47 protein-coding genes are annotated in these 45,113 nt (G+C 69.9%); 20 read left to right on the forward strand and 27 right to left on the reverse strand.

Annotation, left to right across the window (positions count from 1 at the left end; translation table 11 throughout):
* The 5 genes from VF139_03125 to VF139_03145 form a co-directional block, all read right to left on the reverse strand.
* The coding region (locus VF139_03125; protein ID HEX6850371.1) for a DUF87 domain-containing protein at positions 1-687 on the reverse strand (687 nt) is incomplete at its 3' end.
* 37 nt (positions 688-724) lie between these two features.
* Positions 725-1,927 carry an EAL domain-containing response regulator gene (locus tag VF139_03130; GenBank protein ID HEX6850372.1) on the reverse strand — a complete coding sequence of 401 codons (1,203 nt, stop codon included), beginning with the start codon at positions 1,925-1,927 and terminating at the stop codon, positions 725-727.
* Positions 1,928-2,095: 168 nt separating this feature from the next.
* Positions 2,096-2,605 carry a hypothetical protein gene (locus VF139_03135; GenBank protein HEX6850373.1) on the reverse strand — a complete coding sequence of 170 codons (510 nt, stop codon included), beginning with the start codon at positions 2,603-2,605 and terminating at the stop codon, positions 2,096-2,098.
* A 64-nt stretch (positions 2,606-2,669) separates the two neighbouring features.
* On the reverse strand, positions 2,670-3,269 hold the full coding sequence (locus VF139_03140; GenBank protein HEX6850374.1) for a hypothetical protein: 600 nt from the start codon (positions 3,267-3,269) through the stop codon (positions 2,670-2,672).
* Between the two features lies 1 nt (position 3,270).
* Positions 3,271-4,359, reverse strand: coding sequence for an AAA family ATPase (locus VF139_03145; GenBank protein ID HEX6850375.1), 1,089 nt, complete (start codon positions 4,357-4,359; stop codon positions 3,271-3,273).
* 87 nt (positions 4,360-4,446) lie between these two features.
* Between VF139_03145 and VF139_03150 the strand changes: the two genes are divergently transcribed.
* Both VF139_03150 and VF139_03155 read left to right on the forward strand, forming a co-directional pair.
* Complete coding sequence (locus tag VF139_03150; GenBank protein HEX6850376.1) at positions 4,447-5,400, forward strand: prohibitin family protein; 954 nt, start codon at positions 4,447-4,449, stop codon at positions 5,398-5,400.
* A complete protein-coding gene (locus VF139_03155) occupies positions 5,397-7,445 on the forward strand; it encodes a S9 family peptidase (GenBank protein ID HEX6850377.1) in 2,049 nt (682 codons plus the stop codon). The genes VF139_03150 and VF139_03155 overlap by 4 nt, the downstream gene beginning before the upstream one ends.
* A gap of 1 nt (position 7,446) precedes the next feature.
* Here the strand turns inward: VF139_03155 and VF139_03160 are convergent, their stop codons facing one another.
* The 6 genes from VF139_03160 to VF139_03185 form a co-directional block, all read right to left on the reverse strand.
* On the reverse strand, positions 7,447-7,827 hold the full coding sequence (locus VF139_03160; protein HEX6850378.1) for a type II toxin-antitoxin system VapC family toxin: 381 nt from the start codon (positions 7,825-7,827) through the stop codon (positions 7,447-7,449).
* Positions 7,824-8,063: a hypothetical protein gene (locus VF139_03165; protein HEX6850379.1), complete on the reverse strand. Its 240-nt coding sequence runs from the start codon at positions 8,061-8,063 to the stop codon at positions 7,824-7,826. Before VF139_03165 ends, VF139_03160 begins: the two co-directional genes overlap by 4 nt.
* 41 nt (positions 8,064-8,104) lie before the next feature.
* Complete coding sequence (locus tag VF139_03170) at positions 8,105-8,575, reverse strand: ankyrin repeat domain-containing protein (GenBank protein HEX6850380.1); 471 nt, start codon at positions 8,573-8,575, stop codon at positions 8,105-8,107.
* Complete coding sequence (locus tag VF139_03175; protein HEX6850381.1) at positions 8,572-9,123, reverse strand: flavin reductase family protein; 552 nt, start codon at positions 9,121-9,123, stop codon at positions 8,572-8,574. The genes VF139_03170 and VF139_03175 overlap by 4 nt, the downstream gene beginning before the upstream one ends.
* Positions 9,124-9,187: 64 nt before the next feature.
* Positions 9,188-9,502 (reverse strand): hypothetical protein, encoded by a 315-nt coding sequence (locus VF139_03180; protein ID HEX6850382.1) that lies wholly within the window; start codon positions 9,500-9,502, stop codon positions 9,188-9,190.
* Complete coding sequence (locus tag VF139_03185) at positions 9,503-11,944, reverse strand: sodium-translocating pyrophosphatase (GenBank protein ID HEX6850383.1); 2,442 nt, start codon at positions 11,942-11,944, stop codon at positions 9,503-9,505.
* A 266-nt stretch (positions 11,945-12,210) separates the two neighbouring features.
* Here VF139_03185 and VF139_03190 point away from each other — a divergent pair, with 266 nt between their 5' ends.
* The 5 genes from VF139_03190 to VF139_03210 are packed head-to-tail and all read left to right on the forward strand — an operon-like array spanning position 12,211 to position 16,827.
* On the forward strand, positions 12,211-13,086 hold the full coding sequence (locus tag VF139_03190; GenBank protein ID HEX6850384.1) for a type II secretion system protein GspG: 876 nt from the start codon (positions 12,211-12,213) through the stop codon (positions 13,084-13,086).
* On the forward strand, positions 13,083-13,742 hold the full coding sequence (locus VF139_03195; protein HEX6850385.1) for a phosphoribosylanthranilate isomerase: 660 nt from the start codon (positions 13,083-13,085) through the stop codon (positions 13,740-13,742). Before VF139_03190 ends, VF139_03195 begins: the two co-directional genes overlap by 4 nt.
* 34 nt (positions 13,743-13,776) lie before the next feature.
* Positions 13,777-14,385: a response regulator gene (locus tag VF139_03200; protein ID HEX6850386.1), complete on the forward strand. Its 609-nt coding sequence runs from the start codon at positions 13,777-13,779 to the stop codon at positions 14,383-14,385.
* A 58-nt stretch (positions 14,386-14,443) separates the two neighbouring features.
* The gene (locus VF139_03205) at positions 14,444-14,875 is read left to right on the forward strand and encodes a response regulator (protein HEX6850387.1); all 432 of its coding nucleotides are present in this window, start codon (positions 14,444-14,446) and stop codon (positions 14,873-14,875) included.
* Positions 14,872-16,827 carry a tetratricopeptide repeat protein gene (locus VF139_03210; protein ID HEX6850388.1) on the forward strand — a complete coding sequence of 652 codons (1,956 nt, stop codon included), beginning with the start codon at positions 14,872-14,874 and terminating at the stop codon, positions 16,825-16,827. The genes VF139_03205 and VF139_03210 overlap by 4 nt, the downstream gene beginning before the upstream one ends.
* Before the next feature lie 57 nt (positions 16,828-16,884).
* Here the strand turns inward: VF139_03210 and VF139_03215 are convergent, their stop codons facing one another.
* The 6 genes from VF139_03215 to VF139_03240 all read right to left on the reverse strand — a co-directional run bounded on the left by VF139_03215 (position 16,885) and on the right by VF139_03240 (position 21,877).
* The gene (locus tag VF139_03215) at positions 16,885-18,525 is read right to left on the reverse strand and encodes a sodium-dependent transporter (GenBank protein HEX6850389.1); all 1,641 of its coding nucleotides are present in this window, start codon (positions 18,523-18,525) and stop codon (positions 16,885-16,887) included.
* A gap of 81 nt (positions 18,526-18,606) precedes the next feature.
* Positions 18,607-19,098 carry a biopolymer transporter ExbD gene (locus tag VF139_03220; GenBank protein HEX6850390.1) on the reverse strand — a complete coding sequence of 164 codons (492 nt, stop codon included), beginning with the start codon at positions 19,096-19,098 and terminating at the stop codon, positions 18,607-18,609.
* Between the two features lie 10 nt (positions 19,099-19,108).
* The gene (locus VF139_03225) at positions 19,109-19,543 is read right to left on the reverse strand and encodes an ExbD/TolR family protein (protein HEX6850391.1); all 435 of its coding nucleotides are present in this window, start codon (positions 19,541-19,543) and stop codon (positions 19,109-19,111) included.
* A complete protein-coding gene (locus VF139_03230; GenBank protein HEX6850392.1) occupies positions 19,530-20,213 on the reverse strand; it encodes a MotA/TolQ/ExbB proton channel family protein in 684 nt (227 codons plus the stop codon). The genes VF139_03225 and VF139_03230 overlap by 14 nt, the downstream gene beginning before the upstream one ends.
* Positions 20,214-20,272: 59 nt before the next feature.
* Positions 20,273-21,013 (reverse strand): TonB family protein, encoded by a 741-nt coding sequence (locus VF139_03235; GenBank protein ID HEX6850393.1) that lies wholly within the window; start codon positions 21,011-21,013, stop codon positions 20,273-20,275.
* A gap of 12 nt (positions 21,014-21,025) precedes the next feature.
* On the reverse strand, positions 21,026-21,877 hold the full coding sequence (locus VF139_03240) for a hypothetical protein (GenBank protein ID HEX6850394.1): 852 nt from the start codon (positions 21,875-21,877) through the stop codon (positions 21,026-21,028).
* Positions 21,878-22,181: 304 nt separating this feature from the next.
* Between VF139_03240 and VF139_03245 the strand changes: the two genes are divergently transcribed.
* From VF139_03245 to VF139_03265, 5 genes are all read left to right on the forward strand, one after another.
* Entirely contained in the window at positions 22,182-22,751 is a 570-nt protein-coding gene (locus VF139_03245; protein ID HEX6850395.1) for a hypothetical protein, read from the forward strand.
* Positions 22,752-22,753: 2 nt separating this feature from the next.
* On the forward strand, positions 22,754-23,359 hold the full coding sequence (locus tag VF139_03250; GenBank protein HEX6850396.1) for a matrixin family metalloprotease: 606 nt from the start codon (positions 22,754-22,756) through the stop codon (positions 23,357-23,359).
* Positions 23,360-23,423: 64 nt separating this feature from the next.
* Entirely contained in the window at positions 23,424-24,980 is a 1,557-nt protein-coding gene (locus VF139_03255) for an MFS transporter (GenBank protein ID HEX6850397.1), read from the forward strand.
* Positions 24,981-24,992: 12 nt separating this feature from the next.
* On the forward strand, positions 24,993-25,748 hold the full coding sequence (locus tag VF139_03260) for an SDR family NAD(P)-dependent oxidoreductase (GenBank protein HEX6850398.1): 756 nt from the start codon (positions 24,993-24,995) through the stop codon (positions 25,746-25,748).
* Positions 25,745-26,155: a TonB family protein gene (locus VF139_03265; GenBank protein HEX6850399.1), complete on the forward strand. Its 411-nt coding sequence runs from the start codon at positions 25,745-25,747 to the stop codon at positions 26,153-26,155. Before VF139_03260 ends, VF139_03265 begins: the two co-directional genes overlap by 4 nt.
* On the opposite strand, the gene VF139_03270 is transcribed toward VF139_03265, so the two are convergent.
* Positions 26,152-27,066, reverse strand: a complete 915-nt coding sequence (locus tag VF139_03270; GenBank protein ID HEX6850400.1) for a class I fructose-bisphosphate aldolase — start codon at positions 27,064-27,066, stop codon at positions 26,152-26,154. The two genes, VF139_03265 and VF139_03270, sit on opposite strands and share 4 nt — an antisense overlap.
* Positions 27,067-27,178: 112 nt before the next feature.
* On the opposite strand from VF139_03270, the gene VF139_03275 reads away from it, so the two are divergent.
* Both VF139_03275 and VF139_03280 read left to right on the forward strand, forming a co-directional pair.
* On the forward strand, positions 27,179-28,930 hold the full coding sequence (locus VF139_03275) for a PDZ domain-containing protein (protein ID HEX6850401.1): 1,752 nt from the start codon (positions 27,179-27,181) through the stop codon (positions 28,928-28,930).
* Between the two features lie 3 nt (positions 28,931-28,933).
* The gene (locus VF139_03280) at positions 28,934-31,159 is read left to right on the forward strand and encodes a heavy metal translocating P-type ATPase (protein ID HEX6850402.1); all 2,226 of its coding nucleotides are present in this window, start codon (positions 28,934-28,936) and stop codon (positions 31,157-31,159) included.
* On the opposite strand, the gene VF139_03285 is transcribed toward VF139_03280, so the two are convergent.
* Positions 31,119-31,334, reverse strand: coding sequence for a hypothetical protein (locus tag VF139_03285; protein ID HEX6850403.1), 216 nt, complete (start codon positions 31,332-31,334; stop codon positions 31,119-31,121). The genes VF139_03280 and VF139_03285 overlap by 41 nt on opposite strands.
* Before the next feature lie 100 nt (positions 31,335-31,434).
* The gene (mscL, locus tag VF139_03290; protein HEX6850404.1) at positions 31,435-31,797 is read right to left on the reverse strand and encodes a large conductance mechanosensitive channel protein MscL; all 363 of its coding nucleotides are present in this window, start codon (positions 31,795-31,797) and stop codon (positions 31,435-31,437) included.
* A 56-nt stretch (positions 31,798-31,853) separates the two neighbouring features.
* On the opposite strand from mscL, the gene VF139_03295 reads away from it, so the two are divergent.
* Complete coding sequence (locus tag VF139_03295; protein ID HEX6850405.1) at positions 31,854-32,240, forward strand: hypothetical protein; 387 nt, start codon at positions 31,854-31,856, stop codon at positions 32,238-32,240.
* On the opposite strand, the gene VF139_03300 is transcribed toward VF139_03295, so the two are convergent.
* On the reverse strand, positions 32,237-32,647 hold the full coding sequence (locus VF139_03300) for a hypothetical protein (GenBank protein ID HEX6850406.1): 411 nt from the start codon (positions 32,645-32,647) through the stop codon (positions 32,237-32,239). The genes VF139_03295 and VF139_03300 overlap by 4 nt on opposite strands.
* 81 nt (positions 32,648-32,728) lie before the next feature.
* Here VF139_03300 and ftcD point away from each other — a divergent pair, with 81 nt between their 5' ends.
* Positions 32,729-34,399, forward strand: a complete 1,671-nt coding sequence (gene ftcD, locus VF139_03305) for a glutamate formimidoyltransferase (GenBank protein ID HEX6850407.1) — start codon at positions 32,729-32,731, stop codon at positions 34,397-34,399.
* On the opposite strand, the gene VF139_03310 is transcribed toward ftcD, so the two are convergent.
* Positions 34,396-35,442, reverse strand: coding sequence for a Fic family protein (locus tag VF139_03310; protein HEX6850408.1), 1,047 nt, complete (start codon positions 35,440-35,442; stop codon positions 34,396-34,398). The genes ftcD and VF139_03310 overlap by 4 nt on opposite strands.
* Positions 35,443-35,550: 108 nt before the next feature.
* Between VF139_03310 and VF139_03315 the strand changes: the two genes are divergently transcribed.
* Positions 35,551-36,354 (forward strand): PilZ domain-containing protein, encoded by an 804-nt coding sequence (locus VF139_03315; GenBank protein ID HEX6850409.1) that lies wholly within the window; start codon positions 35,551-35,553, stop codon positions 36,352-36,354.
* Here the strand turns inward: VF139_03315 and VF139_03320 are convergent.
* The 3 genes from VF139_03320 to VF139_03330 form a co-directional block, all read right to left on the reverse strand.
* Positions 36,348-37,478 carry an isoaspartyl peptidase/L-asparaginase gene (locus tag VF139_03320; GenBank protein HEX6850410.1) on the reverse strand — a complete coding sequence of 377 codons (1,131 nt, stop codon included), beginning with the start codon at positions 37,476-37,478 and terminating at the stop codon, positions 36,348-36,350. The genes VF139_03315 and VF139_03320 overlap by 7 nt on opposite strands.
* 88 nt (positions 37,479-37,566) lie before the next feature.
* Positions 37,567-38,523, reverse strand: a complete 957-nt coding sequence (locus VF139_03325; GenBank protein HEX6850411.1) for a rhodanese-like domain-containing protein — start codon at positions 38,521-38,523, stop codon at positions 37,567-37,569.
* A 13-nt stretch (positions 38,524-38,536) separates the two neighbouring features.
* The gene (locus VF139_03330; protein ID HEX6850412.1) at positions 38,537-39,760 is read right to left on the reverse strand and encodes a DUF1015 family protein; all 1,224 of its coding nucleotides are present in this window, start codon (positions 39,758-39,760) and stop codon (positions 38,537-38,539) included.
* 54 nt (positions 39,761-39,814) lie between these two features.
* On the opposite strand from VF139_03330, the gene VF139_03335 reads away from it, so the two are divergent.
* The gene (locus tag VF139_03335) at positions 39,815-41,206 is read left to right on the forward strand and encodes a M20/M25/M40 family metallo-hydrolase (protein ID HEX6850413.1); all 1,392 of its coding nucleotides are present in this window, start codon (positions 39,815-39,817) and stop codon (positions 41,204-41,206) included.
* Here VF139_03335 and gluQRS read toward each other — a convergent pair.
* Positions 41,203-42,120: a tRNA glutamyl-Q(34) synthetase GluQRS gene (gluQRS, locus tag VF139_03340; protein HEX6850414.1), complete on the reverse strand. Its 918-nt coding sequence runs from the start codon at positions 42,118-42,120 to the stop codon at positions 41,203-41,205. The two genes, VF139_03335 and gluQRS, sit on opposite strands and share 4 nt — an antisense overlap.
* Positions 42,117-42,986: a CAP domain-containing protein gene (locus VF139_03345; GenBank protein ID HEX6850415.1), complete on the reverse strand. Its 870-nt coding sequence runs from the start codon at positions 42,984-42,986 to the stop codon at positions 42,117-42,119. Before VF139_03345 ends, gluQRS begins: the two co-directional genes overlap by 4 nt.
* A gap of 67 nt (positions 42,987-43,053) precedes the next feature.
* On the opposite strand from VF139_03345, the gene VF139_03350 reads away from it, so the two are divergent.
* Positions 43,054-43,359, forward strand: a complete 306-nt coding sequence (locus VF139_03350; protein ID HEX6850416.1) for a hypothetical protein — start codon at positions 43,054-43,056, stop codon at positions 43,357-43,359.
* A 34-nt stretch (positions 43,360-43,393) separates the two neighbouring features.
* Positions 43,394-45,028 (forward strand): L-glutamate gamma-semialdehyde dehydrogenase, encoded by a 1,635-nt coding sequence (gene pruA, locus VF139_03355; GenBank protein HEX6850417.1) that lies wholly within the window; start codon positions 43,394-43,396, stop codon positions 45,026-45,028.
* Positions 45,029-45,113: the final 85 nt, after the last annotated feature.

Below are 45,113 nucleotides of genomic sequence, written 5' to 3' on the forward strand. Positions count from 1 at the left end.
CTCGAGGTCGAGCACGCCCACCCGGTCGAACGGCGGGGTCTGGATCGCCCGCACGAGCGCCCCGAGGTCGACCCCCTGTCCCTTCCCCCATGCGTCGTCGAGGATCCGCGCGATCAGGATGTGCTCGCGGCTTCGCACCGGGTCGGCGTCGATCCCGAGCAGGCCCAGCAGCCCCGCCGCCGCACCGGCGATCCGCTCGCGCCGGGTGTCCGGGTCGCCGTCCCCGCCGGCGGGGGGGTCGAGCGACCGCAGCACCGAAAGCGGCGCCCCTCCCGACAACCCCGGCGTGTAGAGAACGACGTCGCAGGCCGCCCGCATCTTCGCGATCCGCGCGGGCTCCTGCCCCCAGTCGCCGAGCCCCTGCCTCCAGGTCTCGGCGACCCGGGTGGGATCGCCGTCGTCGACCCACGGCCGGAAGTCCTCGGCGCGCATCTCCGGGAACTGCAGGAGCAGGTTCCCGAGGTCTCCCTTGGGGTCGATCGCGATCGCCGGGATCCCGTCGATCGCCGCCTCCTCGAGGAGGCCGATCGCGAGTCCCGTCTTGCCGCTGCCGGTCATCCCGACGATGACACCGTGCGTCGTCAGGTCCTTCGAGTCGTACAGGAGCGGCTCGTTTCCGGTCTTCCCGGTCGCCGGATCGACGACCTTGCCGAGGTAGAACGCGCCGAGCTTCTCGTAGTCGAGCATGGGAGACTCCTGGAGAAGGGTCCCATCCTAGACGACCTCATCCCCGGCGGCGGTGCCACCAGGCGCTGACCTCCGCCGCGTCCATCGGCCGGGCGATGTGGAAACCCTGCGCGAGGTCGCAGCCGATCTCCCCGAGGAATCGGAGCGTCGAACCGTCCTCCACTCCTTCCGCGGTCGCCCGCAGATCGAGGCTGTGCCCGAGGTCGACGATCGACTTCACGACCGTCCGCGACTCCTCGGACTGCATCGCCGTCATGACGAACGACCGGTCGACCTTGATCTCGGAGAAGGGGAGCCGCACGAGCTGCAGCATCGAGGAGTACCCCGTCCCGAAGTCGTCGATCGAGAGCTGGAACCCCTTCATGCGAAGCCGCGTCAGAAGGCCCAGCGAGGCGACCGGATCCTCCATCGCCCCGGTCTCCGTGAGCTCGAAGGTGAGGTTGCCGGGCTTCACCCCGGTCTCCGCGCATCGCGCGGCGATCCGGTCGACGAAGTTCGGGTCCCGCAGCGTGCGCGCGGAGAGGTTCACCGAGACCGACACCCGCGAGGCCGCGCGGCCGTTCCGCACGTTCTTCGCGTACCAGTCGAGCACCTGCTCGAGGACCCGGTCGGTCAGCGCGTCGATCAGCCCGCTCGACTCGGCCAGCGGAACGAACCGGTCCGGCGGCACGATCCCGTGCTCCGGGTGCTTCCACCGCACGAGCGCCTCGAACCCCGCGAGCGCCCCGCCGCCGCAGGAGACCTTGGGCTGATAGAAGACCACGAGCTGGTCCCGCTCGATCGCGTCCCCCAGCGACTCGGCGGTGGCCTCCCACCGGGCGCCCGCGTCGAGCGACGTCGAACGCGCGAGCCGGACGGGTCCGTTCTCGGGTCCGATCGCCAGGAGCGCGCCGAGCGACGCCGCCGTGAACGGCTTGGAGAGTACCCCGGCGATGTCGAGGCCGTGTTCGCGCGCCGCGCGACCCGCGGCGTCGAGCACGCGGCTCCCCACCCCGCTCGTGAGGATGATCCGCGCGGTGCACCCGCGCAGCGCCAGCTGCAGCAGGACCTCCACGCCGTCCATCTTCGGCATCACGAGATCCAGTGCGATGTGCGTCGGGTCCCAGCGTTCGACGAGGAGGAAGAACTCGGCGGGATCGGTGGTGGCGCGCGCTTCCAGTCCGGAAGCTTCGGCGACCGACTGGATCAACCGGCCGACGACGGGCTCATCGTCGAGGACCAGCAGTCGTCCGTTCTGCATAAACACTCGACCTCTCGGGCCCCGTGCCGAACCGTGCGACTGCCTGCGAGGATCGTCCTCCCACGACGCGCTTGTCAAGGACTCCGAGGCGGAGCCGATTACGGTTGCGTGATCCTCGATCGGTTCCCGGCGCCTCCGGCTTCCTCAATGAGCGCGGATCACGCACACTCAGCCCGAATCGGCCTCGCTGAGAATGTCGAGATTGAAAGTGACGGCGATCGCGCGCGCCGCCTCCCGTCGCTCGAGTCCCGCCGCCATCACGCGTACCGCGTCGAGCTTCGACGTCTGAAGGCCGTCGCCCCGATACGGAGACGGGTGGAAGTGGGCGTCCCACCCGAACGCGAGCAGCAGCGCAAGCCAACCGGTGACCTCGGCCTTCTCCCCGCTCTCGAAGACGTGCCCCGGGGCCTCGAGCACGCGGCGCCTGTCCCCGTGGCCGCGTCGCAGCGCATCGACGATCGCCATCTCCTCGGGTCGGTCCTGCGGCCACTCGGTCAGTTGAACGAGGACGGCGTCGAAGGGCCCGAGCCAGTCGAGGAGGGCGCGGGAGAGGCGCGCCTGGTTCGCCGACTCCGGCGGCACCGCGAACCGGATCTCGAACAGCCCCGTCGCGGGAGCGAGCGGGACGTTTCGCGCGTTCGACCAACGCGCGATCTCGGCTTTCGTCAGGACTCGCATTCCCGCTCCGCGGCGCCTCGCGCCCCCGATGGCCGCATCGTACCGCGAAGCGCCTTCCCGGAGATCAGGCCGCCCCGCCGGCGGGCTTCGTTCCCCTCCCCATCACCCCTTCCGCGATCTCCACCCCCAGCGCCGCCCCGTCCCCGAGGACGAGCCCGAGGAAGCCGTTGAGGAGCAGCTCGAGCAGGTACGGCTCGCGCGGCGTTCCACCCAGGAGCAGGAGCGGCGTCGCGAAGAAGAAAACCCCCGCGACGATCGGGCCGACGACGAGGAACTTCCCGAAGCGGTGGCCGCTGCGCGCGAGGGCGTCGTAGACGAACGCCGCCAGGACGAGGGCGGCGGCGACGGCGGCCATCCACAGCGGACGCGTGAGCACGCGCGGGAAGCCGCCGCTCAGGTGAATGCCGAACTGCATCGCCGAGGCGGCGACGGCGATCAGAAGGCACACCGCCGGCTTGCCGACGCGCACGAACGCGAGCATCGCGGCGAAGAGGAGGCCCGTGCTCAGGCACTGGAAGCCGGGGCGCGACGGGTCGAGCACGGAGATGCGCGCAGGGCCGGCGAGGCCGAAGGCGCGGAAGACGTCGAGGGCCAGCCAGCCGGCGCCCGCGGCCCCGGCGAAACCGGACGCGATCCGGAGGGCGGCGGAAAGGCCGGAGTCCAACTCAGACCGGCGGACGCAGGGCCCGGTTGACGACGGCCTCGTCCACGACGAGCCGGCGGCGGTCGCCGACCTGCTTCACGTCGTCCTGCGAATACGGATCGAACTCGAACGGCTTGATGATCTTCCCCCAGACCGCCTTCAGGGCGCGGGCTCCGATACGGCTCGAGCGCGCCGCTTCCTCCGCGACCTTGCGGATCGCCCCCTCGGTGATCTCGAGATCGATCCCGTATTTCTTGAAGAAGCCCTGCGAGGCGCGGAAGACCGCGTCATCCGGCTCGACGAAGATCCGGGACAAGGTGCCCGCGTGCAGGTCCTCCAGGATGATCGCGTTGTCGAAGCGCGAGAGGAACTGCGGCTGCATGCCGTAGTCGAAGAGGTCCTCCTGCTTGAACCAGTGGCGCAGGGTGAAGTACTCCTTGATCTGGACCTCGCCGTCGGCGTAGACGGTCTCGGTCGGGAGCTTCACGCGGCTCGTCGGCGAGGTGACGCGCCGGTACACCTGGTCGTACAGGGTCTCGAAGGCCCCCGCGCACAGGAACAGCATCTTCCCGGTGTCGATGTGCACCGGGACCCTCTCGATCTGCTTGTTCCGGAACTGCGTGACGGGGAAGAGGATGCGCTCCCCCTCGATCAGGGTCAGCAGGCCCTGCTGGATGTTGATGCCGGTGACGTAGGGCTTGCCGCCGACCGTCGCCGAGATCTTGTCGATCTCGTCGATGCAGACGGTGGCGTGCTCCATGTAGTTCCCGATCTCCTCGGCGGTCGCGTCCTCCCCGAGGATCTCCCTCGCCCGCTCCTCCAGGCGCGTGAGCAGGCGGTTGGGGTCGACGATCCCCTCCTCGCTCGCGAACTGGTTGGCGTTCATGATCACGACCGACCGGTACTCGTGGAAGGCCTCGGTCGACTCGTAGAGGCGCTCCATGGCGCGCATGATCGTGGTCTTGCCGGTGCCGGAGTTCCCGATCATCAGGAGGTTGCCGTAGCGCTCCCCCTGGACGTGCTTGAAGATCGCGACGGAGACGAATCGGAGGGTCTCCTCCTGGCCGATCACCCGGGCCTGGAGGAAGGCGTTGATCTCGGTGGGCTTCATCGGGCTCCCCGGCTCCGGGTCGAAACGCCCCGGGCGAACTCGGGATTATAGGGCTCGTATACAGTCTCGGCACGGGAGGGGCCCGCCATGCAGATCATCCTGCTCTTCGTCCTGGCCGCCGCGGCGGTCGGAGCGTTCCTCTTCGCACGCGCGCGCCGGCGCCGGGGGGGCGAGATCCTCGACCGGGACGGGATCCCCGTCCGGGTCCGGGGGGTCCTCCCGATGGTCGCGGCGCTCGCGGTCGTGTTCCTGGTGCTGATCGCGTCGGTCCGGGTCGTCCCGGTGGGTCACAATCTCGTGATCTTCAACACGGTGACGAAGTCGTTCCGGGCGGCGGAGCAGGGGGTCGCGTTCGTGCCCCCCTTCATCGCCTCGACCCACCTCTACGACATGCGGCGGCTCGAATACACGATGTCCAAGATGACCGGGGAAGGGCGTCGCCCGGACACCGACGACTCGTTGTGGTCGCCGACGGCGGAGGGGCTGCAGGTCGGGATCGACATCACGGTCTGGCACCACATCGCGCCCGACAAGGTCATCGAGATCCACCAGAAGATCGGGCCGGATTTCGAGGAGAAGATCATCCGCCCGGCGATCCGGTCGGTGATCCGGCTCGTCATCTCCGAATACGCGGTCATGGACGTCTACTCCTCCAAGCGCGCGAGGATCCAGGAGGAGATCAACGCGAAGGTCAAGGCGCTCGTCGAAAAGGACGGGTTCGTGATCGACGAGATCGTGCTGCGCGACGTCCGCTTCACCGACCAGTTCGCCCAGGCGATCGAGCAGAAGCAGATCGCCCAGCAGTCCGCCGAGCAGATGAAATACGTGCTCGAGAAGGAGCAGCGCGAGGCGGAGCGGAAGGTGATCGAGGCGGAAGGGCGCGCCAACGCGATCGAGAAGATCAACGAGGCGCTGCGACAGAATCCGAACTACATCCGATACCTTTACGTGGACAAGCTCTCCGACAAGATCTCCGTGATCGTCTCCGACCAGAACACGATCATGGATCTCAAGGGGATTCTCGACGCGAGGAAGCCATGATCCGTGCCTTCGTTGCGGCGTGCGCCGCCGTTCTCGCCACGGCGACGCCCGCCGAATCCGCCGCGAAGCGACCCATGACCGTCGAGGACCTCTGGGCGATGACGCGCGTGGGCGCGCCTTCGCTCTCCCCCGACGGGAAGTGGGCGGTGTTCTCGGCGACCGACTGGTCGATGGAAGAGAACAAGTCCAACTCGGATCTTTGGATCGTGCCGACGGACGCGAGCGCGCCGCCGCGGCGGCTGACCTTCCACGAGGGGTCGGACGGCGGCCCGTCGTTCTCCCCCGACGGGCGCTTCATCCTGTTCAGCTCGAAACGCGGCGACGGGCCGTCGCAGCTGTACCGCCTGCCGGTCGACGGCGGCGAAGCGGAGAAGCTCACCGACCTTCCCGTGCCCCCGGAGGATCCGAAGTGGTTCCCGGACGGGACGAAGATCGTCTTCCTGGCGCACACCTGGCCCGACCTCAACGACGACTTCGCCGCGGTCAAGAAGCGGCTCGACGAGGCGGAGAAGGCGAAGGCGAAGGCGTTCGTCTCCGAGAACCGTCTCGTGCGGTACTGGGATCGCTGGGTCACCGACGGGCGGTATCCCCATTTCTTCGCCCTCGATCTCGCGACGCGGAAGGTCACCGACCTCACGCCGGGAATGGCCCGCCACATGGGCCTGATGGAGACCGGGGGCGGCTGGGACCTCTCCCCGAGCGGCGGCGAGATCGCCTTCACCGCGAACGCGACCGAGCCCCCCTATGCGACGCTCAACTACGACGTCTTCGTCGTCGGGGCCTCGGGCGGCCAGATCGTCAACCTCACCGCCGACAACCCGGCCGACGACGGCCGGCCGCGCTACTCCCCCGACGGACGCTGGCTCCTCTACGGCCGCCAGACGCGCGCGAACGTCGACCCCGACTTCACGAAGCTGACCCTGCGCAACCGCGATTCGGGAACGACGACGAACCTCGCCGCGGGTTGGGACTTCAACCCCTCCGGCTGGGAATTCGCGCCGGACTCGACGACGATCACCCTCGTCGCGGAGCAGGGCGGGCGCGACCACCTCTGGGCGCTCACGCTCGACGGAACCCCGCCGCGCCTCGTGCGCCGCGGGGGATCGATCGGCGGCGCGCGGCCGGGACCGGACGGGCTCGTCGTCTACTCGAAGCAGTCCATCCTCTCCCCGGCGGAGCTCTTCGCGACGACGCTCGCCGGCGAGGCCGAACGCGCGCTGACCGCCTTCAACCGCGAGCGCCTCGAGGCGCTCGACCTCGGCTCCTACGAGGACGTCCGCTTCCGGGGGGCCGGCGGCGACGAAGTGCAGATGTTCGTCGTCTACCCGCCCGGGTTCGACCCGAAGAAGAAGTGGCCGCTGCTGCAGGTCCTCCACGGCGGACCGCACGGGTCCACGACCGACAGCTGGCACTACCGCTGGAATGCGGCGTTGTTCTCCTCGAACGGGATCATCGGGGCCCACGTCAACTTCCACGGCTCGATGGGCGAGGGCCAGAAGTTCGCCGAATCGATCGTCGGCGCGCACGGCGACAAGCCGTACGAGGACGTCATGAAGTCCACGGACGCGCTGATCGCCCGCGGCTTCGTCGACCCGGAGCGGATGGCGGTCTCCGGCGGCTCGTACGGCGGTTACCTGACGTCGTGGACGATCAGCCAGACCCCGCGCTTCAAGGCCGCGATCGTCCATGCCGGCGTGTACGACTTCCTCTCGCAGATGGCCTCGGACGTCTCGTACGGGCGCCTCGAGAACTACGGAGGGACTCCTTGGGACTCGCCCGAGAAGATCGACCGCTGGTCTCCGAGCCGGCAGGCGAAGGGGTTCCGGACACCCACCCTCGTGATCCACGGAGACAAGGACTACCGCGTCCCGGTCACGCAGGGGCTCGAGCTCTACGGGGTGCTCCAGGCCAAGGGGGTCCCCTCGCGGCTCGTGGTCTTCCCCGAGGAGAACCACTGGGTGCTCAAGCCGCAGAACGCGAAGCTGTGGTGGTCGGAGTTTTTCGGCTGGCTCGACCGTTACGGGGTGACGGGGGGCGGGAAGTAGCTCAGAGCTTTCCGAGCGGAAGATCCGGCACGCGATCGAAGTGACGGCGATTCCGGGTCAGAAGCGTCGCCCCGTGCTCGAGCACGACCCCGGCGATCAGGCTGTCCGCCATGCCGATCGGCTCGCCCTTCGATTCGAGGTGCGTGCGGACGGCAGCGGCCCGATCGGCCCCCGACGGATCGAGCGCCAGACAACGAACCGCTGCGAGGAGGCGCTGGAGGCTCGCTCGCTGCCGCTCGCTGCGCGCGCCCGCGAGCAGCTCGAAGCGCGTCACGACCGTCGTGACGAGCCTCCCCCGCTCGAGTTCCCGCGCGACGCGTGCGGCTGCGGGCTCGCGGCCCTGTAGAAAGTCGATCAGGACGTCCGTGTCGGCGACGATCATCGCCAGGACTCGCGGATGCGCGACACGGCCTCCCGAAGCGCGTCGGCGTCCTTCGCCGAGAGGGAACCCCGGAGCGCGAGCGCGCGCTTGCGTCGTTCCGCTTTCTCGGCCTCGGCGTCGAGGTAGGCCTCGAGCGCCTCGGCGACGAGACCGGAGAACCCCTTCTCGCCCTTGCGGGCCGCGAGGTCGAGCAGGCGCGCCCGGTGGTCCTTCCGCATCTCGATCGTGGTCCGCATGGCGCGCCGAATATACATGCATGTGCATGCGGGTTCAAGGCTCAAGGGTACAGCGCCTTCGGCTCCGCGTCCCTCGCCCCCGCCGCGACCAGGAGCGCGATCGCCTCGGTCGAACCTTCCGCCTTCGCAGCGCCCAGGGCGGTGCGTCCGGCGGCGGCTTCGAGGTTCACGTCCGCTCCGGCGTCGATCAGCAGGCGCATCGCCTCGGTGCGGTTCGCCGCCGCCGCGACCATGAGCGCCGTCCGCCCCACGAAGTCACCGCGATTCGGGTCCGCACCGAGCTCGATCGCGGTCTTCACGCCGGAGGCGCTCGGAAGGACTGCGAGACGCACGAGGATCGGCTCCCCGTAGCGGACGCTCTGCGGGGCGTTGATGTCGGCGCCCTCCTTCACCAGGCGCCGCGCCTGCTCCACGTCCCCGCCGATCAGCGCGCGTCCGAGGTCGCGGTCGAGCGGTTTCGTGCAGGCCGCGAGGATCGCGACGCCCGCGAGGAGGACGGGGAGGCGCCTCATGGCCCGACCGGATCCCCGGTCCTGAGGAAGTGTCCTCCCGCGACGTGATGGATCGTGCGGTGCGCGTCGTCGGGAAACGCCCAGCGTCCGTCGCGGAACGAGGCGTCGTCGGCCCACGCGGCGACGACCTCGGCGACGAACAGATCGTAGCGCTGCGCGATCGCGGGCTCCGGGATCACCCGGCACTCCAGCCACGCGGCGCACCCCGCGATCAGGGGGGGCGCGACCTTCGAGGCGGGCTCGACGGCGAGGGCGTGTTTCGCGAACTTGTCGACTCCGGACCCCGATTCGCTCCCGAGCGCCCGCGTGAGGGCGGTCTGCGCCGCGGTGGGAACCGCGATCACGAACTCCCCCGAGGCCTCGACGAGGGACCGGGTGTACGTCCCCTCCGCGATCACCGCGGCGACCCGGGGAGGGTCGAAGTCGATCCCCATCACCCACGCCGCCGCCATCACGTTGCGACGCCCCGCGTGGGCGGAGGTGATCAGCGTGGTCGGACCGTGGTTGATCAGGCGGTAACACTTCGGGAGCGGAACGGCGACGCGCATCGCACCCTCGAAACAGCGACGGCCGCCCGGAGGCGGCCGTCGCGTCGGAGACTCGGAACCGGGATCAGGCCTTGCCGGCCTTCGAGATCGCGGCGACCTTGACGGTATCGCCCTCGAGCGTGCCCGTCACCTGGACGGCGAACCCGATGTTCTCCTTCGCCAGCTTCTGGTCGTCGATCTTGTAGATCTTGTCGCCGACCGAGAGGACGAGCGGAGAGCCGTTCTTGTTGCAGGACTTGATGCACTCGGCGCCCTTGGCGTTGGCGTTCGACTTGCCGCACTGGGCGTCCACGATCCATCCGGTGGCCTTGAACTCGCCGGCCATCGCCGGCAACGCCGCCAGGGCCAGGGCGGCCAGGAACAATGGGGCCTTTCTCATTCACGCCTCCTTGGTGATGCGCATGCCGTAGAAGGAACGATGCACGAAGAAGACCGAAACCGCAAAGAAGGCGGCGGCCAGCACGTGCGTGAGGGTCGAATTCCCCTGCTGTGCCGTGACGCTCACGGCGAGCTCGACGGCGAGCAGGCCGAAAAGGGTCGTGAACTTGATGACGGGGTTCATCGCGACCGAGGAGGTGTCCTTGAAGGGGTCGCCCACGGTGTCGCCGACGACGGTCGCGGCGTGCAGGTCCGAGCCCTTCTCCTTGAGGTCCACCTCGACGATCTTCTTGGCGTTGTCCCAGGCGCCGCCGGCGTTCGCCATGAAGATCGCCTGGAACAGTCCGAAGAGGGCGATCGACATCAGGTACCCGATGAAATAGAAGGGCTCGAAGAAGGCGAAGGCGAGGGTGCCGAAGAACACCGCGAGGAAGATGTTGAACATCCCCTTCTGGGCGTACTGCGTGCAGATCTCGACGACCTTCTTCGAGTCCTCGACCGAGGCCTTGGTCGCCCCCTCGAGCTTGATGTTCTTCTTGATGAACTCGACCGCGCGGTAGGCTCCGGTCGTGACCGCCTGGGTCGAGGCGCCGGTGAACCAGTAGATCATCGCGCCGCCGGTGATCAGGCCGAGCAGGAACGGCGGGTGGAGCAGCGAGAGCTTGTCGAGGTTGATCGTCAGGCCGTGGGTCAGCGCGACGATGATCGAGAAGATCATCGTCGTGGCGCCGACGACGGCGGTCCCGATCAGCACCGGCTTCGCCGTCGCCTTGAAGGTGTTCCCGGCGCCGTCGTTCTCCTCGAGGTTGTGCTTGGCCTTCTCGAAGTTGACGTCGATCCCGTAGTTCTTCTTGATCTCGTCCTTCACGCCCGGGATCGCCTCGATCTGCGAGAGCTCGTAGACCGACTGGGCGTTGTCGGTGACCGGACCGTACGAATCGACGGCGATCGTGACCGGGCCCATGCCGAGGAACCCGAAGGCGACGAGGCCGAAGGCGAAGACCGCCGGCGCGATCATGCCGACCTGGTCGAGCCCCTGCATGCTGACCCAGTACGCGATCCCCATGAGGCCCATGATCGTCATGCCGAGCCAGTAGGCGCTGAAGTTCCCGGCGACGAGGCCGGAGAGGATGTTGAGCGACGCGCCGCCCTCGCGGGAGGAGGTCACGACCTCGCGGACGTGGCCGGAGTTGGTCGAGGTGAAGATCTTGACGAGCTCGGGGATGATCGCGCCCGCGAGCGTGCCGCAGGTGATGACCGTCGAGAGCTTCCACCAGAGCGAGCCGTCCCCGAGGTCGGGGATCAGCAGGTACGACGCCAGGTAGGTCAGGACGACCGAGACGATCGAGGTCAGCCACACCAGGCGCGTGAGCGGGTGCTCGTAGTCCATCTTGTCGACGTTCTTGTACTGGCTCTTCGCGAGGGCCTCGTTGATGAGGTACGAGGCGCCGGAGGCGATGACCATCACGATACGCATCATGAAGATCCAGACGAGCAGCTGGATCTGGACGGTCGCGCTCGACACCGCGAGTAGGATGAACGAGATCAGCGCGACGCCGGTGACGCCGTAGGTCTCGAAGCCGTCGGCCGACGGGCCGACCGAGTCGCCCGCGTTGTCGCCCGTGCAGTCGGCGATCACGCCCGGGTTGCGCGCGTCGTCTTCCTTGATCTTGAAGACGATCTTCATGAGGTCGGCGCCGATGTCGGCGATCTTCGTGAAGATGCCGCCGGCGATACGCAGCGCCGCCGCGCCGAGCGACTCGCCGATCGCGAACCCGATGAAGCAGGGGCCCGCGTAGTCGCCGGGGATGAACAGGAGGATGAAGAGCATGATCACGAGCTCGACGCTGATCAGCAGCATGCCGATCGACATGCCGGCCTTCAGCGGGATCGCGTAGCAGGGATACGGCTTCCCGCCCAGGCTCGCGAACGCGGTGCGCGAGTTCGCGAAGGTGTTCACGCGGATGCCGAACCAGGCGACGCCGTAGCTCCCCGCGATGCCGACGAGGCTGAACAGCAGGATGATCGCGACCTTCACGAGCGAGAACTGCAAGAGCACGCCGAAGTAGAACGCGATGATCACGCCGATGAACAGCTCGAGGATCAGCAGGAACTTGCCCTGCTGGAGCAGGTAGGTCTTGCAGGTCTCGTAGATGAGCTCGGAGATCTCGCGCATCGACGCGTGGACCGGGAGGTTCTTCAGCTGCGTGTAGATCACCATGCCGAAGGCCAGGCCCAGCGCGCACACGAGCAGCCCCGCGAGCAGCAGGGTGTGGCCGTCGATGCCGCCGAGGAAGGTCACCTGGCTGAGATCCGGCAGGATGAGGTTGGCCTCCCCTCCCGGCTTGTGGGCGGGGGCGCCCCCCGCCTCCGACGCGAACGCGACCGTCGCGCCCATCGACGCCACGACGGCCAGGAGCGCCGTCGCGAGCACTGCCCGCACGGCGCGGCTCCTTGAAGCTGCCAAGAAACTCATAGGCCCCTCGCTTAGAGTTGTTCTTGGGGTTGGCCGCCTGCGGGACGCAGACGCTTCAGCACCCGTCGTTCCGAGGACCCGCCCTCGAAACCGTGTCCTTATAGCAGCGAAGACGGCGAGGTGTCGAACGCGGAAAGGGCCGAACGAACCTCCGTCAAACCGCGTCTTCGACGCACTTTCGCCGCGGCCCCTTCCGCCCCGCGCTAGCATCGCCGCATCCGAAGGGGTGACCCATGCCGAAACGCCCGCTCGCCCTCGCCGTCGCGTTTCTCCTCGCCGTCGGCCACGCTCCGGCGGCCGGTCTCGAGCCCGAGCAGAAGCTCCAGCTCGCCAAGCTCGACCTCGGGCTGATCGCCCTGCTGGTCGCCGGCTTCGAGGGGGTGATCCCCGAGGACCCGAGCGGCACGGGGTCGGAGAAACGCGGACCCGAGATCGACGGGCTCCAGAGCGTCCCGGATCTGCTGAAGTACCTCGGGCCGGTCCGCGCGGTGCGCGTTCCGCTCAGGGATCCCTGGGGGCACACCTACGGCTGCGCCGTCACGGAGCAGCACCTCGTCCTCGTGAGCGACGGCCCCGACGGCACCCCCGACCTGGACTGGGGCACGGACGACGCGGCCGTCGACGCCGTGGTCCAACGCCTCACCTCCGGGAGCACGTTGGTGCGCGACGACATCGTCTGGATCGACGGGAAGACGTTCGGCGCCGATCCCGAGCGGGCGTCGAAGGAGGCGATGGCGTCGCTGCGCTCGATCGCCGTGGCGGTGGAGTCGTACGCCGTCGACGCGGATGTCTACCCCTCGTCCGAGGGGCGCCTGGTGCCGATCGACGCGGTGACGGGAATGCTCGAGCCGGCGTACATCAAGTCGGCGCCGCGCACCGACCCCTGGGGGTTCCCGATCCTCTTCGTCTCGGACGGCAGCCACTACCTGCTCGTATCGCACGGAGCGGACGGCCTGCTCGAGCAGACGTACACGATCGAGGGCTTCGTCCTCGGCGACGGAAAGAACCGCGGTCGCGGCGCGGTCGGCAGGCCCGGGGACGATCTCGTGTTCTGCGACGGCTCGTTCGCCCAGTGGTACGAGCCGGTCGACGCTGCGGACGAGCCGTGAGCGTGGCCCCCACCCGGGTCAAGATCTGCGGCATCCGCTCCGACCGCGACCTCGCGCTCGCCGTCGAGGCCGGGGCCGATGCCGTCGGCTTCCTCGTCGGGCTCGACTACGAGACCGACGACGCCCTCCTCCCCGAGGCCGCCGCCGCGCTGGCGCGCCAGGTTCCCCCCTTCGTGACCCGGGTCGTCGTGACCCACCGGACGACGGTCGACGAGGTGGCGGAGCTGGCGTACGCGGTCCCCTGCGACGCCGTGCAGCTGCACGGGGAGTTCCCTCTCGATCGGATCGACCTGCTCCGTCTCTCCCTTCCCCCTCCGGTGCGGGTCCACCGGGTCGTGCACGTGACCGGCCCCGAGGCCGTTCCCTTCGCCGCGGAGGTCTCCCACGTCGCGGACGCGGTGCACCTCGACACCCGGACCGACGACCGCGTCGGCGGAACGGGGCTGGTCCACGACTGGAAGCTGAGCATGCGCATCGTGAAATGGGTGCGGAAGCCTGTCGTCCTGTCGGGCGGGCTCACCCCCGAAAACGTCCGGGACGCGATCCGCGCGGTCGCCCCGGCCGCGGTCGACGTCAACACCGGGGTCGAGGACGCCGACGGGGCCAAGGACCCTCATCGCCTGCGCGCCTTCGTGAAGGCGGCGCGGGGAAGTTGACGACTTCGGGCCCGGACCTGCGTAATCCTTCCCCGTGATCCCCGCCACCCCCCTCGTCTTCGTCGTCGACGACGACGCCGCCGTCCGGCGGTCGCTCGCGCGCCTGCTCGACTCCGTCGGGCTGCGATCGGAGACCTTCGGCTCGGCCCAGGAGTTTCTGGCGCGGCAGGACCCCGGAGGTCCCGCCTGCCTCGTCCTGGACGTCCGGATGCCGGGGCTCTCGGGGCTCGACCTCCAAGATCGGCTCGCCTCCCGCGCCGAGGTGCTCCCGATCGTCTTCATGACCGGCCACGGGACGGTCCCGATGTCGGTCCGCGCCATGAAGGCCGGGGCCACGGACTTCCTCCAGAAGCCGTTCGACGACCAGGCCCTCCTCGACGCGGTCCTGGCGGCGCTCGACCGGTCCCGCGCGGCTCGCGAGGCCCGCTCCCGTCGCGAGGAGGTCCTCGCCCGCCTCGCGACGCTGACCCCGCGCGAGCGGGAGGTCTTCGACGGCGTCGTGCGGGGACTGCTCAACAAGCAGATCGCCGCCGAGCTGGGAAGCGCCGAGAAGACGGTGAAGATCCACCGGGGCCGGGTGATGCAGAAGATGCGGGCGGAGTCGGTCGCCGACCTCGTGCGCATGGCGGGACTGCTGGCGTGACGATGTCGAACCTTGGTCCTATTTCGCGCGGGCCCGTCCCCTTCGTACCTTCGGCCCGATGCCCGCAGCGTCCAGGTCCGTCGTGGGGATCGTCGACGACGATCCCGCCGTCCGTCGCGCGCTCGCGCGCCTGGTCGCGTCGATGGGGCACGCCGTGAGGGTGTTCGCGTCGCCGTCGGAGATCCTGTCGGCGGGCGGGACGCGGGGGCTCGACTGCCTCCTGCTCGACGTGCGACTCCCCGGGATGGACGGGTTCTCCCTCTACGCACGGCTCTGCGAGGAGCGTCGCCTCCCGGTGATCTTCGTGACCGCCCACGACGACGCGGCGGCGCGCGCCCGGGCGGCGCAAGCGGGGGCGGTCGCCCTGCTCGCCAAGCCGTTCGACGACGGCCGCCTCCTCGACGCCCTTCTCGAGGCCACCGCCGACGGCCCCTCGGCGCCCCTCGAACGGACGCGTCGCCGTCCTCCCGTCCCTCCGGAGGCCCGTTGATCGGCGCCCTCGCCGCCGTCGTCTTCGCGGCCGCCGCCCAGGGGACCGAAGCGTCGCGCCTCGACGAGTTGCACCGCCTCTCGCACGAGACCCGCACGACGGCGCCCGCGGACGCGATCCGCCACGGCGAGGAGGCCGTCGCCCTCGCCGAGCGGACCGGCGACGACGCCGCGCTCGCCCGCGCCCTGAACGACGTCGGCGCCGGGCACTACTTCCTTTCCGACTACGGGCGGGCCCTGGGGTTCTGGGAGCGCAGCCTCGCGGTCGCCGAGCGCGTCGGCGAGCCGTCCCGGATCGCGGACGCGCTCAACAACCTCGGCATCCTCCACTACGTCTGGGGGGACTGGGAGCGCGCGCTCGAGGCTTACGGCCGCGCCCTCGAGATCCGCCGCCGCACCGGCGACCGGAAGGGGATCGCGGCCGGGTACAACAACCTCGGGAACGTCGCCTACGCGGCGCACCGCTACGAGGAGTCGCTCACCTGGTATGCGGACGCGCTTCCGCTCTACGAGGCGCAGGGCGAGGCGTCGATGCTCGCCAACACGCTCGACAACATGGGGCTGTCCCTGCAGGCGCTCGGGCGCCTGGACGAGGCGAGGCGGCGCCTCCTCGAGGCGCTCGCGATCCAGGAGCGGATCGGGGACGAGCCGGGGATCGCCCTCACCCTGAACAACCTCGGCGACGTGGACGTCGCGGCGGGCCGCCACGACGACGCGGAGCGCGGATACCGACGCGCCCTGGAGATCCGCGAGCGGCTCGGCGACCGGCAGGGAGCGGCGATCGTCCTCCAGAACCTCGGACGGCTGCACTCGCGCCGGGGTCGTCACGAGCCCGCGCTGCGGGACCTCGAGCGGGCCCTCGCGATCGCGCGCGAGCTCGGCGTGCGGGAGATCGAGCGCGACGTGCACCTCGCCCTCTCGGAGACCCACGAGCGGATGGGGCGCAGCGACCTCGCCCTGGCCGACCACAAGCGGTACAAGGCGGTCGCCGACGCCCTGCTCGACGGCACGACCGCGCGGCGCCTGGCGGACTGGAAGGCGCGTTACGACGTCGAGAAGAAGGACCGGGAGATCGAGCTGCTGCGCCGCGACCGGAGGTTCCAGGCCCTCGTCCGGAACGTGACGATCGGCTCGGGCGTGCTCGCGTTCGTCGTCGGCGCGCTGCTGTGGAACCGGTCGCGCCTGAAGTCCCGCGCGCGGCTGGAGCGGACCCGGGCCGAACTGACCCACGTCTCGCGGGTCGCGGTCCTGGGCGAGATGGCCTCCACGCTCGCGCACGAGGTGAACCAGCCTCTCACCGCGATCCTCAGCAACGCCCAGGCCGTCCGCAGGCTCGTCGCGTCCGGGCGCCTCGACCCCGCCGAGCTCGACGAGGCGCTCGCCGACATCGCGGACGGGGCGGAGCGGGCCCGCGAGATCGTCTCGCGCCTGCGCACGATGATGCGGCGCGGCGAGGCGAAGCGCGAGCGCCTGTCGGTCGACGAGGCCTTCCGCTCGATCGAGAAGATCCTCCGCGCCGACGCCCGACAACACGGCGTGAACCTCGAGCTCGAGCTGGGATCCGCCCCGGCCGCCGTGCTCGGCGACACCGTGCAGCTCCAGCAGGTCCTGCTGAACCTCGTGCGCAACGGCGCCGAGGCGACCGCCGGCAGCGACGGCGAGCGGCGGCTGACGGTGACCACGCGCAGGGAGGGGGGGCGCGTCGTCGTCGCGGTCCGGGACCAGGGGCGTGGGGCCGACGACGCGGTGCTCTCCGCGATGTTCGACCCCTTCGTCACGACCAAGCCGGAGGGGCTCGGGATGGGACTGCCGATCTCGTCGGCGATCGTCGAGGCCCACGGAGGGACGCTCACGGCGACGCGCAACGACGACGCCGGGCTCACCTTCCGCTTCGACCTGCCGGCCGCGGTCACCCCTGCGGCGGCTTCTTCAGCACCATCAAGAAGAACTTGACGGTGAAGTAGATCACGATCGTCCAGGTGGCGACGAGCATCACCCACGCGCCGGCCGTCATGCCTTGCCCCCTTCCCCGCGCTTGCGGCGCCACGCCAGCCAGACGAGCCCGCCGATCCCGACGAACAGCGCCGACAGGAGCAGACGCGTGAGGTCCTTGACGAGCTTCGGCGTGGCGTGCCCGGTGTCGGAGAACCACCGCCCGGCGTCTCCGACGTGCAGGAGCTTGCCGACGACGCTGTCCGCGGCGAACGGCCAGCCTTCCCCGGAGGCGAGCGAGGCGAACGCCGCGCTCCAGTCCCCGGCGGGCTTCACGAGCGAGGTCGTGAAGATCACGATGAGGAAGACCGGGGTGACCCACTGGATCACGAAGCGGAAGGCCCGCGGCACCACCATGTCGGCGCCGCGCGTGATCTCTTCCCATCCCTTCTTCATGCCGAAGATGTAGGCGAAGATCACCGCCTCGCCGAGGGCGAAGACGACGAGCGAGAAGGTCCCCGTCCAGTAGTCGAACTCGTCGAACGCGCCGCCGGGGTAGAGCCAGACGCAGAAGAAGCCGAGCGCGAGCGTCGAGGCCCCGAAGGCGAGCGCCGACTTGACCCGCGGGAGCTTGAACTCGTCCTCGAGGAACGCCATCACGGGCTGCCCCATCGCCAGCGACGAGGTGATCCCGGCGAAGAAGAGCAGGCCGAACCACATCGCGCCGGCGAACGGCGCGAACCAGCCCCAGTTGTTGAACAGCGTGGGAAGCGTCAGGAAGCCCAGGCCGAACCCGCTCCCGCCGGCGGTCGCGGACTGCACGGCGGCCAGGCCGAGGTAGGCCGTCGCGATCGGGATCAGGATCGAGCCGCCGAGGATCACCTCGACGAACTCGTTCATCCACCCCGCCGAGGCGCCGTTCAGCGCGATGTCGTCGTTCTCCCGCACGTACGACGCGTAGCACTGGATCGAGCCCATCCCCACCGACAGCGTGAAGAAGATCTGCCCCGCGGCGGCGAGCCACACCGAGGGGTTCCCCAGTCCGTCGAAGTTCGGGGCCCAGACGAAGTTCAGACCCTCGAGCGGGCTCTGCACGACTCCGGGATCGGAGGTGCCGAGGGTGAGCCCGCGCACCGCGAGGACGATCCCGAAGAGGATCAGCAGCGGCATCCCGATCTTGGCCGCCAGCTCGATCCCCTTCGCGAGCCCTTTCGAGAGGATCCAGACGTTCAGCGCGAGGGTGAGCAGGAACCAGAAGAGCGCCTCCATCGGGACGGCGAACAGCGACGTCTCGTGCACGCCGAGGTAGGCCGGGAAGAAGGTCTTCGGGTCGGTGGTCGAGAAGGTCCCGACGACCGAGTGGAAGACGTACGCGAGCGTCCACGACTCGATGTAGCAGTAGTACGCGGCGACCGTCAGGTTCGTGAAGATCCCGAAGACGCCCAGGTACTTCAGCCACCGGTGCTTGCCGAGACGGTCGAGCATGCCGGGTGCGGAGTGGTGGCCGTACTTGCCCCCATGGCGACCGATCGCCCACTCGATCCAGAGGAGCGGGATCCCCATCAGCAGGAACGACACGAGGTACGGAATCAGGAACGCCCCGCCGCCGTTGGCCGCGGCCTGCGCCGGGAAGCGCAGGAAGTTCCCCAGACCCACCGCGTTCCCGGCCATCGCCAGGACGAGCCCGACGCGGCTTCCCCAGCGCTCGGTTTGGCTCACGTCTCCCCCCGGAAACAAGAAGGCCCGAACCGTAACACGGTCCGGGCCTTCCGAAGCCTCGTTGTCGGTGGAACGGTCCGGTCAGCTCTCCATCCGGGCGATCTTCTCGTCGGTGACGATCCCGACCTTCAGGTCCTCACCCACCGCCTTGCGCGCGATGTCGAGGATCTTGACGATCGCCTCGTAGTTGAGCTTCTCCTCGGCCGCCAGGAACAGGATGCGGTCGACGGACTTGCGGTTCTCGAAGGTCTCCTTGAACCGCTTGGCCATGTCGGCCATCGGGACGGGATCCTTGTTGATGAAGATCGTGCAGGTGGACGGCAGGTCCGCGCCGTTCAGGGGCTCGACGATGTTGCAGTTCTGCGTGTTGACCGCGACGATGATCTGCTTGGCATCCGGCGAAGGGGGCGTCTCCTGCGGCGGCGCCTCGCGCGGGATCTTGATCTCGAAGCCCATCTGCGCCATCGGCGCGACGACCATGAAGATCACGAGCAGCACCAGCAGGACGTCGATCAGCGGCGTGACGTTCATGTCGGACTTGAGTCCGCCGGTGTCTCCGACTTGCATGCCCATGGGGATCTCCTTACTGGCCCGCGCGTTTTTCGGCGATGAGCCCGACTTCCTCGAACCCCGCGCCGCGCACCACTTCCATCGCGTGCTTGACGTCGCCGTAGGTCAGGCGACCGTCCGCCTTGATGACGACCGGCGCCTTCTCGTTCCGCTGGAACTCCTCGGTCAGCCGGTTCTTCAGCGTGGTTTCGTCCAGAGGGTTCTTGTCCTTGCCGATGTAGTACTGCTTCGAGAAGGCCAGGGCGACGAGGACCTGCTCTTTGGTCTCGGGCTTCTGCGGCGGGTCCGACGCCTTCGGGAGGACCACCGCGGGGCCCGATTGGAGCATCGGCGTCACCACCATGAAGATGATGAGGAGCACCAGCATCACGTCGACGAGCGGCGTGACGTTGATCTCCGAGTTGGGCTTGCCGGCCTTGACGGCCGACGCGCCCTTACCTTCCAGCATGCGTGGCTTCGTGCTTCTTGAGGAAGAAGTCCACCAGCTCCGCGGAGGAGTTGGACATCTCGATCATGAAGCGCTCGTGGCGGGTGGTGAAGTAGTTGTACGCCATGACCGCGGGAACGGCGACGCCGATGCCCAGGGCCGTCGCGTACAGCGCCTCGGCGATGGCGCCCGAGACGGCGCCGATGTTCCCCGCGCCGGCGGTCGAGATCGTGCCGAACGCCGCGATGATCCCGAGCACCGTGCCGAACAGGCCGATGAACGGGGCGGCGGAGCCGATCGTCGCGAGCCCGGAGAGGCCCTTCTTCATCTCGGCGGCCGTGAGCGCGACGGAGCGGTCGAGGGCGCGCCCGACGGCGGAGACGAGGTCGTGCGTGTTCTTCATGTCCTTCTCGTCGTTCTGGTACTCGAGAAGGCCCGCGATGACGACCTTGGCGATGTGCGAGCTCTTGAACTTGCGCGCCGTGGCGACCGCCTCGTCGAGCTTGTTCTCCTTCAGGCACTTCACGAAGGCCGGCAGGAACTGCAGCGACTCGTTCCGCGCGTTCCGGTACGACTTCCAGCGGTCGAACATGACCGCCAGCGAGTACACGGACAGGATCACCAGCATCACCCACGTGAACTTGCCCACGAAGGATGCGTGCGTGAAGGCCGACCACATAGTGTGTTCCATCGACAGGGCTCCTTCTCTCTCGGAATCTTCTTAGAGGCCGGATCTCGAGGCTTCGAGAATCACCGCAGCTTGAACTGGACGACGATCGTGAAGTAGATCGCCACCGGACGCCCGTTCTGCAGTGCCGGCTTGTATTTCCACTGCTTCACGGCCGCGATCGCCGGCTCGTTGAACATCGGGTTCGAGGACGCGAGGACGACGCACTCGCCGACGTCCCCGTTGGTCTGGATCACCGCCTGGATCGTCACCTTCCCCTCGATGCGCGCGCGACGCGCGACGTCGGGGTAGAGGGGCTCGACCTTCTTGAGGATCGTCGGGAGCACGACGTCGCCCGTCGGGAGGATCGGGACCTCCGCGTCGCCGACGCCGCCGAGGACGCCACCGACCACGCCGCCGACCACGCCGCCGACCACGCCGCCGGGCACGCCGCCCTCGACGCCGCCCTCGACGCCGCCTTCAACGCCCGCGTCGTCCGACCCGGTGTCGGTGATGATCTCCTCGGGAGTCTCCACCGGCTGCACGATCTCGTCGGGGCGCACCGGCTCGATCTTCTCGACCTTGGGGGTGTCCGGCTTCTTGGCGGCCGGCGGAGGAGGAGGGGGCGGAGGGGGAGGCGGAGGGGGCGCGGCGCCGATGAAGGAGATCATGAGGTCCGGGTCCTCGACCGCCTTCACGACGAGGTACGACGCGCCGACGATCCCGCCGATCACGACCACGTGCAAGAGCAGCGCGATCGGGATCGTCCACCACTGCCCCTTGCCGACCCCGCCCTTCCGGCTCTCGATCATCGAGTCGAACATGCTCGGGATCTCCTAGGCCTTGCCCTTGGCCGGGGCCTGCGCCAGGAGCTTCTTGCGAAGCTCCAGGGCCTGGTTGCGGAGCTCTTCGGCCTTCATGATCGCCTCGCCGGCTTCCATGTTCTTGCCGACGTTGGCGAACGCCTTGGCCTGCTCACGATAGAGGAGGTTCTTGTACGTGATCGCGTCGAGGTATTCCTTCTCGATCGCGAGCGCCTTGTCGGCGGCGGCGAGCCCGCGGGCCACCACCTGCTCGCGCTCGTCCTGGGAGACGGTCGCTCCGCCGTGATAGGAGCGCGCCCAGCAGGCGACCGCGATCGAATACCACGCTTCCTTGTTGTCCGGCTCGAGCTGCGCGCGTTTGTCGAGATAGAGCAACCAGTTCTGGACGTCGCCCTTCTTCTGGTACATCCCGGCGAGCTGGCTGATCAGCTCCTTGTTGTCGGGTTTCTTGGCGAGCTCCTGCTCGAGAAACGCGATCGCCTTGTCGGCCTGGCCGGAGGAGTCGAGAAAGGCCAGGTAGTACTTCCTGACCTTGTCGGCCTGGTCCTCGTCCGGAGCCTTGAGCGTCAGGAGCTTCTCGAAGGCGAGAAGGCCCTTGGTCTCGTATTCCTTGTCCTTCGCATGGGTCGAACCGGGCTTGTAGAGCGCGATGTAGGACATCGCGGTCAGGTAGTTGGCCAGCCAGTCGTCGGGCGTGCGCTGCAGGATTCCCTGGTAGATCGGAAGGGCCTCTTCGTAGCGCTGCGCCTTGTAGAGCTCGTTGGCCTTGTTGATGTCGACCCGGTTCTGGAACGTCGTGCATCCGGTGGAGACGGTCACGACGGCGGCAATCGCCGCTCCCCCCACGAACACGCCCAGCCTCATTCGCACTCCTTCGGAGAACGGCATGATCCACGCCGACTCCGGGCTCGCGCCACCCGGGGGCCTTCCCACCGCTGCGCCTGCTCCGCAGCGCGCCCCGCGCGTTCGCGAGCGTGTCCACCCTGGCCTTCTAGACCCTTTTGGAGCCAAGGCAAAGGCGGATGTTAGCCCAATCCCCTTTTTCGAGCCAACCTCCCCGCACGAGGACCGCGGACGGGAGGTCCGGGGCCGCGCCGCCGTTGACCGGACGGGTTTTCAGGGGTATACGCGGCGCATGGCACGTCCGCGTGCCGTGGGGGTAAACCGCATGAAAAGACTCGTCTTGGCGGCAGCCGTGACCACCCTGTCCGGAGTGGCCATGGCCTCGACGGTGATCGGCCTGAGTCTCGAAGACCAGGCCCGGCTTGCGACCCAGGTGGTCGTCGGAGAGGTCCTCACCCTCGAGGGGGTCGACCATCCTGAAAACGGCCTCGAGACCGCGGTCACCGTCCGGGTGATCCGCAGCCTCAAGGGGGACGTTTCCCCGGGAGGGACGGTCACCTTCCACACCCGCTCCGGGGAGCTGGACGGGGAGATCTCGACGGCCGTCGGAGAGGCGGTCTTCCGCCCCGGCCAGAGGACCCTGGTCTTCGTCGAGTCGATCGACGGCCGGCTCTACAACCTCGGCCTCTCGTACGGGGTCTTCGACGTGCGCGAGGACGACCGAGGCCGGATCTCCGTCGTCCGCGCGATTCAGGACGGCCTGGACATCGTCGGCGACGGCCCCGGGGACGGACCGTTCTCCCTCGAGGAGATCGCCGCGCGCGTCGCCTACACCCGCAAGAACCCGCGCTTCGACCACCCGATGGTGCGCGAAGCCTTCGGCGAGGGGAGGTAGCCATGCGCCGCATCCACGTTCTCGTCGCCCTGGCCCTCGGGGCGCTCGTCGCGACCGACGCCGCCGCGTATTGCCTGACCGGGGTCCGCTGGCCGGCCTCGGCCGGGGTCTACTACAACCCCGCCGGCAAGATCACGAGCGGGCAGTGCATCAGCGCCTCCCAGATGGACTCCGCCGTGACCGGCGGCATCACCCCCTGGAGGGCGCTGACGTACGCCGGGACGACCGGCGCCGCGCCCAACAAGCGGGACGGCCGCAACGTCGTCGGCTGGGCGAAGCTCGGCGGCGGGACCCTCGGGATCACGAACTACCTCAGCAACGACCGGACGCGCACGGTCGCCTGCAAGGGCAACCTCTTCGCGAACCTCTACGAGGCGGACGTCCGGATCACGACGTCGTACCGCTGGACGGCCGGGGGAGGCGGCTGCCCCTGCGCGGCGGGGTCGGCGTTCTACGTCGACGGCGTCTCGGAGCACGAGTTCGGCCACGTGGTCGGTCTTTGCCACGTGAACCAACCCTCCTCGCTGATGTACCCCTCGTTCGGCGTCTGCGAGAACAAGAACAAGGGGAGCGACGAGACGGCGGGCGAGTCGGCGCTCTGTTACTGAACCGAGAGGGGGCGGGCACCGTTTCGCTGGCGCGAGACGGTGCCTGTCGCCATCTTCCCCACTCATGACCGACCCCTCCCCCAAAGGCTGGCGTGCGTTCGTCGCCGCCATGCGCTCCTGGCGCACGGCGTCGGTCGCCCTGCAGTCGTTCGCGTCGGGGCTCCCGCTCGGATTGATCCTGATCGCGATCCCCGACTGGATGCGCTCGATCGGGGTCGACATCAAGACCGTCGGCCTCATCACCCTCGCCCAGGCGCCGTGGTCCTTCAAGATCCTCTGGTCCCCGCTGATGGACCGATGGTCGCCCCCCTTCCTGGGGAGACGGCGCGGGTGGATCGCGATCGCCCAGGTCGTGCTCCTGGCCCTGATGCTGGGCCTCGCGGGGGTCGGCGGGCACCCCGACACGCCCTGGGTCGTGGGCGCCTTCGCGCTCGCCATCGCCTTCGCCGGGGCGACGCAGGACATCGCCATCGACGCCTACGCCGTGGACGTCCTCCGCAAGGAGGAGCACGGCGTCGCGGTCGGCGCGCGCACCGCGCTTTATCGCGCGGCGATGATCCTCGCGGGGAACCTCGCGATCTGGGCGGCGGCGTCGATCTCGTGGCCGCTCGTGCTCGTCGGGCTCGCGCTGATGTTCCTGCCGATGCTCCTCGTGGTCGCACGATCTCCGGAGCCGCCGGAGCCGGCGGTGGCGCCGAAGACGATCCGCCAGGCGGTCTGGCTCCCGTTCCTGGGGTTCCTTTCCCGCCACCGCGCCCTCGAGATCCTCGCCTTCGTCGTCTGCTACAAGCTCGCCGACAACCTGGCGGGGGCGCTCGTCAGCCCGTTCCTCATCGACATGGGGTACGGACCGACCGATCGCGGATTCTGGCGCGGGTGGATCTCGACGTTCGGAGTCGTCGGCGGGACGTTTCTCGGCGGCGCCCTCACCCCGGTGCTCGGGATGGGTCGCGCGCTGTGGATCTTCGGATTCCTCCAGATCGCCTCGAACGTCGGATACGTCTTCGTCGCCGACGCCGGACCCGACCGGTGGCTGATGTTCTCCGCGGTGGCCGTCGAGGCCGCCACGACCGGGCTCGGGACCGGCGCCTTCTTCGTGATGCTCCTGCGTCTCACGCAGAAGCGCTTCTCCGCGACCCAGTACGCCCTCTTCTCGAGCCTGTTCGGGATCCCTCGCATCGTGTCGGGGCCGATCTGCGGGTTCCTCGTCGACGCCGTCGGGTGGAAGGCGTTCTTCTGGTTCACGATCGCGATGGGGATCCCGGGGCTCTTGTTCCTCGCGCGGTTCGTCCCCTGGGGGGTGCGCGAGGTCGAGTTCGAGATCGAGCCCCCGAAACGCGAGCCGATTTCCGCCGCGGGACTGCGGCGCCGCGCGTTCTTCGGCGGTGCGGGCGCCCTCGTCGCGGCCGTCCTGATCGTCGCGACCCTCGACGCCCTGAAGGCGATGCGCGGGAAGCCCGAGGCGAGCTTCGACCTCGTCGCCGCGCTCGGCGCCCTCGCCCGGCCGGACGACGTGGGCTCGTGGACGACCGTCGGCGGTATCCTCGTCGTGGGTGCCGCCGGCGCCCTCTTCGCCGCGGCGTACGCCGCCGCGCGGAGCGGCGCGGGCCAGGACGAATAACGGAGCTCACCCTTGGCCTCTTGGCCCGTCGTCGCGATCACCGGCGCCTCGAGCGGAATCGGGCGGTCCCTCGCCGTGAAGCTCGCGGCCCGCGGGTCGGCGGTGGCCCTGCTCGCAAGAAGACCGGACGCCCTCGAGGAGACCGCCGCGCTCGTTGGCGCGGCGGGCGGACGGGCCGCGGTGCTCCCCTGCGACGTGCGCGACCGTGCCGGGACCGCGGCGGCCCTCGCCGCCGCGGCGGCGGAACTCGGCCCGATCGATCTGCTGCTCGCGAACTCGGGGATCGCCGTTCCCGCGAAGGCGACGCGCTACGACGCCGCCGCGATCGCCGACACCTTCGAGACGAACGTGATCGGCGTGACGAACGCCATCGCCGCGGTGCTCCCCTCGATGCTCGAGCGCGGCCGGGGCCACCTCGTCGGCATCTCGAGCATCCTCTCGTTCCGCGCGCTCGCCTCGCACGCGCCGTATTGCGCGAGCAAGGTGGCGGTGAACTACCTCCTCGAGGGGCTGCGCACCCAGGTCGCTCCCCGCGGGATCAAAGTCACGACGGTGTGCCCCGGCTTCGTCGAGACGCCGATGATCGAGCGCAACCGGCACCCCAAGCCCGGGCTCGTCACCGTGGACGACGCGGCGAACCGGATCCTGCGCGGCCTCGATCGAGGAAAACGGGTCGTCGCCTTCCCCGCGCACATCGCCCTTTTCATGCGGATCGTGACGCTGCTTCCGGCGCCGGTGTGGGAGCGGATCGCGCGGAAGGTCGGATGATCGAGTGGCTCCTCGCGGTGGCCCTCGCCGCTCCGAGAGATCCGCTCCCCGACGGCGTCTCCTGCAACACCGCCAGGAACGCGGTCCCGAAGGAGAAGGAGATCGCCGGGGCGCCGGAGTTCGAGCCGCCGCAGATTCTCGAGAGCCCCGGCGCGGTCGCCCCCGCCGGGCGCGAGACGGAGAGCGTGAAGGTCCTCGTGCGCGTCGTCGTGTGCACCGACGGAATCCCGCGCACGCCCACGATCGTGATCAGCGGAACGAAGGAGTTCGACGCGGCCGCCGCGACCGCCGTGCTCCGCTGGCGCTTCGTTCCCGGCAAGCGCCACGGCGTCCCCGCCGCGATGAGCTACACCACGCTCGTGCGGTTCGGGCCGGTGACGGCACCGCAGGAGCCGAGCGGGAGCTAGCTCGCGTAGATCTCCATGATCTTCCCGAGCAGCTTCACGGCTTCGGCCTTCGGGCGCTGGAAGGCGTTCCGTCCCATGATCGAGCCGAAGCCGCCGCCGTCGCGGATCGCCTTCGCCTCCTCGAACAACTTGTCGTCCGAGGTCTTCGCGCCGCCCGAGAAGATCACGATGCGGCGGCCGGCGAACGAGGACTGCACGACGTGCCGCACGCGCTCGGCGAGGGTGCCGATCGGGATCTTCTCCCCCTCGTAGACCTTCTTCGCCGCGGCCTGCTCGAGGTGGGCGGTGGGGAGCTTCACCTTCACGATGTCGGCGCCGAGCTGGCAGGCGATCTGGGCGGCGTACGCGCAGACGTCCATCCCGGTCTCGCCGTCCTTCGACAGCTGCTCGCCGCGCGGGTAGCTCCAGATCACGGCGGCGAGGCCGTGTTCGTGGGCCGTCTCGATGAGCTCGCGCACCTGCTCGTACATGCGGCCGTTGAGCGAGGAGCCGGGGTAGATCGTGTATCCGATCGCGGCGCACCCGAGACGCAGCGCTTCGTGCACGCTCGACGTCTGCACCGAGATCGGGTTCGCCTCCTCGTGCAGCGTCTCGTGGTTGTTCACCTTCAGGATCAGCGGGATCTCGCCGGCGAAGACGCCCGCGCCCGCCTTGAGGAAGCCCAGCGGCGCGGCGTAGGCGTTGCAGCCCGACTCGATCGCGAGCTGGAAGTGGTAGTGCGGGTCGTACCCCGGAGGGTTGGGCGCGAACGAGCGCGCGGGACCGTGCTCGAACCCCTGGTCGACGGGGAGGATCACCATCCGGCCGGTTCCCGCGAGGGTGCCGTGGTTGAGCATCCGGGCCAGGTTCGTGCGGACACCCGGGTTCTCCGCGTCGTAGTTCGAGAGGATCTGGCGGATTCGTTCGTTCATCGCTCGTTCGCTCCGTGATGAGGTCCGATCGCGGCGTAGGATCGCGCATCCGGGCGGAACGGCGCAAGCCGTGGGGGTTGTCGGTATCTTGCTCCCGTTCCGAGGAGGCCTCTTGAAACGCCCTCGCATCGCCTATCGCGTCGCCATGAGCCGGCCGAACAGCCACCTCTTCGAGGTGACGATGACCGTGGAGCGCCCCGGCGGCCCGACGGTCAACCTCGTGATGCCGGCCTGGACGCCGGGGTCGTATCTCATCCGGGAATACGCGCGGCACGTGCAGGAGTTCTCCGCCGAGGCGGACGGCGTCCCCGCGACCTGGCGCAAGGCCGCCAAGGACACCTGGCGCGTGCGTACGGGGCGAGCGCGCAGGCTCGTCGTCCGCTACAAGCTCTACGCGTTCGAGTTGTCGGTCCGGACCAACCACCTCGACGCGTCCCATGGCTTCTTCACCGGGGCGGCGACGTTCCTCTTCGTCCCCGGACGCACCGCCGAGCCGCACGGGCTCACCGTCGAGGCGCCGGACGGCTGGTCGATCTTCACCGGCCTCCGGAAGAGCGGGCGCGCGTTCGTCGCGGAGGACTTCGACGAGCTCGTCGACTGCCCGGTCGAATGCGGCCCGCACCGCGATCTGCCCTTCCGCGTCGACCGGAAGCCGCACCGGATCGCGATCTGGGGGCGAGGGAACGAGGACGAGAAGACGCTCGTCGCCGACGTCCAGGCGATCGTCAAGGCGCAGGCGGAGTTCTTCGGCGGGCTGCCCTACCGCGACTACACCTTCATCGTGCACCTCGCGAACGGCCGCGGCGGGCTCGAGCACCGCAATTCGACCGTGCTCCTGTGCGACCGCTGGACGTTCCGGCCGCAGACGGCGTACGAGCGGTTCCTGGCGCTCGTGTCGCACGAGTTCTTCCACGTCTGGGTCGTGAAACGCCTGCGCCCCGAGACGCTCGGCCCCTTCGATCCCCGCGCCGAGAACTACACGCGGCAGCTGTGGACGATGGAAGGGATCACGACCTACTACGAAAAACGGTTCCTCGTGTCGGCCGACCTCATGTCGGGGCGGAGGTGGATGGAGCTTCTCGCCGACGACGTCGTCGCGCTGCAGTCGCAGCCCGGACGCCGGCTGCAGAGCCTCGAGGAGTCGAGTTTCGACACCTGGATCAAGCTCTACCGCCCCGACGAGAACAGCGTCAACTCGGGGATCTCGTATTACCTCAAGGGCTCGATCGTCGCGTTCCTGCTCGACCTCGAGATCCGGCACCGGACCTCGGGCAAAACCTCGCTCGACGACGTCCTCCGCCATCTCGTGGCGGCGCACCCCGCGTCGCGCCCGGGGTTCGCGGAAACGGACGGGTTCCTCGCCGCGGTCGAGAAGGTGGCGGGGGCGCACGGCGGGGCCTTCCGGCGGTTCTTCGAGCGCTACGTCGCCGGGCGCGACGAGCTCGACCTGGCGCAGGGGCTCGCCTACGCCGGACTCGTCCCGGAATGGGGCTGGAGGCGGCCGGTCGACGGGCGCTCCCCGGCGTGGCTGGGCGCGAGCTTCCGGAAGGAAGGGGAGCGCACGCTCGTCGCGACGAGTCGTTCCGACGGCCCCGCCCACGCCGCGGGGCTCTACCCCGGCGACGAGCTGCTGGCCCTGGACGGCCGTCGGGTGGACGAGACCTCGCTCGCGGCGCGACTGGCGGAGCGCAAGCCCGGCGACGTCGTCACGCTCACCGCGTTCCGCCGCGACGAGCTCGTGGACGTTCCGGTGCGCCTCGCGGCCGCTCCCAAGGACCAGCTCCGCATCGTCCCCTCCCCCCGGCCCGATGCCCTCCAGCGCAAGATCCGTCGCGATCTGGGGCTCGCCGAGCTGCGGGGCTGAGCCGTGCGTCTCGACCTCCCCGTGACCGGCATGCACTGCGCCGGCTGCGTCGTCGCGGTCGAGAAGGCGATCGCCGGCGTCGGGGGGGTCGGGTCGGTCGTCGTCAACCTCGCGACGCAGCGCGCGACGGTCGTTTTCGACCCGGCGATCGCGACGGCCGACGCGATCGCCGACGCCGTCCGCCGCGCGGGGTACGACGCCGTCGTGCCGAAGGACGCCGGCGAGGCCGACGCCGCCGAGGTCCGCGCCCGGGAACGGGAGTGGCGTTCGGTCCGCCGGCGGTTCGCCGTCGCGCTCGTGTTCGGGCTTCCGGTGCTGGTGCTGGGGATGTCGCACGGGGCGCTCGCCGTCCCGGGAGCGCGCTGGATCCAGCTCGCGCTCACCGTGCCGGTGCTCGCCTACGCCGGCGCCGAGTACTACGTGCGGGCCTGGGCGTCGCTGCGCCATCGCGTCGCGGAGATGAGCACGCTCATCGCGATCGGGACCGGCGCGGCGTTCGTGTACTCCCTCGTGGCGACCGTCGCCCCGGATCTCGTGCGCTCCCCGGGGGCGCACCATGCTCCTCCCGTCTACTTCGAGGCGGCCGCCGGAATCGTGCTGCTCGTGCTCGTCGGCAAGCTCCTCGAGACGCGCGCCCGCGCGCGCACGTCGGGGGCGCTGCGCGCGCTCGCCGGCCTGCAGGTGAAGCGCGCGCGCCTCCTGCGCGACGGCGTCGAGACCGAGGTCGCCGTGGAATCGCTGGCGCCCGGCGACGTCGTGCTCGTGAGACCCGGGGAGCCGATCCCCGCCGACGGACGCGTCGAGGAGGGCATGTCCGCCGTCGACGAGTCGATGATCACCGGGGAGAGCATGCCGGCGGACAAGCGGCCGGGGGACGAGGTCGTCGGCGCCACCGTCAACCGCCAGGGTGCGCTCCGGATTCGCGTGACCCGCACCGGCGCCGACACCGTGCTCCAGCAGATCGTTCGCATGGTCGCCGAGGCCCAGGGCTCCCGCGCGCCGATCCAGCGACTCGCCGACCGCGTCAGCGCGGTCTTCGTGCCCGTGGTTCTCGCGATCGCGGCGGTCACCTTCGTCGTCTGGTTCGCCGCCTCGCCGGCGGACGTCCGTCTCTCCCACGCCCTGGTCGCGGCGGTGTCCGTGCTGATCATCGCCTGCCCGTGCGCGATGGGGCTCGCGACCCCGACCGCGATCCTCGTCGCGACCGGGCGAGGCGCCGAAGGGGGCGTCCTGTTCAAGGGGGGCGAGGCGCTCGAGACGGCGGGGCGCATCGACACGATCGTGCTCGACAAGACGGGGACGATCACTTCCGGCGAGCCGGTGCTGCTCGACGTCCTCCCGGCGGCGGACGTCTCCGAAGAGGAACTGCTCAAGGTCGCCGTCGCCGCGGAGGCGATGAGCGAGCACCCGGTGGCGAAGGCGATCGTCGCGGAGGCGGTGAAGCGCAGGCTGGGGTTCCCGTTCCCCGAGTCGTTCGAGGCGATCGCCGGGCGCGGCGTCGTGGCGGTCGTCGGCGGACGGCGGATCCTCGCCGGCACCCCGGAGTTCCTGGCCGGGGACGGCGTCGCGTCGGACGATCTCCGCGACGCCGCTTCGGACCTCGCCGCCCGGGGACGCACCATCGTCGCGCTCGCCTCCGACGGTGCGTACGTGGGGATGCTCGGCATCGCCGACCCGATCCGCCCCGGCTCGGCGGAGGCGATCGCCGCGTTCAAGTCGGCGGGACTCGAGGTCTGGCTGCTCTCGGGAGACCGCCGCGCGGTCGCCGAGGCGGTCGCGAAGCAGGTCGGAATCGAGCACGTCCTCGCGGAGGTCCTCCCCGACGGGAAGGCCGAGGCCGTGAAGCGCCTTCAGGGCGAGGGGCGTGTGGTGGCGATGGTCGGGGACGGGATCAACGACGCCCCCGCGCTCGCCACCGCCGACCTCGGCATCGCGATCGGCACCGGGACGGCGGTCGCGATCGCCGCGTCGGACGTGACCCTCGTCGGCGCCGACCTCCGTGCGGCCGTCGCGGCGATCCGTCTCGCGCGCCGTACCCTCGGGACAATCCGCCAGAATCTCGGCTGGGCCTTCGGCTACAACGTGCTCGGCATCCCGATCGCGGCGGGGGTCCTCTACCCGTGGACCGGGTGGCTCCTCTCCCCCGTCTTCGCGTCGGCGGCGATGGCCCTGTCGAGCGTGTCGGTCGTCATGAACTCGCTGCGGCTGCGAAGCGTCCCGTTACGCTGAGCTCGGCGACGCGGCGGGCGGCATCGAGGCGGCGGCGGCGCGAGGCGGCCGTCGGCGCGGAGGTCGCGGCGCGAACCGCTTCCCGGAGCCCGGACGCGGCGATACGGCGCCCGTTCGCCTCGAGGCGATGGGCGGCCTCGAGCAGCAGCGTTTCGAGCTGGGTGACTTCCTGCATGGCGCGTCCTCCGTTCCTCCGATGCATGCCTCGGAGGAAGGGATACGCGCCCGAGGTGAACGCCCCGTCGCGCCGTCGTGAACTTCCTGCGAACCCGCGATCAGCGCTTGGCGAGCAGGTCCCGGATCTCCCGGAGGAGGACCTCCTGCGGCGGCGGGGGCGCCGGCGCGGCCGGCGGCTCGGGCTTTCTCACGAACCGGTTCATCGGGACCACGATGAGGAAGTAGAGGCCGGCGGCCGTGAGGATGAAGCTCACCAGCGCGTTGAGGAACTTGCCGATCATGATCGGACCCGCCTGGATGGCGGAGAAGTCGGGCTTCCCGAAGATCGCGCCGATGAGCGGGGTGATGAGGTCCCCCACCAGCGAGCTGACGATCGCGCCGAACGCCCCGCCGATGATCACGCCGACCGCGAGATCGATCGCGTTGCCGCGAGAGATGAACTCCTTGAAGCCTTTCAACATGGTCCTTCCTCCTGGGTTCCGTCGGATTGTTTCACACCTTCGGCTATCCTTTCCGCGTGCGCCCGTTCGACGAGGTCTACGCCGAGGCGGTCGATGCGGAAGGGGTCTCCCCCGAGGTCGTGGAGCGCCTGCGCGGGATCTACGAGGGCGTGGTCTGGGGCGCCGGACCGGCCGTCGTGAAGCCGCAGCTGCTCGCGCTGTTGCGTTTCCTGAATTCCGCTCAGGGGCGCACCGACGCGAATTGCCGCGCGATCGACTACTTCTTCTGTCTCGGCGATTGGGACTGGGAGGCGATGCCTCAGGGCTACCAGACGCTCTTCGCCGACATGGGGGGCGGGCTGCACGAGGCGGTCGCGGCCCCGGACATCGCGGAGGCCCTCGACGCCACCCCCGAGTCGCTGCTCGCGCGGGCCGAGGCGTTGACGCCGAAGTCGATGCGTTAGCCCCGGTCCCTCAGCCGGCGGACGAACTTCAGCCCCGACCAGATCTCGTCGACCGCGCAGACCTTCACGTCGACGAGCCCGTTCGCCAGCCCGACCTCCCGGGCGACGTTTTCGTTGACGTCGGTGCGGACCCCGGAGCCCCCCTTCGGCCACGAGACCCACAACGCGCCGTCGTCCCGGAGGGCCCGGGCGAGAACGGGGAATCGTCTCTCGAGCTCCTTCCGGTCGACCGTGAAGAACTGGATGAAGTCGAGGGGCCCCCTCACGCTCGCCACCCGCTGCACCCCCCCGGGGAGCGGGCCCAGGGTGCGGTCGTACCCGTCGGGCGGGTTGAGGATCGCCACCTTGACGTCGGGCTTGATGCCGAGCTTCTCGACGAGCGTTCGCTTCGAATAACCGGCGGGCACGTGGCGGCTCCCCTTGCGCGGATCGTGGCCGTTGTCGCATCTTCGCGCCCGGCCCGCAAGGCCGTGCCCAAGCGAGGAACCATGAAGCTGATCGAGTGCGTCCCGAACTTCAGCGAAGGCCGCGACCGGGCGGTGATCGACGCGATCGCCGCCGAGATCTCCGGAACGCCGGGAGCGATGCTCCTGGACGTCGATCCCGGCGCGGCCACGAACCGGACCGTGGTGACGTTCGTGGGGCCTCCGGAGGCGGTCGGGGAGGCCGCGTTCCGGGCGATCCGGAAAGCCGCGCAGCTCATCGACATGAGCCGCCACCGTGGCGAGCACGCACGCATGGGGGCGACCGACGTCTGCCCGTTCATCCCCGTGGAGGGGGCGACGATGGAGGACTGCGTGGCGATCGCCCGCGACCTCGGGCGGCGGGTCGGCGAGGACCTGGGGATCCCCGTCTATCTGTACGAGTCCGCCGCAACGCGTCCCGAGCGCCGCTCGCTCGCGGAGATCCGCAAGGGCGAATACGAGGGGCTGCCGGCCAAGCTGCAGGATCCCTCGTGGAAACCCGACTTCGGAGAAGCCGCTTTCAACGCCCGCTCGGGGGCGACGGTGATCGGCGCCCGCGAGTTCCTGATCGCCTACAACGTCAACCTCAACACGCGCGACAGGAAGGTCGCGCACGAGATCGCGCTGGCGATCCGCGAGGCGGGACGGCCGCGCCGCGGCCCGGACGGAAAGCTCGTCAAGGACGCCGCGGGGAAAACGATCAACGAACCGGGTCGATTCAAGGAATGCCGCGCGGTCGGCTGGGTCATCGAGGAGTACGGTCGCGCGCAGGTCTCGATCAATCTCACGAACTGGAAGGTCACTCCGGTGCAGGCGGTGTTCGACGCGTGCTGCGAGGAGGCGGGCCGGCTGGGCGCGCGCGTGACGGGCAGCGAGCTCGTCGGCCTGATCCCGAGGGAGGCGCTGCTCGCCGCCGGGGATCACTACCTCACGCGGCTCGGGAAACCCACCGGCGTTCCCGAGCGGGAGCGCGTGCATGCCGCCGTGTTGTCCCTCGGACTGGGCGAGCTCGCTCCGTTCGATCCGGCCGAGCGCGTTCTCGAATACAAGTACCGCGGCGGACCCGCGGGGCTCCGGGCGATGCCCCTCACCGCGTTCGCCGACGAGTTGTCCAGCGATTCTCCCGCCCCGGGCGGCGGCAGCGTCGCGGCGTTGTGCGGCGCGCTCTCGGCCGCCCTCTCGGCGATGGTCGCCGCGCTGACCTGGTCGAAGAGCGGCATGGAATCGGCGCGCGGTTCGATGGGGCCCCTCGGGATCGAAGGGCAGGCCCTCAAGGCGTGGTTTCTCGAAGCCGTCGACCGGGACACCGACGCCTTCAACGCCGTGCTCGCGGCGGTGCGCCTCCCCAAGAAGACCGAGCCGGAGCAGGCGGCACGCGCCGCGGCGATGGAGGCCGCGAACCAGGGAGCGGCGCGGGTCCCGCTGGAGGTACTCGAATCGGCGGTGCGCGCGCTCGAGCTCGCCCTCGCCGCCGCCCGCGACGGAAACCCCAACTCCGTTTCCGACGCCGGCGTGGCGGGTGCGTGCGCGCTCGCGGCCGCCGAGGGGGCCGCGCTCAACGTGCGCATCAACCTGCCGGGGCTGGGGGATCGCCGCACGGCGGACGGGATGGCCTCCCGCCAGAGCGCGGCGCTGGCGAAGGCCCGCGAGCTCGCGGACGAGGTGCGTCGGGTCGTGGACGAAAAGCTCGGTTAATTCGTCGCGGGCTCGCCGGTGGCGATGCGGTAGAACGCCCCCTTGCTCCGGCCCACGCGCTCGATCAGCCCGCGGTCGACCATGCGCCGCAGGTTGTCCTTGAGCGTGTTGCGGTTGGTTCCCGTCGAGGCCAGAAGCAATCCCGCGCGGGCGGTGCCGTGATCGCGCACGGTCTCGAGGATCTGGCGCTGGAGCGGCGGGAGATCGAGCGCGCGGCGCTCGAGGTCGAGCTTGGCGGCGATGCGGTCGACGTGGATCCTGAGCATCTGCAGGAACGAGAGAGTCCAAGGCTCGAGGTCGGCTTCGCCGGTCCACAGGCGCGTCGAGGACGCATCGAGCCCGTCGTAGTAGGCCTCGCGGGACTCCTCCATGGCCCGTTCGAGGCTGCCGAACGAGACGTAACCGTACCCCGCCCGTCGAAGGAGGTGGCTCGCGAGGGCCCGCGCCGTTCGCGTATTCCCCCCGGTGAACGGGGCGATGTTCACGAAAACGAGATAAAACGCCGCGATGACGAGCAGCGGGTGATGCTCGCCCGATCGCAGCTCGAGTTCGAGCCACGTGCAGGCCGAGTCGAGCTTGTCCTCGATCAGGCGCGGCGGTAGAGTCTGGAACACGCGACCGAGCGCGTGCCCCTCGGCATCGAACGCCTCGAGATGAATCGGTTCGTGTCGCCAGGGGCTGGGGTCCGCGTGGTCCGGGCTCGCTCCCTCCACGATGGCGTTGAGACGGGCGATCTCGGCCGGGGTCACGAGGGCACCGCCGCGCGGGAAGGTCGTGTCGAGGGCGTTCGCGTAGCCGAGGATCGCGTCCCCCTCGCGTAGCAGCGGGGATTCCCCCCGCAGAAGGGCGGCCGCTTCCGTGTCTGAGATCCGGATACCGATCAGCCGGCAGGACGACGCGACGGACTGGACCTTCGCGGCCTCCCGGAGCCGGGCGAGCCGATCGGGTGGAAGCGACGCCTCCATCGACCACGCCCCTCGAAAACGGTCGATGTGCGCGACCAGCTTCAAAATTTCGCGGGAGGTCGGGAGATTCAGCTCCATGGACTCCTCAAATCACACCCAATTCCACCGTATTTTTTGGGTGGTTTTGGGTGTTGACCTGCGCATCCTACTGCCGAACGCCTCCAAGTGTCGACCGGGTCGCCCCACATGACCGGCGCACGACCCGGCCCCCCGACCGCGCGGCGCGGCCGCCACGCTCGATTCGCCGTCGAAGCCTCGGCGATCGTGCACGCCGCCCAAGGGGACTACCCCTGCACGGTCGAGGATCTGAGCCAGAGCGGGGTCCGTTTGACGGGTCCGCTGCCGCCGACGCTCGACCGCATTCTCGATCTTACGCTGCGAGGGGGCCGATCCGAACCGGAACTGCGGGTGCGCGCCCGGCCCGCACGGCGAGTCGAGAGAGGTTCGGCGACGGGGGCGGCGTTCGAGTTCCTCGACGTCGCCCCGGACCAACTTCGGGGAATCGGCCGCCTCGTGGAGAGCGGCGTGATCCGAAGCGCAAGCCCTGTCACGGGCCTCGAAACGCTCCGGCCGGCGGCTTCGATCCGTGAGATACGGGGTGCCCTGGAAGCCATTCCCCTCCCGCAACGCATCGCCCTGGCGACCCGCGCGTCGAAGAAGGAACGGGACGCGCTCCGGCACGATACCCACGCTGCGGTCCTCGACGCCCTCGCGCGGAACCCGCAGCTCTCCGTCGCCGAGGCCCGCGCCCTGGCCGCCTCTCCCCACCTCGCCGCAGGAACGCTCGACGCGCTCGCGGGCGACGCCCGGTTCGCGCGCGACGAGGAGCTGCAGATGGCGATCGCCGGTCACCCGCGCGCGTCGATCCCCCTCGTCGAGCATCTCCTCGCGGAGTTCGACGCGGACCGGGCGAGGCGGTGGCTCCGACGCCCAGGCCTCGCGCCGCAGGTCCGCGAGCGGCTCTCCCGGCGCGTCGCACGCGGTCACTGAGTCAGGATCTCCTGGTCGAGGAGCGGTTCGGTCGGGACGAAGCGGGGCCCGTCCGCGTCGCACACGGCGAACCGGGCCCGCGGGCCCCGGTAGAGGGACCCCGCCGCGAAGCGGCCCCCGGCGTCCAGGGCGTAGAACTTCACGTCGAATCCCGGCAGTCCGCGGGCATCCAGCAGGCGCTTCTCCGCGATCCCCTCGCGCACCCTCCGCAGCGCCGCCATCACCGCGTCCTTCGGGTGGGACCCGAGCCGAAGCTGCTCGACGATCCAGAACGACCCCAGCGAGAAGAGGTTCGCCTCGCCCCTTCCCGTCGACCCCGCGGCGCCGACCCCATCCGCGCAGTAGTTCCCCGCTCCGAGGATCGGGGAGTCGCCGACGCGACCGGGGATCTTCCACGCCAACCCGCTCGTCGTCGTGACCGAGGCGAGCGCCCCCGCCGACGTCACCGCCGACGCGTGGATCGTCCCCCAGGCCTTCTCCGGATCGAGCCGTCCGGCGGCGATCATCTCCCGGCGCGCGGCGGCGGCGGCGCGCTCGCGCCGGTCGGGGTCGAGCCAGTGCCCGGGATCGATCCGTCGCTTCCACTCCAGCCACTTCCTGCGCGAGTTCTCGGTGTTCAGGTCGTCCTCGATGCGGAACCCCATCCCGCGCGCGAACTCCTGCGCGCCGCGTCCGACCAGGAGGTGATGATCGGTGTGGTCCGCGACCGCCCGGGCGACCCGGGCGGCGGTCCGGACTCCTTCGAGCGCCGCGACGGCGCCGGCGCGCCGCTTCGGACCGTGCATCACGCAGGCGTCGAGCTGCACGACGCCGTCGGCGTTGGGTAACCCGCCGAAACCGACCGAATCGTCGAGAGGATCGAGCTCCACGATCTCCACGCCGGCGACGAGCGCGTCGAGCGGGTCTTCCCCGCGGACGATCCTCTCCCAGGCCTCCTGCACGCAGGTCCGCGGTCCGCCGTTCGTGAACTCGTGGCCGTTCGCGGAGGCGACGACGGCGGGGCGTGCCGTCTTCGGCCGGACGACGGCGGGGGCCTGCCCCAGCGCGCCGCGCGGCAGCATGGCGGCCACGCCCGCCGTCGCGCCGGCTCGAAGGAACTCCCTCCGTCGGATCCTCTCCGCCATGACGTCCCTCCCGAGGGCGGCAAGCATACGGGAAGGCGCGCGCCGCAAACGACGCGCGAAGCGAATAAGCGGGGCCGGGTGCGGACCGTCAGCGACCGGCGGACACCGTGACGGATACGGCCCGGGTCGGTCCTCCATCGCGCATCTCGGCGACGAGGCGGGACTGCAGATCGCGCGTCAGCGCATCGGCCGCCGCCCTCGCCTTCGCCTCGCCGGGCTTCCCCGACTCCGTCGGCGCGCCGGGACGCGCGCTCCAGTCGATCCAGCTGCCGTCGTAGAGGCGCACGTCCCGGAAGCCGAGATAGTGCTTCAGCACGAACCATCCCAAGGCGGCCATGTGGCCGCTGTTGCAGTAGACGTAGACCGTCTTGTCCGGCGTGATGCCCAGGGCGCGATAGGCCTCGAGCAGCTCGCGCGCGCTTCGAAGGCACCCGGACGCAGAAACGCCCTCCTCGGGCCACAGGTTCCGCTTCCAGAAGAACGAAACCGCGCCGGGGATTCGCCCCGCCTCGTACTGTTCCGGCGGACGCACGTCCACGATCACCGCGTTGCCGCGCGACTTCGACGCGGCGAGCACCTCGTCGTAGGCGGCGATGGCGCCGGTCGCCCGGGCGACCCTGGGCCGGCTGGTCGGGGGACGAGGGAGGTCGTTGGAGATCGGCCGCCCCTCACGCTTCCAGCGGTCGATCCCGCCGTCGAGGATCGCGGCAGCCAAGCCGTGCATGCGCAACACCGAGGCGACGAGCGCCGCGTCGGGATCGCTGATCGCTCCGTAGACGACGATCTCGTCGTCCGGACGGAGCCCCAGGCGTCCGAACAGGGTGCGGAACACCTCGGGAGGGTGGATCTCCCCGGGTACGCCCTCCGCCGTCGAGCGCCAATTGTCTGGCCCCACCCAGAGGGCTCCCGGAAGATGGCCGGCCAGGTAGTCCTTCATCGACGCGCGCGCATCCAGGATCACCCGCTCCGGCCCCGGCCCGGCGAGGTCCGCGGGCTGGACGACGGAAGGCGGCAGGAACATCGAGGCGAACAGGACGGCGAGCATGACTCCCCCTTCCCTACTCCTCGTCGAACACGTGAACGACCATTCCCGAGCGGAGCTTCGGCTCGAACCACGTCGACTTGGGAGGCATCACGAGACCCGCGTCGGCGACGGCCATCACGTCGTCCATCCGCGTCGGGAACATCGAGAACGCCGCTGCGAACTCCCCCGAGCGCACGCGCCGCTCGAGCTCGTCCATGCCGCGGATCCCCCCCACGAACTCGATGCGCCGGTCGGTGCGCGGGTCCCCGATCCCGAGGATCGGACCCAGGATCTTCTCCGCGAGAACCGACACGTCGAGTCGACGGACGGGATCGTCCTGCGGCACGACGCCCGGCGTCGCCTTCAGCAGGCGCCACGACCCGCCGACGTACAGCCCGAACGTCGCCGCCGCTTCGGGTTTGCGGGCGGGCCAGGGATCGACGAGATCGAAGCCCGCCGCCCGGATCCTCTCGAGAAGCGCGGGAACGTCGAGACCGTTCAGGTCCCGGACCAGCCGGTTGTAGTCGAGGATCTTGAGCTGGGATGCGGGGAAGTGGGCGGCGAGCAGGCGGGACGACGACGCGTCGCCGCGCTCGCGCGCGACCCGGGCGTAAGACGCGGCGCGGTGGTGGCCGTCGGCGATGTACGTCGCGGGGAGATCCCGGAACGCCGACTCGATCGCCGCAACCTCGAGCGGATCGTCGACGACCCACAACGTGTGCGCGACGCCGTCGGCGGCGACGAAGTCCGCCGCGGGCGTACGCGCCGCCGCGCGCGACGAGGCCGCCTCGAGCCCGTCGTGCCCGCGATGGGCGAGGAAGATCGGTCCGGGGTTGGCGCCGAGCGTCGCGGCGTGGCGCGTGCGGTCGTTCTCCTTCTCCGGACGGGTGTGCTCGTGCCTCTTGATGCGCCCCGCGTCGTAGTCGGCGACCGCCGCCGTGCCGACGATTCCGGTCTGCGCGTGCGAGCCGAGCGCCTGCCGGTAGACGTAGTACGACGGGGAAGCGTCGCGGACGAGCCAGCCCGACGCGCGCATCGCGCGGAAGTTCTCGAGGGCCTTGGCGTACACGCGATCGTCGTAAGGGCCGATCGAGGGGTCGAGGTCGATCTCGGACTTCACGACGTGAAGGAAGGTGTACGGATCCCCCGCGGCGAGCCGCCGCGCCTCGTCGGAGTCGAGCACGTCGTAGGGAAGGCTGGGGATCCGCGAGGCGAGCGCGGCGCTCGGCCTGAGCCCTCGGAACGGCTTCACGATCATGACGGCCTCCGGGAAGGGCTACGGTACCATTCCGGCTTTCGCCGGGAGGCCCCGATGCGTCGCCGAATCCTCGCCCTGCTCGTGGTCGCGATCCCGGCGCTCGGCTTCGCCGCCGAGGCGCCTCCGGCCCAGCGCATTCTCGACGCCGCGCTCGCCGACTCGACGGCCTACGACCGGCTCGCGCACCTGTGTGATCGGATCGGCCATCGACTTTCCGGTTCCCCCCAGCTCGAGCGCGCGGTGACCTGGGCCGAGGCGACGCTGAAGGCCGACGGCGCCGACCGCGTGTGGAAGGACGACGTTCCGGTCCCCGTCTGGATCCGCGGCGAAGAGCGCGGTCGGATCGTGGCGCCGGTCGAGCATCCGATGAAGCTCCTGACCCTGGGCATGAGCCTGGCGACGCCGCCGGAAGGGATCACCGGAGAGGTGGTGATGGCGGCGAGCCTCGACGAGCTGCGGGCGCTGGGGGAGAAGGTCCGGGGGAAGATCGTCTTCTTCAATCGTCCGATCGAACGGAACGGCGAAGGGGAGCGCGGCTACGGGTTCGCCTCGAACCTGCGTTACGCGGGGGTGATCGAGGCGGCGCAGCTCGGCGCCGTCGCGATGATCATCCGATCGCTCGGCACCGTCGACTATCACCTCCCGCACACCGGCACGACCGCCTACGACGAGACCAAGCCCCGCGTCCCCGCGGCGGCGATCACCGCGGAGGACGCCGGACGCATCGCGCGTTTCCTCGCCGCCGGCGAAACGGTGCGGGTGCACCTCGTCCTGCGCCCCGAGCGGCGTGCGGACGGCCCGTCGCACAACGTCCTCGCGGAGATCCGCGGCCGGGAAAAACCGGACGAGGTCGTCGTCCTCGGCGGGCACCTCGACTCGTGGGACGTCGGCTGCGGCGCGCAGGACAACGGTGCCGGCGTCGTCGTCACGATGGAGACGATCCGCCTCCTCAAGAAGCTCGGCCTTCGGCCGCGTCGCACGATTCGCGCGGTGCTCTTCACCAACGAGGAGAACGGCGGCCGCGGCGGCAAGGACTACGCCACGCGATACGCCGCCGCGATGGACCGGCACGTGGCCGCGATCGAGATCGACAGCGGCGGCGCACGGCCGACCGGATTCGGCGTCTCGGCGGGGACCGGAGGCCTCGAGATCGTCTCCCGCCTGGCGGCGCCTCTCGCCGTCATCGACGCCGACACCGTCAAGGAGGGCGGCGGCGGCGCGGACACCGGTCCGATGCGCAAGCACGGCGTCCCGCTGCTCGGTCTGCGGCCGGATACGACGCGGTACTTCGATATCCACCACACCGAGGCCGACACGCTCGACAAGGTCGATCCCCACGACCTGGCGATGCTCTCGGGGGCGATGGCGGTGATGGCCTTTTCCCTCGCCGACGCGGAGGAGACCCTGCCGCGCATCCCGGAGGACCGGCGCGACTCCCGCCGCTAGAAAAAGGGGCCTGGCCCCTTTTTCACGCGCCGGAGGTCGAAATCGGCGATGAGGGAGCGCGCCGGGGTGGGAGTGGGTTCCGGACGAAGGCCGAGCCACGCGGCGAGTCGGCCGACCACCGCTTCCGGTCGCCAGCCGGCATCGCGGAGCGCCGCCAGCGTGGTCCCGTCGTGGCGTTTCGAAAGGCGCACGCCGTCGGCGCCGAGCAGCAGGGGTGCGTGGGCGAATCGGGGCGCCGCGAACCCGAGCGCCCGGTACAACGCGAGTTGTCGCAGGGTCGAGACGAGCAGGTCCTCGCCTCGCACCACCTCGGTGATCCGCATCGCGGCGTCGTCCACCACAACCGCGAGCTGATAGGCGGGAGTTCCGTCGTTCCTCCACACCACGAAGTCGGTGGGAAGGGGCGCCACGAAGCGGCCGAACACCGCATCGTCGAACGCCGACGCCGCTTCGGAGGCCATGCGAAAACGCCACGCCGGGCGCCGACCCGGCGGCGCGTCGGCCCGGTCGCGGCAGGTTCCCGGATACGGCGTTTCGTCCCCGGGTTGCTGCGGGGCGCTCGCCGCCGCCGCGACATCCTTCCTCGAGCAGAAACACGGGTAGACATGCCCCGAGGATCTCAGCCGCTCCAGCGCGTCCCGATACCGATCGAACCTCGCGCTCTGAACGTACGGGGCGTACGGGCCGCCGACGTCGTACCCCTCGTCCCAGTCGAGGCCGAGCCAGCGGAGGTCCTCCGCGATCCGCTCCGCCGCCCCCGGGCGCACGCGCGGTCCGTCGAGGTCCTCGAGACGCATCACGAACGCCCCGCCCTGCGAGCGCGCCGAGAGCCAGGCCAGAAGCGCGGTGGAGGCGTTCCCGAGGTGAACCTCCCCCGTCGGGCTGGGGGCGTAACGACCGCGCGTCCCGGTCACTCGTCCCCCGCCGCCTCGAGGGGCCGGAGGAATAGCTGCGTGAAGACCAGGCGACGCTCGTCGACGTCCACGGCGACTCCCACCGCCGATCGGGTGAACTCCCGCGCGAGCACGTTCTCCCGGTGACCGGGACTGGTCATCCACTGCTTCACGGCCTCGGCCGTCGGGTCCTTGACGCGCACGTTCTGGGCGATGTTCTCCGCGACGAGCCGGTACGGAATCGACGCCGCCGTCACGCGTGCGGCCGGCCCCTCCCCTTCGGGGGAGCGGTGCGAGAAGTACCCCCGCTCGAGCATGTCCCTGCTGTGGGCCCGCGCGACGGCCGCGAGCCTCGCGTCGAACGCCAGCGCCGGCAGCCCGCGCACCTCGCGTTCGCGATTCAGCGCGTCGAAGGCGCTTCGCTCGATCGCCTCGACACCGGGAAGCTCGGGAGACGGTTCGACGAACAAGGCGACGATCACGACGGTTCCGTCGGCGGCCTTCGCGGTCGCGAATCCTGCACGCCTCCAGGAGGGATCGAGGGCCCGCTCCCAGCTCGGCCGGTACGCCCGCCAGTTGGCGACCGCAGCCGGTGCGTCGTCGGCGTACCCACCCTGCCAGGCGAGGTACACCCAGGCCCGGAGGAAGTCGCCGATCCCCGCGGACCGCAGCAGCTCCTCCGCGGTCGCCTTCGGCTCGAAGCGCCGTTCCTCCGGGAGGCCCGCCGCTTCCGCCGCCCGCGTGGCCGCAACGGCGTCGAGCTCCCGGACGCGCTCGACGTGGGGAACCCCCGCCCCCGCCCGGGCCGCATTGACCTCGCGCTCGAGCGTCGCGGGGACGTCGGGCGAGGGGACGGTCCCCGCGAGCGCGAGAAAAAACGCCAGCATCACGCCCCAAGGATCGCATTGCCGGGGGTCGGCTTGCATCCCCGAAGACCGACCCCATATTGCCCGCATGCGTAGACAAGGTGGCGGATTCGGCACGGTCATCCTGCTCGTCGTGGTGGCGGTGGTGCTCTTCCTCGTCGCCCGCAATTGGAAGTCCGTCGCTCCGACGGCGATGGAGATCCACGACCGCAACGAACGGCGCGCGGGCGCCGGCTCGGAGTACGTGCCGGAGAAGGTGGAAGCCCCCTCCGGTGGGAAGTCCGAGGACGCGTGGACCCCCGCGCCCCCGGTCAATCCGAGCCTGGGCGCGATGGAGAGCCGCACGTCGGCGCACACGCAGGCGGTGGACGAGGCGCTCAAGCAGTCGCAGTAGCTAGAATGCGGCTCCTTCTCACGAGGAGCCCTTCATGGCGCACAACGGCATCGTCCACGTCCCCGTCCCGCGCAACGAACCCGTCCTCGGCTACGTCCCCGGAAGTCCCGAGCGCCGTGCGCTGAAGGCGGAAGCCGCGCGCCTCGCCGCGCGCGAGATCGAGATCGCTCCGGTGATCGGCGGGCGGCGCGTGCGCACGGGAGCGATCGCCAAGTCGGTGATGCCGCACGACCACGGGCACGTCCTCGCGACGTGGCACAAGGCCGGGAGGAAAGAGGTCGAGCGCGCCGTGGCCGCGGCCCGCGCCGCCTTCCCCGCCTGGTCCCGGATGCCGTGGGACCAGCGGGCCGCGATCTTCCTCAAGGCGGCCGATCTGCTCGCCGGCCCGTGGCGTCCGAAGCTCAACGCCGCGACGATGCTCGGCCAGTCGAAGACGTGCCACCAGGCCGAAATCGACGCCGCCTGTGAGCTGATCGACTTCTTCCGCTTCAACGTCCACTACATGCAGCAGATCTACGGCGAGCAGCCCTCGTCGGTGCCGGGGATGTGGAACACGCTCGAGTACCGGCCTCTCGAGGGGTTCGTCTTCGCGGTGACGCCGTTCAACTTCACGAGCATCGCCGGGAACCTCCCGACGGCCCCCGCGATGCTCGGGAACTGCGTCTTGTGGAAGCCGGCGTCGTCCGCCGTCTACTCGGCGCACTTCATCCTGGAGCTGCTCGAGGAGGCCGGGCTGCCCCCCGGCGTGATCAACTTCCTGCCGGGCTCCGCCGGCGAGGTCGGCGATCCCGCGCTCGCGAGCCCCGAGCTCGCGGGGATCCACTTCACCGGATCGACCTCGGTCTTCCAGGCGATGTGGGAGACGGTCGGCGGGAACATCCGCCGGTACCGCGGCTATCCGCGAATCGTCGGCGAAACGGGGGGGAAGGATTTCGTCTTCGCCCATCCGTCTGCGGACGTCCCGGCGCTCGCGACGGCGCTGGTGCGGGGCGCGTTCGAATACCAGGGGCAGAAGTGCTCCGCCGCCTCGCGGGCGTACATCCCGAAGTCGATCTGGCCGAGGGTGCAGAAGGCGATGCTCTCGCAGATCGCCGAGATCCGCATGGGTGACCCGTCCGACTTCACGAACTTCATGGGCGCCGTGATCGACCGCGGGGCGTACCAGACGATCAAGGGGTACATCGACCACGCGAAGCGCTCGAAGGACGCGAAGATCGTCGCGGGAGGCGGCTGCGACGCGCGCAAGGGTTACTTCATCGAGCCCACGGTCGTCCTCGCGAAACGCCCCGACTTCAAGCTGATGCGCGAGGAGATCTTCGGGCCGGTGCTGACCGTGTACGTGTACGCCGACAAGGACCTCGACAAGACGATGGAGCTGTGCGACCGGGGCTCCGCGTACGCGCTGACCGGGGCGATCTTCTCGCAGGACCGCCAGGCGATCGTCCACATGGCGCAGGCGCTCACGCACGCCGCAGGGAACTTCTACGTCAACGACAAGCCCACGGGCGCCGTCGTCGGCCAGCAGCCCTTCGGAGGCGGCCGCGCGTCGGGGACGAACGACAAGGCGGGGAGCTACCTGAACCTCGTGCGCTGGGTCTCCGCGCGCGCGATCAAGGAGACCTTCGATCCCCCGAAGCACTTCGCGTATCCGTTCCTGCAGCGCGACTGAGGGTAAATAGGGACAGTCCCTCTTTTCCCTGTCTTCCATGCGCCGGGACGTGCGCTTAGGGGCATGGAAGACAGGGAAAAGAGGG

It is taken from the genome of Candidatus Polarisedimenticolaceae bacterium (assembly GCA_036376135.1).
Lineage (GTDB): Bacteria > Acidobacteriota > Polarisedimenticolia > Polarisedimenticolales > DASRJG01 > DASVAW01.

Excerpts from the sequence above, each read along its gene's own strand:
- VF139_03130 (HEX6850372.1), bottom strand. The coding sequence starts at position 1,927 with ATGCAGAACGGACGACTGCTGGTCCTCGACGATGAGCCCGTCGTCGGC.
- VF139_03135 (HEX6850373.1), bottom strand. The coding sequence starts at position 2,605 with ATGCGAGTCCTGACGAAAGCCGAGATCGCGCGTTGGTCGAACGCGCGA.
- VF139_03145 (HEX6850375.1), bottom strand. The coding sequence starts at position 4,359 with ATGAAGCCCACCGAGATCAACGCCTTCCTCCAGGCCCGGGTGATCGGC.
- VF139_03150 (HEX6850376.1), top strand. The coding sequence starts at position 4,447 with ATGCAGATCATCCTGCTCTTCGTCCTGGCCGCCGCGGCGGTCGGAGCG.
- VF139_03155 (HEX6850377.1), top strand. The coding sequence starts at position 5,397 with ATGATCCGTGCCTTCGTTGCGGCGTGCGCCGCCGTTCTCGCCACGGCG.
- VF139_03160 (HEX6850378.1), bottom strand. The coding sequence starts at position 7,827 with ATGATCGTCGCCGACACGGACGTCCTGATCGACTTTCTACAGGGCCGC.
- VF139_03165 (HEX6850379.1), bottom strand. The coding sequence starts at position 8,063 with ATGCGGACCACGATCGAGATGCGGAAGGACCACCGGGCGCGCCTGCTC.
- VF139_03170 (HEX6850380.1), bottom strand. The coding sequence starts at position 8,575 with ATGAGGCGCCTCCCCGTCCTCCTCGCGGGCGTCGCGATCCTCGCGGCC.
- VF139_03175 (HEX6850381.1), bottom strand. The coding sequence starts at position 9,123 with ATGCGCGTCGCCGTTCCGCTCCCGAAGTGTTACCGCCTGATCAACCAC.
- VF139_03180 (HEX6850382.1), bottom strand. The coding sequence starts at position 9,502 with ATGAGAAAGGCCCCATTGTTCCTGGCCGCCCTGGCCCTGGCGGCGTTG.
- VF139_03190 (HEX6850384.1), top strand. The coding sequence starts at position 12,211 with ATGCCGAAACGCCCGCTCGCCCTCGCCGTCGCGTTTCTCCTCGCCGTC.
- VF139_03205 (HEX6850387.1), top strand. The coding sequence starts at position 14,444 with ATGCCCGCAGCGTCCAGGTCCGTCGTGGGGATCGTCGACGACGATCCC.
- VF139_03220 (HEX6850390.1), bottom strand. The coding sequence starts at position 19,098 with ATGGGCATGCAAGTCGGAGACACCGGCGGACTCAAGTCCGACATGAAC.
- VF139_03225 (HEX6850391.1), bottom strand. The coding sequence starts at position 19,543 with ATGCTGGAAGGTAAGGGCGCGTCGGCCGTCAAGGCCGGCAAGCCCAAC.
- VF139_03230 (HEX6850392.1), bottom strand. The coding sequence starts at position 20,213 with ATGGAACACACTATGTGGTCGGCCTTCACGCACGCATCCTTCGTGGGC.
- VF139_03235 (HEX6850393.1), bottom strand. The coding sequence starts at position 21,013 with ATGTTCGACTCGATGATCGAGAGCCGGAAGGGCGGGGTCGGCAAGGGG.
- VF139_03240 (HEX6850394.1), bottom strand. The coding sequence starts at position 21,877 with ATGAGGCTGGGCGTGTTCGTGGGGGGAGCGGCGATTGCCGCCGTCGTG.
- VF139_03245 (HEX6850395.1), top strand. The coding sequence starts at position 22,182 with ATGAAAAGACTCGTCTTGGCGGCAGCCGTGACCACCCTGTCCGGAGTG.
- VF139_03250 (HEX6850396.1), top strand. The coding sequence starts at position 22,754 with ATGCGCCGCATCCACGTTCTCGTCGCCCTGGCCCTCGGGGCGCTCGTC.
- VF139_03255 (HEX6850397.1), top strand. The coding sequence starts at position 23,424 with ATGACCGACCCCTCCCCCAAAGGCTGGCGTGCGTTCGTCGCCGCCATG.
- VF139_03265 (HEX6850399.1), top strand. The coding sequence starts at position 25,745 with ATGATCGAGTGGCTCCTCGCGGTGGCCCTCGCCGCTCCGAGAGATCCG.
- VF139_03270 (HEX6850400.1), bottom strand. The coding sequence starts at position 27,066 with ATGAACGAACGAATCCGCCAGATCCTCTCGAACTACGACGCGGAGAAC.
- VF139_03285 (HEX6850403.1), bottom strand. The coding sequence starts at position 31,334 with ATGCAGGAAGTCACCCAGCTCGAAACGCTGCTGCTCGAGGCCGCCCAT.
- mscL (HEX6850404.1), bottom strand. The coding sequence starts at position 31,797 with ATGTTGAAAGGCTTCAAGGAGTTCATCTCTCGCGGCAACGCGATCGAT.
- ftcD (HEX6850407.1), top strand. The coding sequence starts at position 32,729 with ATGAAGCTGATCGAGTGCGTCCCGAACTTCAGCGAAGGCCGCGACCGG.
- VF139_03310 (HEX6850408.1), bottom strand. The coding sequence starts at position 35,442 with ATGGAGCTGAATCTCCCGACCTCCCGCGAAATTTTGAAGCTGGTCGCG.
- VF139_03315 (HEX6850409.1), top strand. The coding sequence starts at position 35,551 with ATGACCGGCGCACGACCCGGCCCCCCGACCGCGCGGCGCGGCCGCCAC.
- VF139_03320 (HEX6850410.1), bottom strand. The coding sequence starts at position 37,478 with ATGGCGGAGAGGATCCGACGGAGGGAGTTCCTTCGAGCCGGCGCGACG.
- VF139_03325 (HEX6850411.1), bottom strand. The coding sequence starts at position 38,523 with ATGCTCGCCGTCCTGTTCGCCTCGATGTTCCTGCCGCCTTCCGTCGTC.
- VF139_03330 (HEX6850412.1), bottom strand. The coding sequence starts at position 39,760 with ATGATCGTGAAGCCGTTCCGAGGGCTCAGGCCGAGCGCCGCGCTCGCC.
- VF139_03335 (HEX6850413.1), top strand. The coding sequence starts at position 39,815 with ATGCGTCGCCGAATCCTCGCCCTGCTCGTGGTCGCGATCCCGGCGCTC.
- VF139_03345 (HEX6850415.1), bottom strand. The coding sequence starts at position 42,986 with ATGCTGGCGTTTTTTCTCGCGCTCGCGGGGACCGTCCCCTCGCCCGAC.
- VF139_03350 (HEX6850416.1), top strand. The coding sequence starts at position 43,054 with ATGCGTAGACAAGGTGGCGGATTCGGCACGGTCATCCTGCTCGTCGTG.
- pruA (HEX6850417.1), top strand. The coding sequence starts at position 43,394 with ATGGCGCACAACGGCATCGTCCACGTCCCCGTCCCGCGCAACGAACCC.